Source organism: Streptococcus sp. HMSC073A12, assembly GCF_001812815.1.
GTDB lineage: Bacteria > Bacillota > Bacilli > Lactobacillales > Streptococcaceae > Streptococcus > Streptococcus vaginalis.
Window position 1 is genome coordinate 1 of record NZ_KV810548.1, and the last position, 47,791, is coordinate 47,791.

Below are 47,791 nucleotides of genomic sequence, written 5' to 3' on the forward strand. Positions count from 1 at the left end.
AAAACATTGAATTGCTTGACAAATGGTAGAAAAAAGACCACCTCTTTGGTGATCCTTATAGGGAGATTATTATGAAAAAGTTTTAGGATTTCATCAAATAAAGTTAGGAGGTCTTCATTTGATAATATTATTATAAAACGATTTTCTTAAATGAAGCTTAAGCCGTATTTCAAATTTACAATTTCTGCAAAAGATACTAAAAAAGTTCTAGATTCCCTTTTTCTTCATTGACTAAAAACTCTGGGTGCCATTGAAGCCCAATGATCCGACTATCATCTAGCGACTCAATCGCTTCAATGGTTTCATCCCTAGGATCAAAAGCTGTTGCGCGAAAATTCGGTGCCAAATCTTTAATACTTTGTCGGTGGACAGAGTTAATCTGACTAGCACGACCGAACAATTCTTCAACAATGCTGCCTTTCTCAGTTTGAATAGAATGAGAAGTTCTAAAAGGTAAGCCCTGCCAATGGTTGTCAATATGCTGATTGAGCGTTCCATCAAAAGCAACATTGACCAACTGCAAGCCTCGGCAAATTGCCATAATTGGTTTTTCTTGTCGAATAGTTTCTGCTAACAGAGCCAGCTCAAATTCGTCTCGCACCATATTGTAATCATCACTCTCAATCGTCTGCTTTTCTCCGTAAAAAGTGGGGTGCACATGTTGTCCGCCAGACAAAATCAATTTATCAATACTTTCAATATAATCCCTCACCAAACTTTTGTCACCAACAGGGATAATCATAGGCAATCCACCAGCAATTCTGATACTCTCAGCAAATTTACTAGAAACGGACGAATGGATATTTTTACCTTCCTTATCGACAGGACAAAGATTAGCGGTCACTCCAACAATCGGTCTGCTCATACGATTCCCTCCTCATTGATATACACAATCTTACCACTTCCTCTACCTGCCGTCCAATTGATTTTTTTTAAAGGTCGTGATAAATAGTTTTTATACTAGCCACAACTCCTGCCTCATTACACTCTTTTTATGCACTTTAATCAGCCTTTATTCTTATAAAATAATAACTTATAAAAACAAGCTACTACTAAACAAGAAATTTATCGCTTTCTATGGTAAAATGAAATTAGAAAACTCTATAAGGAGAAGAACATGGAAAAACAAACAGTTGCTGTTTTAGGCCCTGGTTCATGGGGGACTGCCTTGGCACAAGTATTAAATGACAACGGACATGAAGTTCGTATTTGGGGCAATATTGCCGAACAAATTACTGAAATCAACGAGCACCACACTAACAAACGGTATTTTAAAGATATTGTTCTTGATGAAAAGATCACAGCGTATTACGACTTAAAAGAAACCCTTGATGGTGTGGATGCTATCCTTTTCGTCGTTCCAACCAAGGTCACACGTCTTGTAGCCAAACAAGTAGCCGAGGTGCTGAATCATCCAGTTAAAGTGATGCATGCTTCAAAAGGTCTGGAGCCCGACACTCACAAACGACTTTCCATGATTTTAGAGGAAGAATTGCCTGAACAATTCCGTAGCGAAATCGTCGTTGTCTCTGGTCCCAGCCACGCTGAGGAGACTATCGTTCGCGACATTACTCTCATCACAGCAGCTTCAAAAGACTTAGAAACAGCTAAATACGTCCAAAACCTTTTCAGCAATCACTACTTCCGTCTCTACACCAATACAGATGTCATCGGTGTGGAAACAGCGGGTGCACTCAAAAACATCATTGCGGTCGGAGCAGGGGCTCTTCACGGTCTTGGCTATGGTGACAATGCAAAAGCCGCTATTATCACGCGTGGCTTAGCAGAAATCACCCGTCTCGGTGTCAAACTCGGTGCCAGTCCTTTAACATATAGCGGTTTATCCGGAGTGGGAGATTTAATTGTCACAGGAACCTCCGTTCACTCACGCAATTGGCGCGCTGGTGACGCTCTTGGTCGCGGTGAAAAGTTAGAAGATATCGAAGCCAACATGGGCATGGTTATTGAAGGCATTTCCACCACCAAAGCTGCTTACGAACTCGCACAAGAACTGGGTGTCTATATGCCAATTACTCAAGCGATCTATCATGTGATTTATGAAAGCCTTAACATAAAAGACGCCATTTATGATATAATGAATAATGAATTCAAAGCTGAAAACGAATGGTCGTAATTAGCTACTACAAAAAAGGAGGGGCATATGACTCAAGTAAGAAAAGCTGTTATCCCTGCTGCTGGACTCGGAACTCGTTTCTTGCCAGCAACCAAAGCGCTCGCCAAAGAAATGCTGCCTATTGTTGACAAACCAACTATTCAATTTATTGTTGAAGAAGCGTTAAAATCCGGTATCAAAGACATTCTGGTTGTAACAGGTAAATCCAAACGCTCCATTGAAGACCACTTTGATTCAAATTTTGAATTGGAGTACAACCTCAAAGAAAAAGGTAAATCTGATCTTTTAAAACTCGTAGATGAAACGACTGGTATCGGTCTTCATTTCATTCGTCAAAGCCATCCACGTGGGCTTGGAGATGCTGTTTTACAAGCCAAAGCTTTCGTTGGGAATGAATCTTTCGTTGTCATGCTAGGTGATGACCTAATGGACATTACAAATGACAAAGCAGTACCACTTACCAAGCAATTGATGAACGATTACGAAGAAACACACGCTTCAACTATTGCTGTTATGAAAGTGCCACACGACGAAGTTTCTTCTTACGGTGTTATTGATCCACAAGGTGAAGGAGTAAATGGGCTCTACAGCGTTGAAACTTTTGTTGAAAAGCCAAAACCAGAAGACGCACCAAGTGATCTCGCCATTATCGGACGCTACCTACTAACACCTGAAATCTTCTCCATCTTGGAAACACAAAAGCCAGGTGCCGGAAATGAAATCCAGCTGACAGATGCTATTGATACTCTCAACAAAACACAAAGAGTATTCGCTCGTGAGTTCACAGGTGACCGTTATGATGTCGGCGACAAATTTGGCTTTATGAAAACATCTATTGACTATGCCCTCAAACATCCTCAAGTCAAAGACGATATGAAGCAATACATTATTGAGTTAGGCAAGAAATTAGACAAAAAAGAAAACTAACAGACAGCTGTGATGGGTGGCACCTATTCCTAATCAATTGTTCCAAGGAACTCTAATTGATTAAAATCAAAAGTGCTTTTCCAATCACTACCTTTGTTGGGAAAACAATAGCTTGTAAAAGGCAGGGAAAATCTCATCCCTGCCTTACTTTTTGATATCCAAAATTCTTAACGAAGTAGATAATTGCTCAAAGCACTGACTTGAGGTTATAGATAGAGTTTGCGAAGTAAGTCTCAATACTGCTTTTGGCAGACTCGGAAAAAAACCTTTGGAAATGAAAATAGTAACCGCAAATCTACTTTACAACAAACTCTCATTGTACCCAATCTAAATAAAAAACTCATTAAAATTCTGAATGGTCTGTTTTAGGTCTTAAACGGTCATTTTTAACTAAAACTCCGCTTTAGTGATTTCCTAAGACAGAGTTATTTCTATAAAGTTAAAAGATAAATCGCAGAATAGCTACCAATATCACACCAAAAATCACGGTCACTACTAAGTTACGATAGCGAAAAGCAATATAAATTGTTGGAAAGACAGCTATTAAATCTAGCCATTTAAAGGTTGGCAACTGCCCTATCTTCCCATTTGTAAGGCTGGATAAAATCAATGCAAAAATAATAGAGACTGGTAAATACTGTAAAAATCGTTCTACAACTTTAGGTAAGCCACGATATTTTACCAAGATAAAAGGAGTCACCCGCACTAGCCACGTCACCAAGGCTGAGAGAAGAATGGCGACAAATATATAATTATTTATCATCTAGCATTACCCCCGCAGCACAACCTAATAAGGTCGACATAAAAACAGCTAAAGACGAAGAAACAAGCATGCTTAAAACATAGAACGATAAAGCTACCACAGACAAAATCACTACTAGTTTTTGAAATTTTGTTTTATGTAACATCACTAAAAATTGGGAAGAAAAAATCCCAATAAACATGCCTACCAGCGCAAAGTCCAGTCCAAACACTTCTGGATTGGGCAAAAGACTTCCTAATGTCGTTCCGACCACAGAGCCAACAATCCAAGCAAGATAGCTCGTAATATTATTGCCATACATCCACTGAAGCGAAATATCCTTTGTATGGACACGCTCACTTAGTAAAACGCCGTATGTTTCATCTGTCAAGAGTATTCCGATACCGATATTTTGCAATAGACTGGCATGCCAAAAAAAGGTTGATGTATGAAGGCTCAGCAAAAACAACCGCAAATTGATTAAAAAAACTGTCAGAGCAATAGCTGTTACCGGTGCGTAAATCGCAAGAAGTGCTAGCATAGCAAACTGAGCACTTCCTGCATAGACTAAACTGCTCATGAGTGCCATTTCAAGAGGGCTGACATAAGAGGCACCAATAATTCCACAAGCTAGTCCAATACTAATATACCCAAGAGCCGTTGGCATCGCTGCCTTAGCCCCATCCTTAAAACTTTTTCCAATCATATTTATTCTTCCATTGTGTCAAATGCCAGACTTGGCTTAGCATTCAAGCTAAATGTTGCAAGCTTCCCTTTATTCCACTCACTGACGCTCGCATAAGCAATCATTCCTGCATTGTCCCCACAGAGACGCAAAGGCGGTATGATTACCTTGATATCTGTCATTTCAGCTGCTAAACGTTCACGTAAACCTTGATTAGCAGCAACACCGCCCGCAACGACTAAGGTCTTAACAGGATATTTCTCCAAAGCTTTTTTTGTTTTTGCCATGAGAATATCTAAAACAGCAGCTTGAAAACTAGCAGCCAAATTTTCTTTCGACAAACTTTCACCCCTTTGCTCCGCATTGTGACAGAGGTTGATAAAGGCAGACTTCAACCCAGAGAAAGAAAATTCTAAATTATCCTCTTTAATCATCGCTCTCGGAAAATCATAAATATCTTGTCCTTTATGGGCCAATTCATCTATCTCACGCCCAGCTGGATAAGTCAATCCCATCACACGACCAACTTTATCATAAGCTTCTCCAACTGCATCATCGCGTGTTTCTCCGACAATCTGATAATCACCAGCTTCGCTAACATAAACCAATTCCGTATGCCCTCCACTGACTAATAATGCTAAAAGAGGGTATTCTAATTTCTCAACACTCTGAGCCGCCATCAGATGACCTGCCATATGATTGACAGGAATAAGCGGTAAATGATGTGCCCACGCAAAAGACTTGGCAGCTGCCAATCCGACCAAAAGAGCACCAACTAGCCCCGGTCCATAAGTGACTGCTACTGCAGTCACTTCTTTTTCTGTAATACCAGCCTCCGCAAGAGCCTCCTCAATGCAAGCTGTGATAACTTCCACATGATGACGGCTAGCCACTTCCGGTACCACGCCACCAAAACGTTTATGGCTCTCAATCTGGCTGGCAATAACATTGGATAAGAGTTCAGCGTCATTCTTTAAAACCGCTACGCTAGTCTCATCGCAGGAGGTCTCAAAAGCTAAAATATATCTGTCATTCATTGTTTTCCCTTTTCATTACAATCGCATTTTCCACTGGCTCATGATAGTAATTCTTACGCCGAGCGATTTCTATAAATTTCTCTTTTTGGTAAAATAGCAGAGCTGCTTTGTTGGATTCTCTCACTTCGAGAAAAATCTCTTTGTCAATTGGCAGATGTTCAAACAAAGCGGTCGCAATTTTTTGTCCTTGATAGGCTTTCTTAACCGCAATTTGTAAAACTTCCGCTTCAAAATCCGACTCTTGAAAAGCCAGAAAGCCGATTAAATTTTGAGCTTCCAAGGCCAAAACATAAACTGACAAAGGATTTTGTAAATCTTTCTCAATCTGCTCTATATTCCAAGGACTGGCTGCATAAACATCTTTTAATACTTGATAAATCTGCTCCGCCAAATCAGCAACCTGCTTTTTTTCATCTTTTTTAATCTCAATCATAAGCGCTTGATGTAAGAATCGTTCGTTTCTTGATGATTTTTGAGCCAATTCTCTTCTGCTTCCACTCGCTTGAGGTAATTCGGTACGAAATCATGAACAGAACGGGCTGGTAATTGTAGGCCGATTTTAGCAAGGAGCACAGCGCTTGGCAAGGTTGCTTTGATAAGAGCTGATGGCAAAGCGGATTGAATCTGCTCCGCAAAATTTTCCACTTCTCCTACAAAAGTTACCTGAGAAGCAGACTTGGCTTTTTCTAACACTTCTTCAAAAGATAAATGAGCTTCCGGCTGAGTTGCTCTGCCATTTTCATAAAAACCAGCATAGACATTGTTGCGTCTAGCATCCATGAGAGGAATGACCAAGCCGTCAATGTCCTCTGCCACCATAATCCGCAAGCTAGAAACTCCCACCAAATCTATTTTAAGCGTATGTGCTAACGTTTTGGCCGTTGCCACAGCAATTCGCAAACCTGTATAACTACCAGGACCTTCTGCAACTACAATGCGACCTAAGTCACTTGGTTTCAAATCCAAACTTTCCATTAAAAAATCAATAGCCGGCATCAATGTAACGCTATGATTTTTCTTAATATTTATCGTCATCTCAGCAAGCAACTTATCATCTTCTAAAATCGCAATTGCTAGGGCTTTGCTGGATGTGTCAAAAGCTAAAACTTTCATTCTTATCTTTCCTTTGTGATAATCTACTTTCTATTATACTACAAAAAATACGGATTTCCTCAATATGATTTCCAAAAAAACAAGACCTTTTGAAAATCGTTTTCCTAGTTTTTCTCACTTCTTTCTTTTACTAAATAACCTTTTTATGATATAATGATTATAATTGTAACGTATCAAAATCAATTTATTACCCAGAAAATCAAATAGATGGAGACCGCCCTTGAAAATAAGGTGGCTATTTTCTGGTAGATTGATCATGAATGAGAAAGGAATTGAAATGATTTACAAAGTTTTTTATCAAGAAACAAAAGAACGCAATCCACGTCGGGAAAACACGCATTCTCTCTACTTGGATATTGACGCCAAAGACGAACTAGAAGGACGCATCAAAGCCCGGAAACTCGTCGAAGAAAAAACACCTTATAATGTTGAATTAATTACACTTTTGTCTGACAAACATTTAGAATACGAAAAAGAATCAGGCAACTTTACAATTACGGAGCTCTAAACCATGTCATATACTTTAAAACCCGAAGAAGTCGGTGTATTTGCCATTGGTGGTTTAGGAGAAATCGGAAAAAATACCTACGGGATTGAATACCAGGATGAGATTATCATCGTTGATGCAGGGATTAAATTTCCTGAAGACGACCTCTTAGGGATTGATTATGTCATTCCTGATTATTCTTATATCGTAGAAAATATTGACCGTATCAAAGGAGTGTTGATTACTCACGGTCACGAAGACCACATCGGAGGGATTCCCTTCCTTCTCAAGCAAGCAAATGTTCCCATTTATGCTGGACCACTTGCCCTTGCACTGATTCGTGGTAAATTGGAAGAGCACGGACTTTTACGTGACGCTAAACTCTACGAAATCAATCAAAATACCGAACTTCAATTTAAAAATTTAAAAGCAACCTTCTTCCGCACAACTCACTCTATCCCAGAGCCTTTGGGAATTGTCATCCACACACCTCAAGGGAAAATTGTTTGTACGGGTGACTTCAAGTTTGACTTTACCCCCGTTGGCGAGCCAGCAGATTTACATCGAATGGCAGCTCTTGGGGAAGATGGCGTTCTAGCACTTCTTTCTGATTCCACCAATGCAGAAATTCCAACTTTCACAAATTCCGAAAAAGTCGTTGGTCAATCTATCATGAAAATCATTGAAGGCATTCACGGGCGGATTATTTTTGCCTCCTTTGCCTCAAATATCTTCCGTCTTCAACAAGCTGCGGATGCTGCGGTTAAAACTGGCCGAAAAATTGCTGTTTTTGGACGCTCAATGGAAAAAGCCATTGTCAACGGAATTGAACTAGGTTATATCAAAACCCCAAAAGGGACGTTCATTGAACCAAATGAAATTAAAGATTATCCTGCAAATGAAATTCTAATCATGTGTACAGGAAGTCAAGGAGAGCCAATGGCAGCTCTTTCACGCATTGCGAATGGAACACATCGTCAAGTGCAGCTTCAACCAGGTGATACAGTGATTTTCTCTTCTAGTCCTATCCCTGGAAATACCACCAGTGTCAATAAGCTCATCAACACCATTTCAGAAGCTGGCGTTGATGTTATCCATGGAAAAATCAATAATATCCATACCTCTGGGCACGGAGGGCAACAAGAACAAAAACTCATGCTTCGCTTGATAAAACCGAAGTATTTCATGCCAGTCCATGGTGAATACCGCATGCAAAAAGTCCATGCCGGGCTTGCAATGGATACAGGTATCCCTAAAAAGAATATCTTTATCATGAGCAATGGAGACGTCCTTGCTTTAACTGCCAATTCAGCTCGTATTGCAGGAAGTTTCAATGCCCAAGATATTTATGTTGATGGTAATCGTATCGGAGAAATCGGTGCTGCAGTCCTTCGCGACAGACGTGACCTTTCCGAAGATGGCGTTGTCCTTGCAGTAGCTACCGTTGACTTTAAATCAAAAATGATTTTGGCTGGTCCTGATATTCTTAGTCGCGGTTTTATCTATATGCGTGAATCAGGTGAACTGATCCGTCATAGCCAACGTATTCTTTTCAATGCGATTCGTATTGCATTAAAAAATAAAGATGCTAGCATCCAGTCAGTCAATGGTGCTATCGTAAATGCTCTTAGACCATTTTTATATGAAAACACAGAGCGTGAGCCCATTATCATCCCAATGATTTTAACACCAGATGAAGAAATCTAGCAATACAATCCTTACATAGTAAAAAAACAACTTGATTTGGGTAAAGTCAAGTTGTTTTTATTGTAGCTTGGTCATAACGACCAAACGAGTGGAAACTCTGGAGTTTTATCAACATTCTAATTTAATTTTTATACATATTCAGCTCCCAACTTCCACAAGTCTGAACCAAGAGAGAATGGCAACAAAAAAGAGAGGCAAGCCTCCCTTTTCTATACTGATGAATTATTTAGCAATTTTTGCAAAGTATTCAAGAGTACGTACAAGTTGTGCAGTGTATGACATTTCGTTATCGTACCAAGATACAACTTTCACCAATTGTTTTCCGTCAACATCAAGAACTTTAGTTTGAGTTGCATCAAACAATGAACCAAATGACATACCTACGATATCTGAAGATACGATTGGATCTTCTGTGTAACCGTATGATTCGTTAGCTGCTGCTTTCATAGCTGCATTTACTTCATCAACAGTTACATTCTTTTCAAGAACAGCAACCAATTCAGTAACTGATCCAGTTGGAGTTGGAACACGTTGGGCTGAACCATCAAGTTTACCGTTCAATTCTGGGATAACAAGACCGATAGCTTTAGCAGCACCAGTTGAGTTAGGAACGATGTTTGCAGCACCAGCACGAGCACGGCGAAGATCACCTTTACGATGTGGACCGTCAAGAATCATTTGGTCACCAGTGTAAGCGTGGATTGTTGTCATCAAACCTTCAACGATACCGAAGTTGTCTTGAAGTGCTTTAGCCATTGGAGCCAAGCAGTTTGTAGTACATGAAGCACCTGAAATAACTGTTTCAGTACCATCAAGAACATCGTGGTTAGTGTTAAATACGATTGTTTTAACATCGTTTCCGCCAGGAGCAGTGATAACAACTTTCTTAGCTCCACCTTTAAGGTGTTTTTCAGCTGCATCTTTCTTAGCAAAGAAGCCAGTTGCTTCCAAAACGATTTCTACACCGTCAGTAGCCCAGTCGATTTGTTCTGGGTCACGTTCAGCAGAAACTTTAACGAATTTACCGTTAACTTCGAATCCACCTTCTTTAACTTCCACAGTACCGTCGAAACGACCTTGAGTTGTGTCATATTTCAACAAATGTGCAAGCATAACTGGATCTGTAAGATCGTTGATACGAGTAACTTCAACACCTTCTACGTTTTGGATACGACGGAATGCAAGACGACCGATACGACCGAAACCGTTAATACCAACTTTAACTACCATTCGTGATTTCCTCCTTATGAAAATCAAAAAATTTTTATGTGAAAAGAGTAACTTGAGTTGCTACAAATCACCTTTCAACATATCTATTATATACTTTATCCCTTAAAATTGCAACTGATTTCAGCATTATTAACAAGGAATATCATTCCTTTCAAAGATTTTCATTTCTCTTTCATTTTCGGAAGCTAAGTGGGAGATATGCAAAAAGAGAGTGGGACAGAAATCAGTAGTTTCGTAAAAACTTGATTTCATCGTCCCACCTCTGTACGGTTGAGTAGAGCTGTAAAAGTTGATTTATCAACGTATTAGAGTCCACTCAACAGTGATTAATTGGCACTAAAGTGCCTAATTAATTGTGCATGGGAAACTCTACATTGACTAAAGTGAATAGAGCTTCTCCAAACCACTGCATCTTATAATTCTGACTATATAAAAAACGCCCGCAACTGCGGACGCATGGGCTTGACTTGATTAAGCTTCACCTTTGTTTTTCTTAATGATTTCTTCTTGTACTGACTTCGGTACATCTTCGTAGTGGTCAAATACCATCATGAAAGTACCGCGTCCTTGTGATGCTGAACGAAGAACTGTTGCATAACCGAACATTTCAGCAAGTGGAACATAAGCACGAACGATTTGGCTGTTACCATGAGCTTCCATACCATCAACACGTCCACGACGAGCTGTTACGTGTCCCATAACATCACCGAGGTTTTCTTCTGGTACAGTAATTGTAACAAGCATCATTGGTTCAAGAATGGTTGGTTGCGCAGTCTTAGCAGCTTCTTTAAGAGCAAGAGAGGCAGCAACTTTAAAGGCTGTTTCAGATGAGTCGACATCGTGGTATGAACCATCATACAGTTTTGCCTTCACGTCAACGATTGGGTAACCAGCAAGAACACCATTTGCCATTGACTCAATCAAACCTTTTTCTACAGCTGGGATGAATTCACGTGGAACGACACCACCAACGATAGCATTTTCAAACTCGAATCCTTTTCCTTCTTCATTTGGAGTAAATTCAATCCAAACATCACCGAATTGACCTTTACCACCTGATTGGCGTTTGAAGAATCCACGTGCTGATGTTTGTGCACGGAATGTTTCACGGTAAGATACTTGAGGAGCACCTACGTTTGCTTCCACTTTGAACTCACGACGCATACGGTCTACAAGGACATCCAAGTGAAGCTCACCCATACCAGAGATAACTGTTTCACCAGTTTCAACGTTAGTTTCAACGCGGAATGTTGGGTCTTCTTCAGCCAATTTTTGAAGGGCAATACCCATCTTATCTTGGTCAGCTTTTGACTTAGGTTCAACCATCAATTGGATAACTGGTTCTGGAACTTCGATAGATTCAAGGATAATTTTTGCCTTTTCATCTGTCAATGAGTCACCAGTTGTAGTATCTTTCAAACCAACAGCTGCAGCAATGTCACCAGAGTAAACTGTTTCGATTTCATTCCGATGGTTAGCGTGCATTTGCAGGATACGTCCAATACGTTCACGTTTTCCTTTAGAAGTATTCAAAACGTATGAACCTGAGTTCAAGACACCTGAGTACACACGGAAGAAAGTCAAACGACCAACAAATGGGTCTGTCATAATCTTGAAAGCAAGTGCTGCAAATGGTTCGTCATCAGATGCAGGACGAGTTTCTTCTTCTTCAGTATCTGGGTTTACACCCTTGATAGCTGGAATGTCAAGTGGGCTTGGAAGGTAGTCAATAACTGCATCAAGCATCATTTGAACACCTTTGTTCTTGAAGGCAGAACCAGCAAGAACTGGGAAGAATTCAACATTGATAGTTGCTTTACGGATGGCAGCTTTTAGTTCTGCTTCAGTAATTTCTTCACCTTCAAGGTATTTCATCATCAAGTCTTCATCAGTTTCAGCAACTGCTTCTACTAATTTTTCACGCCATTCTTGGGCTTGTTCAAGATAATCCGCTGGAATATCTTCTTCAAGAATATCTGTTCCAAGGTCATTTGTATAGATTTCGGCTTTCATGCGAACCAAGTCAATGATACCACGGAAGTCATCTTCTGCACCAATCGGCAATTGAATTGGGTGAGCATTTGCTTGAAGACGATCGTGAAGAGTGCTTACTGAGTAAAGGAAGTCTGCACCGATTTTATCCATTTTGTTAGCAAATACGATACGCGGAACACCATATTCAGTTGCTTGACGCCAAACTGTTTCTGTTTGAGGTTCAACACCTGATTGTGAGTCAAGGACAGTTACTGCACCGTCCAATACACGAAGGGAACGTTGTACTTCAATTGTGAAGTCCACGTGTCCTGGTGTGTCAATAATGTTGACACGGTAATCTTTCCATTGTGCTGTTGTTGCAGCAGATGTAATAGTAATACCACGTTCTTGTTCTTGTTCCATCCAGTCCATTTGTGAAGCACCTTCGTGTGTTTCACCAATTTTATGGATTTTACCGGTATAGTAAAGAATACGTTCAGTCGTTGTTGTTTTACCAGCATCGACGTGAGCCATGATACCGATGTTACGAGTTTTTTCAAGTGAAAATTCGCGAGCCATTTGGTTGTTTCTCCTATTATTTTATTTACAGTTTATTATAACATATTTTAAGAAAAGCGAGTAGGCAAATCCTACCCGCTTGTTGATTACTCATGCTAATTAGTAAGAGTACTAAGCCTTTGAAAGAGCTTTTGCAATTCTCTAAAAAGAGAAGCAATCTTACCAGCGGAAGTGAGCAAAAGCACGGTTAGCTTCAGCCATACGGTGAGTATCTTCACGTTTTTTAACAGCTGCACCAGTATTGTTAGCTGCATCTATGATTTCTTTTGCAAGGCGATCTTGCATAGTGTGTTCTCCACGTGAACGTGAAATAGTTACCAACCAACGAAGTCCAAGAGTTGTACGACGTTCTGGACGAACTTCAACTGGGACTTGGTAGTTAGAACCACCAACACGGCGAGCACGTACTTCAAGTACAGGCATGATATTTTCCATAGCTGTTTCAAATACTTCAAGTGCATCATTTCCAGTAGCTTCTTTGATTTGTTCAAAAGCACCATATACGATTGAAGCTGCTGTACCACGTTTCCCATCAAGCATAACGCGGTTGATAAGACGTGTCACTAATTTTGAATTGTAGAGCGGATCTGGCAATACTTCGCGCTTAGGCGCACGGTTTTTACGACTCATTGATCTTTATCCCCTTTCCTTATGCTTTTGGTTTTTTCGTACCGTATTTAGAACGGCCTTGTTTACGATCAGTTACACCTGCAGTATCAAGTGCACCACGAACGATATGGTAACGTACCCCTGGAAGGTCTTTTACACGTCCACCACGAAGAAGCACAACACTGTGTTCTTGCAAGTTATGTCCGATACCTGGGATATAAGCAGTCACTTCAATCAAGTTGCTCAAGCGTACACGAGCAAATTTACGAAGAGCTGAGTTAGGTTTTTTAGGTGTCATAGTACCAACACGAGTTGCAACACCACGTTTTTGTGGTGAGTTTTCACGAGTAGGTACACGTTTAAGACTATTATAACCAACGTTTAAAGCTGGTGATTTAGATTTTTCTACTTTTGATTTACGCGGTTTGCGAACCAATTGGTTAATTGTAGGCATCTACATTTCTCCTGTTTTTTTAATTTTGGTGATGATACACTTGGTGACAGCTATCATCTGTGTGTACTTTTGCAACATTTGTCAGCACGTCTCTGTACACTTTTGAGAGACCAAAAGTAAAAAGTACCGTCTATTAGTATAACACGAAGACACTTTCTTTGTCAATATATTTTTATAGTTTTCTTGCTGAGTTCCCATCTATTGTCCCGTAGTATTTGTGGCTGAGACACCTGCTCCGTTAGGCGTTGGAGTTTGAGCTGAATTGGTCTCAGCCTGTCCTGTAGTAGCTGAAGTTGCTGGCGCTTGATAGGTTTGAGGATAAGTTTGCCCTGCATCTGTTTGAGGCGTCACAGCATTTTGACTTTCTGTAGCAGCTGCTTCGCTAGCTGCACGCGCCGCGTCATCTTGCTTTTTAACGAAAAATAATCCCGCAGCAAGAATGAGTGCCAAAACTGTAACAATCGAAACTCTCAGCCCCAAGGAGCTTTGATCCAATTTATCCAATATATTTTTTAAATTTTCACCTCATCTATTTGTCAAAAATATTGCCAACTTCTACGCTGATTTTGTTGGACTTCACATCAATAGCTGTCACTTTCAACAATGATTTGTAATCCAAATGTTCGCGTTCTGTTTGTGCATTTTCCGCAAAGACTGCTACACCAGCCAATTCCGAATCAAATTCTCGTAAAAGGCTAATCATGCCGTTGACTGTCCCGCCGCCTTTTAAGAAATCATCTACGATTAACACACGGCTTCCAGCTTTCAGGCTGCGTTTCGACAAGAACATCTTTTCAATACGGTCACCACTTGAACCTGACACATAATTGACACTAACCGTTGAACCCTCTGTGATTTTCAAGTCGCGGCGCACAATGACAAATGGAACATTTAACACATTTGCCACTGCATTTGCCAACGGCACTCCTTTTGTGGCAACAGTCATTACGGCATCAATTTTTTGATTTCGAAACGTCTTGGCAATAATGCGTCCAATGTTGTTTAAAATAGAAGGCGTACTCAGCAAATCCGATAAGTAAATGTAGCCACCGGGTAAAATTCGATTGCTTTCAGACAATTTCGTGCGGAGGTCTTCCACCATTGCTCTAGCTTCTTTATCCGAGATAGAAGGAGTAAAAATAACGCCTCCTCCTGCTCCTGTAATGGTTTCGATATGCCCGATTTCCATTTCTTCAAAAGCACGTTTGATAATGACAATATCTTCGGAAATGGAAGATTTTGCGGACTCATACTTCTCAGCAAATGTATTGAGACTTGTTAATTCGTACGGATGATTGATTAGGTAGTTAGAAATAACTACCATGCGTTCACTTCTTCTTAATTTCATTTTTTCACCAATTTATTTTATTTTCTTCATTATATCATAATCAGTCCAAAAAACGAACATTATTTTTGCAATAACATTCGTTTTTCGTTTTTTACTTATCAAAATTAGGCTTATAGAAAGAGCGGTTGTCCATAGCAAAGATTCGATTGGTCAGCTCACCCTCGCCAACCAAGGCTAGAGCCGAAGTCATCATCATCATTTCCGCATCTAAATTATCAATCATGTGGATAATTTCAGCTTCCATGATTTTCGGACGCACTGGACTACCGTATTCCAACAAACCGTGATGACTTAGCAAAACATGACGGAGAATAATGACATCTTCTCTAGTGTCGTCAATTTTTAATTCTGCCAACACCTTTGTTATTTCTTCATCAATCAAAGCGATGTGTCCGATGAGATTGCCTCGAACAGTGTATTCTGTTTGCTCTGGGCCTGTCAATTCCAGCACCTTTGCTAAATCATGGAGCATAATTCCTGCATAAAGTAAACTCTTATTTAATTGCGGGTAAATCTCACCAATAGCATTTGCCAGCCGCACCATAGTCGCAGTATGAAAAGCAAGTCCTGCCTCAAAAGCGTGGTGATTGGTTTTCGCTGCTGGATAGGAGTAAAATTCTTTATCGTATTTAGCATACAAAGCCCGTACCACACGCTGCCAAACTGGGTTTTCAATTTTGAAGATCATTTGTGACAGATATTCACGTAGTTCTTGGACATCAACTGGTGGTTTTTCCTTAAAATCAGCTGGATTGTTTGGCTCGCCAACTTTAGGCAATCGCAAGGTAATTTGATTGACTTGAGGGGTGTTGTTATACACTTCTCTGCGCCCTTGCATGTGCACGACTTTTCCAGCAGTAAATTCTTCTACATTGTGAGGTTGAGCATCCCATAATTTTCCTTCAATCGTTCCCGTATCATCTTGAAAGGTAAATGCCAAATAATTTTTTCCAGCCCTTGTCTGACGTAGTTCAGCGGATTTGATGAGATAAAATCCCTCAAACAGCTCGTCTTTTTTCATTTGGTTAATCTTCATATTCTTCCTCTTCATCTTGGAAATCTAGCAGACCATTTAAGTCCGACTTGTCCGAAATTTCAATATGGCGCAAAGTTCGCTCGATAGCATTGGTTCTGCGCGTCAGCAATTCATCAATATTGCCAGAAGCGTGTTGCAAATGTTTTTGCGCCTTGAGCAAAATGCCACCAAATTTATTAAATTCTGATTTGACATTGCCCAAAACCTTGCTGATGTCATCTGCACTTCTTTGAATGTTGAGCGTTTTAAAACCGACCGAAAGCGAATTGAGTAGGGCAGACAACGTAGATGGTCCTGCAACCACAATCTGCTCGTCTCGACGCAAACTATCAAAGAATTCCGGATTGCGAACGACTTCTGAATAAAGCCCTTCCGTTGGTAAAAACATCACGCCAAAGTTTGTTGTTGCAGGAGGCGCTAAGTATTTCTTATTGATGTCCTTGGCAAAACGTTTGACACTCGCTAGCAAAGACTTGCGGTACAAATCAATCTCTTCTTTATTTCCTGATTCGTAAGCATCCTCCAAGTGATAGTAGTCAGCAAGCGGAAACTTGGAATCAATTGGCAAATAAATGTATTCTTTTTCTACTTGCCCCGGTAATTTAATTGCGTACTCTACGCGTTCACTAGAGCCTGCAACTGTCGCAAATTCGCGTTCGTACTGGCTCGGCGTCATAATATCTTCAATAATCTGACCGAGTTGCAATTCACCTAAAATTCCACGCGTTTTGGTATTGGAGAGCACTTTATTTAGAGTGCCCACATCACGCGCTACATTTCGCATTTCACCTAGACCGCGATTGACTGACTCTAACTGTTTAGAAACCGTTTCAAAGGAGGTTTGCAACCGCGTCTGCAGCGTTTTCTCTAATTTTTCTTCCACTGTTTGGCGCATTTGTTCTAAACGACGGTCATTTGACTCTTGAATCTGGCGCATTCGTTCGTCTGTCTTATCACGATTTTTGGTTAGATTATCGCTTATCTCTAACCGCATTTCTGTTAAATTTCGATGTAAATCCGTGCGCACCTCTCCCAAACGATCTCCCAGAGCCAATTCCAGCTGTTGCTGTGCTAGAAGGCGTTGCTGCCGCTCCTGCTCAAAACGGTAATCCAACTGATCAGATAATTGATCGGCTTGATCTTCAAAAATCTTCTTCGCTTGATCTGTCTGTTGCTGATTCTTTTGCCACAAAAGAAAGGTCACAATAAGAATTCCCAGCAATAAGAAGATGATTACAAACTCCATACTAACTCCTGTCTTTGCTATAAATGATAATAACATAACCCGATTGGCACTCTAAAAAAACGGGCTCATCTATAAATTCGTTAGAAGCATACACTTTTTTAAAAAAATAATTGGATTCGTTTAAAGGATATTTGGCGCCTTCAATGCTCAACCGACTATTGTCCGCAGGCATAAAAGCTAAATAGTTCAGACCAGCTACTGGCTTTACCTCGTGCCGCCCTTGAGGACAATAGCAGAGCTGATTTTGTGCATTGCACAGTCGAATTTGCTGCATATAAGGAGTAATTTCTGGATTACTCGGCAAGAAAATATTTGCCAAAGTATGATCCAAGCGCCCGCCAAAAGCACCAAAAATCGTCACTTGCGCCTGTGGAGAACGTGCAAAAACAGCTTTGACAGCCAACTCTAAATCCGTATCATCTTTTTCAGGTTGTGCTTGAAGTACCTCTTTCGATTGAGAACAAATCAAAGCCAACTCTTCCTCCGAAACAGAATCAAAATCACCGACCGCTAAATCTGGGCAAATGCCTTGTTCAATGAGAAACAGGCTTCCTCTGTCCACTCCGATAAAAATGTCAAAATCCACTTGAAAACTATCTATCATCCCGCCAGCAAAAAGAGCAATTTTAGTCATGCAATGCTTCTTTCAATGTTTGAACCTGATGAGCGACATCTCCTTTGAAAACGTAACTGCCCGCTACAAAGACATTAGCACCAGCTTCTTTAGCAATGCCAATGGTTTCATCATCAATACCACCATCTACTTCAATATCAAAGTCTAGTTGGTTCACTTCTCTCAAAACGACTAATTCGCGTACTTTATCCATTGTTTCTGGCAGAAAGGCTTGCCCACCGAAGCCTGGATTAACAGTCATAACCAAGACTTGATCAACCAAATTCAAAACATTTTTCACCGCTTCAACGGGCGTTCCCGGATTGATAACAACACTTGCCTTGACACCAGCTGCCCGAATCTTTTGCAAAGCTCCGTGAATATGCGGCGTTGCTTCAGCATGGATACTGATAATATCTGCACCCGCACGAGCAAAATCTTCAATATGGTGTTCTGGATTGGAGACCATGAGATGACAATCAAACACCAACTTACTATGTGGTCGCATGCTCGCTACCACACCCGCACCGAAGCTGATATTGGGTACAAAATGTCCGTCCATAATATCAATATGAGCGTAATCTGCCCCTGTGGCTTCTAATTTTTTCAATTCTGATTCAAAATTAGCATAGTCTGCACTTAAAATAGACGGTGCAATTTTATAAGGTTTCATTTGACTTCCTCCTCACTTAGGTTGCTTTTTAGCTACTTTTTTATAGGTTTCACGACGGTTTTCAATTTCGCTCAGAAATTGCAAGTAATTCTCGAAACGAAAAGCTGCAATTTGTTCCTTTTCAACGGCAGGTTTTACTGCACAATTCGGTTCATGCGTATGCGTGCAGGTCCGAAATTTGCAGCCATGACTGACTTTTGCAATTTCAGGAAATGCTCGATTTAAATCCTCTGCATTGTCTACTTCATAATCCAGCGAAGAAAATCCCGGTGTGTCTGCAATTTTTCCCCCATTGAGATTGTAAAAACTAACCACTCTAGTTGTGTGGCGACCACGACCCAAACTTTCTGAAATTTTTCCGGTTTCCAACTGTAAATCTGGCACCATTTTATTGAGCAGAGTAGATTTGCCAACCCCAGTTTGTCCCATGAAAACAGTCGTCTTAGCTGTTAAAAACGGCAAAAGTTCTGTTATTGTCTTGGCAGTATCATAGCCGATAGAGCGATAAATATCAAGGAAAACGTCTAACTCCTTGTCGTTCGCCAACAAATCTAATTTACTGATATAGATAATCGAGTGGATAGCTTTCTGCTCCAAGAGAACTAAATAACGGTCCAAAAGATTGGGATTAAAATCTGGCTCTTTGGCACTCATTATCACGACAGCTTGATCGATATTAACGATGGGCGGCCTCACTAGACTGTTTTTTCGCTCTGCTATTTTTAAGATATAACCTTCAGAATCTTTCTCAGCAGAAAATTCGACCTCATCCCCCACATAGGGAGTTTGTCCTTTCTTGCGGAAATTTCCTCTAGCTCTAGTCTGATAAACCTTGCCTTCTGACTCTACATAATAGAAACCTGCTAAGGCTTTCACGATTATTCCTTTCAAATGGACTCCTTTAACGCTTAATAAGTTTATTATAACAAAAAAAGCAGTATTTTGCTTTTTAGTGCAAAAAAATGATGAAAAACGTTTCTAATATGGTATAATAGATACCAAGCGGAAATGGCGGAACGGCAGACGCGCATGCTTCAGGCGCATGTGTCCATTCGGACGTGAGGGTTCAAATCCCTTTTTCCGCATTTTTATTTCGTTTGATAGTTGTCAACTGTATCGCACTTCACTTCACGTTATGTGCGCTTTGCTTTCTCGCCTAAAACGAAATAGCCTATTTTGAATGCTTCTATCGAGCCCATTCAAAAATTGCTTATTCTAAATTTTGGAAAGGTGGCCCAGCTTGGTACGGCACCGGACTCGAAATCCGGCAAATGGATTTTATTCATGCGCGGGTTCAAATCCCGTCCTTTCCTTATAAAGAACCTCACTAAGACGAACTTAGTGAGGCTTTTTGTTTACAATATTATTCAACTCATCTGAATCCCTCGTCATATAAGCTATCTGCTAAACGCGCAAATTCTTGCAAATCAAGCGCTTCTCCTCGTACACTTGGAGATAACTCAGCATTGTCCAAAGCGGACTCTAGCTTTGTTTTGACTTCATTAGACTTCCCAAAATAACTGGTCAGATTATTCCAGAGGGTTTTCCGACGGTGAGTAAAGCTAGCTTTTGAGACTTTGAAGAAGAAAGCCTCATCATTGACCTCAACTGCCGGCTGGTCTCTGCGGACCATCTTGAGGATAGCCGAATCCACATTTGGAGCAGGAACAAAGACTGTTCGTGGTACGATAAAAGCGACCTTGGCAGTCATATAATACTGCACCGCTATTGACAAACTGCCATAAGATTTACTATTGGGCTGCGCCGATATGCGATCAGCCACTTCTCGCTGCATCATCACGACAAATTCACTAAAAGGAATGCCACTCTCAATCAGGTGCATGAGGATAGGAGTGGTAATGTAGTAGGGTAGGTTGGCCACCACTTTGATAGGAAGATTTGGATTAGCAAATTCCTTGATTCGGGCTTGCAAGTCTGACTTAAGAATATCTTCATTGACCACGCGCACATTGTCAAAATCCCGCAGAGTATCTGCCAAAATCGGCACCAAGCGCTCATCAATTTCAAAAGCCATGACTTCGGCTGCATTTTCCGCCAAAAACTCAGTCAGTGCCCCGATGCCTGGTCCGATTTCGATAACATTAACATTCTCATCAATCTCAGCTGTGTCCACAATTTTTTGTAAAATATTGGTATCAGTCAAGAAATTCTGACCGAACGATTTTTTAAAAGTAAAGCCATGACGCTCAAGCACAGCCCGCGTCACACTATAATCCGCAATTCTCATAAATCTCTTTTCTATCTATTAGCTAAATAAAATATATAAAATTCGCATAATTCCCAGCACAAGCAAAATCCAAAATGCTGGATGAATACGGCGTTTAGTTTCTGTTGAAGTAGATTCAGTCACATCAGCCATTTGCTTGTTTTTTTGATTTTTACGTTTCTTCAACTCATCTTGGTAAGCAACCGAATTTAGAATATTGTTTTCTGGTAGCATGTTTGAAGCATAAGCATCTGGGAAGCCCATAGCTCCCCCAAGCAAATCCTCGTCCGCTAAAGAAAAATCTAAATCTTCTGGTCGATTTTGCTGAATAGCACGGACATTTTTTAAAAGTTTGTCAGAAGAAATAGACAACTCATCCATAGAAATAATTTCTAAAACGTCAAATCCTAGCGTATCGCCCCCTTTGATATTTGCAGTAATGTAGCGAACAAAGTCATCGTACAATTGCAAAGTCTGTGGAGCATGTTGCTCTAAAAAAGACCGATTGTGGTGGGCATTTTGCTGGAATTTTTCAATGGAAAGAGTAACTCCCATATTCTGCTCTTGATAAAATTCTTCTGCTTTCTCTTTATCTTCTTTTTCAAGCTCTTCTACTTTTTTCCACAAATCAATAGCTGCTTGCAGCTCTTCTTCACCCCAAAATAGTTGCCAGAAATAAGGAATCGTATAAATTCCCTCCGCTAAAACACGTGTCTCATCTCCGTTTTTTAAATAAATATAGCTTCTATTTGCCATGTCGATTCCTTTCGTACTCTTTCATCACATTTTCAATATCTGTCAATCCAATCCCAAACAATTCTAGTCGTTTAAGCAACTGTTTTCCATTTGAATAGCCAATGCGGAGTTCTTCTCCTAAAAATTCACGACGTTTGCGGCTGTCATTGCCTGCCAGAAATCCTAAGCGAATCAAATCTGAACGTGTGATATCAAAATCAGTCTTTTTTTCAAAATGTTTAGTCACCTGCGAAAGAGCAGCTTTTAAATCTTCATATGAAGCATGCTCAATACCTAATGATTCCCCTTTATTTTTAGACTTAGGAGCAGCCTCATCACGCCTTAAAAAAGCATGCTGAACACTAGGGATCGCTGTCATAATCATCCTACGAATCCGCTCACCATTGACATCTGGGTCTGTAAAAACGATGACTCCATGCAGATTATGAAGGCGTTTGATGCGCTTTATATCTTCTTGGCAAATCGCAGACCCTCTCGTTTCGTAAGTTTCTACGTCAAAATACCGCTTGAGATTGGCTGTATCATCTCGACCTTCTACAACAATGACTTGAGAAATTTTTTCTTTCATCAATCTTCTTTCAAATTAAATATTCGCAGCGCATTTTCATAGGTCGCTTGTGCAACTTCTTCGACAGTCAAACCACGAAGTTCTGCAATCTTGTCTACAACATAGCGAGTATAAGCCGTCCGATTTTCACGACCACGTTTTGGAACAGGAGCTAAGTAAGGTGCGTCCGTTTCAACTAGGATTTTGTCCAAAGGGAGATTTTGCGCAGCTTCCTGCACATCTACAGCCTTCTTAAACGTGACCACACCCGAAAATGAAATCATCATACCAAGTTGGATAAAACGCTCTGCCATTTCCAAAGAACCTGAATAAGAGTGCATAATACCACCACATGGACCTACACCTTCACTTTTAATAATCTCATATGTGTCGTCCAAGGCATCACGAGTGTGCACTACAAAAGGCAAGTCAAGATCTTTTGACAATTGAATCTGCCGTCGAAAAACTCGCTCTTGCGTCTCTTTCGGTGCTGTCATCCAATGATAATCCAATCCAATTTCACCCAAAGCAATGACCTTAGGATCATGCAAATGACTGACAAGCATATCCTCCACTTCCTGCGTGTAAGAACCTGCCTCAGTTGGATGCCAACCAATCGTGCTGTATAGTTCGTCATATTGACGAGACAGCACTAGCGACTTTTCAATGGTTTCTGTATCAAAACCCACAATATTCATCTTGGTAACACCTAGCTCGCGTGCGAAAGCAATTTCTTCAGCTTCTTTTCCTGCGAAATTGTCCACGTTGAGGTGTGTATGTGTGTCAAATATGTTCATCATTCATTCCTCTTTATATCAGTTTCTATTATATCAAAATCTCGTGGTAAATGCAGTTTGTCTCGTTGTTATCCAACAAAAAAACCAGCGGTCTCGAGTTTCCGTTGGTTCTTCATCTTGTATTCGTTTGGATTATGCAGCCAAAACTTTGCGTCCTTTACGACGACGGCTAGCAAGCACACGACGACCGTTTTTAGTTGCCATACGATGACGGAAACCGTGTTTGCGCGCACGACGGATTTTACTTGGTTGATAAGTACGTTTCACTTTGAATACCTCCTCTTAGATTCTTGTATTCGTTTAGCCGGCTATGTGATCAGTTACTAAACATACTTTACTATTCTATATGATTCTACGCCTTTTGTCAATAGCAGTGCGGAATTGTTTTTGGTAAATCTAAAGAAAGGTTGCTTAAACCTCTTACAATTCTCTGGTTGCCTCATAAAAAGGAATGAGTGTTATCATAGCAGCCTGAAGCTCATCCAGAACTTGCCTTATTGATGTGGCTTGGGCTAAATCTACATCGTATTTCACTAATACTTTACGAACTTGCCCTGTTTTTACTTGTTGGCTCAAATACTGTCGATTTTCTTCTATTCCAGCAAATCGTTGACTGACACCATTTATTTGAGCCAAGTAATAAACCGGAGTTGCGATTGGCACCTGCAAAACTCGATTTTGCTTCGTCAGACTGGTTTCATCTTTCTTGCGCTCGATAAAGCTGACTTCTAACGATACTCCAAAATCTCTTGGCTTCCCATATAAACGCAGCGCAAACATTGGTTCTGTGATATCGCCATAACCACACAAATAGTTCCAAAAATGGGGACGCAAAATTTGAACTTGATTCATCCAGTCGCTGGTACGCTCCAGAGTTAATTTTGGATAAAATCTTTGAAATTGCTTAACCAAGTCCGAAAATTCTGCGCGTGCTGCCTGACCTTTCTGTTTGAAATCAAGCATCATTTCTCTCAATTCTCCCGCTTTATCAGGAGAAATATATTTATGTCCTTGTAATGCTAAGTAAGTTTCAATAGCTGGAAAAATAGACATGTAAGCTCCTTTCTTATCAATCTCAAGCACGTCAATTAGTGGACTAAACGGAAAGAAAGACTGAAAAGAAATTCTTCTCAGTCCTTAGTTTATTATTCACTGTCAATATCCACAACAACATAACGGTTTGGTTCGTCACCCTCTGAATAGCTGGTAAGCCCGTCCATTTTAGAAATAATTCGGTGAATAATTTTCCGCTCATTGTTAGACATAGGGTCGGTTTTTTGACTATGTTGGTATTCCAACACACGATCAGCTAGCTTCTGAGCGTAGCTTTGTAGAACTTCTGCTCGATGTTCTACATAATCATTGACATTGATAGAAATGTAAAAACTCTTAGAATAGCGATTATAAAGATAATTCTGTGCCAACAATTGAAGAGCTTTCAGCACTTTTCCGTGATAGCCAATAATGCGACCAGGCTCATTGGTATCAATCTGCATATTGATGGTTCGACGATTATGAGTACTTGCAATGCTAGCTTCAACATCCATTTCGTCCACGATGTTTTGCACATAGCCCGTCACACTCGCAACAACTTCTTCAACATCATAATTTTCTTCCACTTGAATGCCCAAATCTTCAAAATCAGCCGACTCTTCAGCTATCGGTTGGACTTCCGAGCGTTTTTCTACAGCCTGGTCAAAAGAAATAATCTTGTCAGTTGTCTTTTCTTCTTGAGCGACCGATTTTTGAAAATTTACGATGTCACTATCTTTCAATAAGTCAATTGTGCCTGTTTCTTCAAGAATCGTGCTGGCTTCTTTTTCGTGCTTCAAAATTTCAGCTTTGACATCATCTGAGATTTCTTTGCCTTCTCCTTCGATTTTTTTAATGGCTGCAACAACATGTCCTAAATCAACAGTTGCTTCACTCACACTTTTAACGGGCTCATTTTGAGCATTGATTGCTTCCGGAACACCTTTGACAGCTTTTTGGTTAGCTTTTACTACAGTTGTTTCGTTAATAGATTCCACATCAACTTGGGCTAATTTCTTGCCAAATAATCCTAAAAATCCTTTTTTCTCACGAGAAATCACCTTGATATGTGCTTTCATCCGTGGAATATCTAACTCGCGCAAGCCATTTTGAATGGCTTCTTCAACACTCGCTCCTGTAAATAATACCATACAAGTGCCTCCTTACTTTCTCTTTTTTTGTGCTTTACGATAAGCACGTTTTTTCTTTTCTTCACGTTCCCGCTCAGCAGTCGCTTTCGCTTCTCTTTCTGCAATGATTTTATACGGATTGCTTAGTAAAAGCGTTTGGAACACCTGATACGCATACGATGTGCTCCAATATAAAGCAACCCCACTTGCTACACTCATGGCAAAGAAGAAGACAAATAGCGGCATGACAAACATCATTCCTGTCATCAAGCCATTACGCTCTGCCATTCCTTTATTGCTCAACCAAGTACTCAAAAAGGTGAAAACAGCTGCTAAAACTGGCAAAATATAATAGGGATCTGTCGCGCCCAGATTCAGCCATAGAAAGTGCCCTACTTTAAGAAATTCAACACGCGTCAAAGCATGATACAAGGCAATCAACACAGGCATTTGAATGAGCAAGGGCCAAAATGATGCCGATGGCTTTACTCCTAATTCCTTATACAGCTTTTGTGTTTCTTCTGCCAAACGACTGCGACTTTCCATGTCGCGTCCTGGATACTTCGCCTGCAATTCTTTCACTAACGGCTGCGCTTCCTGCATTTTCCGAGAAGCATTGATCTGCAATTGGAAAACAGGCAAAAGAACTGTCCGAATAATCAATGTGAAAAGAATAATCCCAATTCCTGTACTCCCATTGAATGACAGGAAACGAATCGTTACGGCGAAGAAATAGACAAATCTCTCCCATAAATCCGGCGAACTCGCTGTGACCTCACTCGTCCCACACGCCGTTAAGATGAGCGAAGCTAAAACTAAAAGCCCCGCCAGTTTACTTTTCTTTTTCACTACTCAAACCTTCCTGATAAATTTTTGCTATTTTTAGTACATGAAGCAAATTTTGCTCTAATTCTTGATAAGTCAGAATTTCCACACCTTTGCGTGCAATAACGACAAAATCAAGCGCTGCCAACTCTGCTTGATGAGCTATCAAAACGTGTCGAATACGGCGTTTAATCTTATTGCGCATGACCGCATTTCCTAGTTTTTTACTGACAGATATTCCTACTCGAAAGTGTTTTTGTTTCTTTTCTAATTTATAAATGACGAATTTTCTATTGGCAAAACTTTGCCCACTTTTGAAAATCGCATTAAAATCTTTCTCGCTCTTGACGCGATAGCTTTTCTTCAAAACTCAACTCCATCTACCAAAATTATATCTATTATACCATAATTTTCAAAAAAACCAATAAGATCAGGCATATTCACCATTTTACTCTATCCAACTGATACAAAACGCATGTAATTCACTCTTAGTCTGTTAAAGGAATCGTAAAGCCAAAAAAGAGCGACTAAGATTGGCCCCTAATCGCCCTTTTCCATTTGCTACGAAATGATTACATGCATTCATCAATCTGAACAATGCTGGGTTTTTAACTATTTTTTAGATTCTTTTGCAAAAAATTGTGTGGCTGCAACCGCTGCTTTCCAGCCTTTGTACAATTTTTGGCGCTCTAGCCCTGACATAGTTGGCTGGAATGTTTCCCCGACCGCATTTAATGTTTTCAACTCCTCCATGTCTTTCCAATAACCAACCGCAAGACCTGCCAGAAAAGCTGCCCCAAGAGCTGTTGTTTCCAAATTTGCCGCACGCGCTAACTCAATTCCCAGAATATCTGCTTGGAACTGCATGAGGAAATCATTCATGGCAGCACCACCATCTACCTTCAGAACTTGGATAGCTGTACCTGTGTCCATTTGCATGGTGTCAATGATATCACGCACTTGATAAGCAATGGATTGCAGAGTTGCCTTGATGAAGTCTTCTTTACTTGTTCCACGCGTCAAGCCAAAAATGGAACCTCTTGCTTCTGGATCCCAATAAGGCGCTCCAAGCCCTGTAAAAGCTGGAACAAGGTATACTTCATTTTCATTGGTAGATTTTTTTGCATATCTCTCAGACTCAGGTGAGCTAGCAATCATACGAAGACCGTCACGAAGCCACTGAATGGCACTACCCGCAATAAAAATCGAACCTTCCAAAGCATAAGTTACTTTGCCATTTATCCCATAACCAATGGTCGTCAAAAGATTATTTTTGGATAAATTGCACTCCTGACCAGTATTCATAATGATGAAAGAGCCTGTCCCATAAGTATTCTTCACCATTCCCGGCTCAAATGCTAATTGCCCAAAGAGAGCTGCCTGCTGATCGCCCGCCATTCCTGCAATTGGTACCTCTCCACCATAAAAATGATAAGGTGCTGTTTTACCGTAAATTTCTGAATTCGAGCGAACTTCTGGCAACATCGCTTTAGGAATGTTGAGTAAGGACAAAATCTCATCATCCCATTGGAGCTCTTTGATATTGTATAGCATGGTCCGCGCTGCATTTGAATAATCAGTCACATGAGCTGCACCATCCGTTAATTTCCAGACTAACCAGGTATCAATCGTACCAAAGAGCAATTCTCCTCGCTCTGCACGTTCCTGCGCTCCCTCTACCTGATCTAAAATCCAGCGTACCTTGGTCGCAGAGAAATAAGCATCTATGATCAAACCTGTTTTTTGATGAAAGAAATCTACATATCCATCTTGCTTGAGCTTTTCTGCTAAAGGAGCTGTTTGCCGAGACTGCCAGACAATGGCATTGTAAATGGGCAAGCCCGTTTCTTTATCCCACACAACCGTTGTCTCCCGTTGATTGGTAATGCCGATTGCTTCAATCTCTGTGGGCTTGATGCCACTTTCAATAAAAGCATTTGCAATGACCGACTGCACAGAATTCCAAATCTCATTTGCATTGTGCTCAACCCAGCCCGCCTGTGGAAAAATCTGAGTAAACTCTTTTTGACTCGTGGCAACCTTCTCACCCTTTTTATTGAAAATAATCGCCCGTGAGCTGGTTGTCCCTTGGTCAATCGCCATGATATAGGTTTCTTGTGACATAAAACGCCTCCATTGTATGTTCTGCTTTTATTATACACAATAAAGCGCTTTCTTTCTATCTTTTTCTTCTGTTTTTGTGAAAATTTCACTTAAACTTTGTTTCAAGCATATAAAAAACGACTTCCTTTCAGAAGCCGTTTCATTATTTACACATTACAAACGAGCGTTCAATTCTTTGCTCAATTCTTCAAATCCTGGTTTTCCAAGAAGAGCAAACATATTTTTCTTGTAAGCTTCTACACCTGGTTGGTCAAATGGGTTAATAGCATTCAAGTAGCCAGAAATAGCAATAGCCAACTCAAAGAAGTAAATAGTATAGCCAAGAGTAAAGGCATCTTGCTCAGGAAGTGTTACATACATATTTGGCACGTCACCGTCAGTATGAGCCAGAAGTACACCGTCTGTCGCTTTCTTGTTAACAAAGTCAACATCTTTTCCTTGAAGATAGCCAAGTCCGTCTAAGTCTTCTGCCAATTCAGGAATCGTTACGTTTTTGCGTGGTTTGTCCACACGGACAACTGTTTCAAACATAATACGCGCACCTTCTTGGATAAATTGTCCAAGAGAGTGAAGGTCTGTTGAGAAATTAGCAGATGTTGGATAAATACCTTTTTGGTCTTTTCCTTCTGACTCACCAGCTAATTGTTTCCACCATTCTGAGAAGTATTGCAGAGATGGTTCGTAGTTAACCAAAATTTCAGTCGCATAGCCTTTGCGATAAAGGATGTTACGAAGAGCTGCGTACTGATAAGCTTCGTTTTCTGCAATCTTGTCTGAAGTGTAGTCCTTACGAGCAGCATTAGCACCTTCCATAAGGGCTTTGATGTCTGCGCCTGATGCTGCAATTGGTAGAAGTCCTACTGCTGTCAATACAGAGAAACGTCCGCCAATGTCATCTGGCACCACAAATGTTTCCCAACCATTGGCATCTGCTTCCACCTTAACTGCACCTTTTTGGCGGTCAGTTGTCGCATAGATACGTTTGTTAGCTTCAGCTTCACCATATTTTTTAATCAAAAGTTCTTTGAAGACGCGGAAAGCAATAGCAGGTTCTGTCGTTGTCCCTGATTTAGAAATCACATTAACTGAGAAATCTTTATCTGAAACGTATTCTACCAAGTCTGCAAGGTAAGTAGATGAAATAGAATTTCCAGCATAAAGGATTTGTGGAGCTTTGCGTTCTTCTTTGGTTTGCAAGTTTGCAAAATGATTGCTCAAGAAATCAATCGCTGCTTTTGCTCCAAGGTATGACCCACCAATCCCAATCACGACCAAAACATCGCTGTCTGATTTGATTTGTTCTGCCGCTTTCAAAATGCGAGCGAATTCTTCTTTGTCATAGTTTTCTGGAAGGTCAAGCCAGCCACGGAAGTCACTTCCTGCACCAGTTCCTTTGCGCAACAGTTCATCTACCGCAGAAACTTGTGTTTGCATGTAATCTACTTCATGCGGTGCAACAAATTTTCCAAGCACGTTTGAGTAATTAAACTGAATATGTGTCATTATAGTCCTCCAATTTTTCTTCTCTACTATGATACCGCTTTACTACTTTTTTATCAAGCAATTTTCTTGAATAAAACGTTTCCAAATTGTTTTTTTATAATTAACTTTCAAAAATCGCAATCTCATACCAACCTTTAAAGCAATCGTTTGCGTAAATCAAAAAATAATCACCCACAGAATACTTCTAAAATAAAAAATAGAGGAAAATAAATAGTAGCCTAATCTTAGGTTCGAGAGTTTAACTAATGTTTCCTTTTTTGAGTCGATTATTTTGCAGAGACAGCAAAAGTGCCAACAGTGAAAAGACAACAAAAATAAACCAGCACAAGTAGATATTGTAGGCAGAGAGAACTGAAAAGAGGACCGTTCCCAATGGCAGAGAAAAGGTAAATAATAATCCGAGAAAGTTATTGCTTTGAGCCAAGACATCAGACGGTAGATTTGCCATTAACATAGCATCTAGTTTAGGCGTGGATTTCCCCATTATGTAAGCAGAAAAAGCTAAAATAAGAATCCCAATGATGGATGGCAATCCTACTAAGTTGCTAATGCCAACTAATCCAAATGAAGAACTATTCATTATGAGCAGAAATGAGAATGATTTTTTTGAAAAATAATCGTGAGGTGTTAAACTTCCTAAAATGGCGCCAACTAACAAAACAACTTCTACGATCAAAAGAGATTGTGCATAAGTAAGATGAAAAATGGTATGTTTTAGAAAATAAAAATTGTAAATACTGTTAATAGCAATCGTTCATACTTCTTCATATACAAAAAGAGCACACAATCCACACTCGCTTAGGGCTGCTGGACTCCTCCCCTGACCCGCTTTACGCAGAATTGTTGCTCCGATAAGTATTATACCATAAATTTGTTTTTATGCCAATCACGATTTTCTTTTTTCTCAAAAAAGAATAGATATTCAGAGCGAAAAATTGCTAATCTACCAATAATAACATTAACTCTGCTACTATCTGGATAAAACCATAGCCTTCTTAACAAAATGCTTCATTTGTGTCTCCTCTTCCTAAAAAAGTCTTGCATCATCTGAGCACATTCTGCTTTCAAAATCCCACTTTCAAGCTCAACTCGGTGATTGAGCCGTTCATCTGTTAGAATATCGTAGAGGCTACCGGCAGCACCAAACTTTTGATTTTTTGCTCCGTAGATAACCTGCGGAATGCGAGCCAGACCAATGGCACCGCTACACATGACACAAGGCTCAATGGTGACAAAAAGAGTCGTGTCTAACAAGCGCCAGCTTTTTTCATGAGCGTTTGCCTTTTCAATCGCCATCACCTCAGCATGCATGACAGCTCGCTGCAGCTCCTCACGCGCATTATGCCCACGACCGATAATTTCTCCGTCCTTGACAATAACACAACCTATTGGAATTTCATCGTTAGCAAGTGCAATTTTTGCTTCTTTCAAAGCCTCCCGCATAAAAAATTCTTTTTCTTCAACTGTATAGTTCATCTTTTAACCATCTAATCCTCTGTATGATAAAAATCTCCTAATTCATAAGTCGTGACTTCTCTGACATGAAGTTTATATTTGGCAACTAGATCCGCAATATCTTCTTCATTAATTAAAGTAATGACTCTAGTTCCTTGACGAGCTGCTTCAATGGCACTTCTTGAAAAATCAGAAGTTGTAATAAAAATACCATATTCTGCATTGTATTTATCCATTGCACCGCGGAATTTATCAATCTCCGGAGAAGGAACATTGTTTTCCCAACGCTTTGCTTGGATAGCTACGCGATTGGTTCTGAAGTCATCTGTACTAGTAATATAGCCAAAACCATCTAAACCACCATCATTAGTATAACTAACCCCAATTTTTTCATCTAGTTTGACACCCATCTCCTTGACTAGACCACGAGCAAAAGTTTCAAATTTTTGTGGTGACATAGATTTTAAAGTCCTTGTCAACTCAACTCTCCAATTTTCTTTTGAGTCATCTAGTGAATGTTTAAGTTCCTTTTCAAAGGATAACTTGAAGAATTGTTTTGACTTCTTCTCATTTTTCCAAAATTGAATGGCTTTCTGTTGAATATCGCTAGCAAAATGCTCATCCAGTTTCACTTTTCTACCTAATTCTGTCAATTCAAAAGTCGATTGCTTTGGTTTAGAAAGATAGCCCGTGATAAGCAAACTTTTGGCAGAAAAATTAAAAGTGTAATCACTAGGTTTATAAATTTTTCCACTTTTTTGAGACACTTTTTCTTCCTCAAAAAAATTCTCATCTATCGTATTTTCTCCCTTTTTAATAGCATCTAGCAACTCTCGTTTGGTTGCATAGCCACCTAGCTTTTTTAAATTCCTGATAATTTCACTTATCATTATTTTTTCCTGTTCTTTATTAGACAAATCTGTAAAGTTCATCATTTATCTCCTTTGTTCTCCATTTATTATATCATGTTATAAACCCGAAAATATAAAAAAAGCCACTTTACAGTGACTTTCAGGAGATTATTATGAAAAAGTTTAGGATTTCTATCAAATAAAGTTAGGAGGTCTTCATCTGATGATTTTAGTATAACCCAGCTAGCTTAAAATTAACTTAAAAGAGAATCATTCTTTAAACTTTTTTATTGCGTCAATAAAAAGCGAGCCGAAACCCGCTTTGTCTGCTTCTATTACAAACTTGACCAAACACTTTCCAGGATATTCGTCTGTTCACGACCTGGACCAACAGAAAAAGTGGAAATGCGGACACCGACAAGTTCACTCACACGGCGGACGTAGTTGCGGGCATTTTCTGGCAACTCTTCTAAACTGCGAACACCTGTAATGTCTTCTGACCAACCTGGTAATTCTTCATAGATTGGCTTGCACCGTTTGAGCTGCTCCAGACTAGCCGGATAATGATCAATGCGCTCACCATCTAGGTCGTAAGCGACACAGATTTTAACCGTATCAAGTCCCGTCAAAACATCAATCGAATTGAGAGAAAGGTTAGTAATACCAGATACACGTCGGCTGTGGCGCATAACAACCGAATCAAACCAACCAACACGGCGAGGACGTCCTGTTGTCGTTCCATATTCATGGCCAACTTCACGAATGTGGTTGCCTACTTCATCAAATAGTTCTGTCGGGAATGGTCCGTCACCAACACGACTGGTGTAGGCTTTACAAACTCCGACAACCTTGTCAATCTTGCTTGGACCCACACCTGAACCAATCGTTACGCCACCTGCGACAGGATTGGAAGAGGTAACAAATGGATAGGTGCCTTGGTCAATATCTAGCATAACTCCCTGTGCCCCTTCAAAAAGGACACGTTTACCTTGATCAAGAGCGTCGTTCAAGATAACCGACGTATCTGTCACGTATTGTTTAATCTGCTGACCATAAGCGTAGTATTCTTCAAAAATATCATCAAATTGGATAGCTGTGCTGTCGTAGAGTTTTTCAAAGAGACGATTTTTTTCAGCTAAGTTGCGCTCCAAACGTTCTCTGAAAATATCTTTATCCAACAAATCCGCAATGCGGATTCCCACACGAGCTGCTTTGTCCATATAAGCTGGACCAATCCCCTTAATAGTCGTTCCGATTTTGTGATCGCCTTTGGCTTCTTCCTGTAAGCGATCCAACTCGATATGATAAGGTAGGATAACATGAGCACGATCTGAAATCCGAAGATTATCCGTCGTAACCCCTTCTTCGTGCAAATAAGCCAATTCATGTACCAAAGATTTTGGATTGACCACCATTCCATTTCCAATCACAGAGATTTTTTCTGGGAAGAAAATCCCTGATGGAATCAGGTGCAGCTTGTACTTCTTACCGCCAATTACAATAGTATGACCCGCATTATCTCCGCCTTGATAACGGGCAATGACTTCGGCATTGGCTGAAAGGAAATCTGTAATCTTTCCTTTTCCTTCATCTCCCCACTGGGTCCCTACAACAACAACTGATGTCATAATCTTGTCTGAGCTAAGTGCTCGTCCTTTCTTGTCTACATGGCAGGAGTCTCACCTGCAATTATATCTTATACTTTATTATAAGAAAAATTTCTTCTTTTTTCAAGATAAAACCGCCATTGTTATTTGTAAATGACGAAGTTTGAATATCCCGCCTTTGTGAAACCTGTGTCTTATCTAAAAATATGATCATTTTCTTTTAAAAAAGGTTCGGAAAACGTAGTAGAAATTTGTCTTCTAAGCATTTTTATACTAGACTAAAAGTATTAGAAAACAAACAGGGATTTACCATGAACATCAATCATTTGTTAGAAAAAATAGCAGCAGATGCACCTATTTTACAAGCTACTTTCGGGTTGGAAAGGGAGGGCTTGCGCGTCAATCAAGACGGAAAATTAGCGCAAACTCCTCATCCTCAAGCATTTGGAAGCCGTAATTTTCACCCGATGATTCAGACCGATTTTAGTGAGCAGCAATTAGAACTCATCACCCCGATTGCAACTTCTACAAAAGAAGCAAGGCGTTTTCTCGCTGCCATTACTGATGTAGCTGGACGCACCATCCAAAAAAATGAAGCAATCTGGTCACTCTCTATGCCCCCAAAATTGTCACCAGCAGAAATTCAAATCGCTCATTTAGAAAACGATTTTGAGCGTCATTATCGAGAAAGTTTAGCAGAAAAATATGGAAAAACGCTACAAACCATCTCAGGCATTCACTACAATGTGGAATTAGGAACAGACTTGATTCAAGCTCTTTTCAAGGTCAGTGATTACCAAAATATTCGGCTTTTTAAAAATGACCTCTATCTTAAATTGGCTCGAAACTTTTTACGGTTCCGCTGGTTTCTGACCTATTTATACGGGGCAGCACCAATTGCTGAAGAAGGGTTTTTGACGAGAAAGATTTCTCAGCCTGTACGCTCTATCCGCAACAGTGATTTGGGATATGTAAACGATAAAAAGATTCACATTTCCTATGCTTCACTAGAGTCTTATGTAAGCGATATAGAGAAATACGTGGCACAAGGCGATTTAATTGCCGAGAAAGAATGCTACATGCCTGTTCGTTTCCGTGGGCAAAAAGAAAATCGGCGTTACTTGGAAAAAGGAATTACCTATTTGGAATTCCGTTGTTTTGACCTCAATCCTTTTGAGGTGCTAGGAATCAGTCAGGAGACCATGGACACGGTTCATCTCTTTTTGCTTGCCTTGCTCTGGCTAGATGATGTAGCAGACCCTGATGAAATCCTAGAGCAAGCTCATGCTCTAAATGAAAAAATAGCTCTTAGCCACCCTCTGACTCTTCTGCCCGTTGAAGCTGATAGCGATCTGCTCCTTAGAGCTATGCAAGCTGTCATCCACCAGTTCGGATTAAGCTCCTATTATCAAGACCTGCTTCATCATGTGAAAAATGCAGTTGCTAATCCCAGCCTAACCCTTTCCGCCCAACTATTGCCTTATATTCACAATCATTCCTTAGAAGCCTTTGGTTTGGAGAAAGCCAAAGCATATCACAACTACGCCTGGACTGCTCCATACGCTCTGAAAGGCTACGAGAACATGGAACTCTCCACTCAAATGCTCCTCTTTGACGCTATTCAAAAAGGAGTGCAAGTAGAAATCTTAGACGAAAGTGACCAGTTTTTAAAGCTTCAACATAAAGATCATATCGAGTATGTCAAAAATGGCAATATGACCTCAAAGGACAACTATATCGTGCCTCTTGCGATGGCAAATAAAACAGTGACTAAGAAAATGTTATCTGCTGCTGGTTTTCCCGTTCCTGCTGGAGCTGAATTTTCCACTCTGGAAGAAGGAATAGCTTACTATCCCTTTATCAAAGATAAGCCGATTGTTATCAAACCCAAATCCACCAACTTCGGGTTAGGAATTTCTATTTTTCAAGCACCTACCAATCGAGACAGTTACCAAAAAGCATTGGAGATTGCCTTTTCAGAGGACAGCTCTGTCCTTGTTGAGGAATTTATCGCAGGAACCGAATACCGTTTCTTTGTCCTAGGCGGAAAATGTGAGGCGGTGCTTCTGCGCTTAGCAGCCAATGTTGTAGGAGACGGTCGGCACACCATTCGAGAACTGGTAGCTTTTAAAAATACCAATCCCCTACGAGGGCGCGACCATCGCTCTCCACTGGAAATGATTGAGCTTGGTGAGATTGAGCTGCTCATGCTAGCCCAGCAAGGTTATAAAGCAGATGATGTCCTACCGCAAGGAATTCAAGTTTTTCTTCGCCGTAATTCTAATATTTCTACTGGTGGAGACTCAGTAGATGTGACTGAAACCATGCACACCTCCTATAAGGAACTAGCAGCAGAAATGGCAGCTGCTATGGGAGCTTGGGTCTGTGGCGTGGATTTAATTATCCCGAATAGCACACTTCCAGCCAGCAAAAACAATCCTAACTGTACCTGCATTGAGCTCAATTTCAATCCTTCTATGTATATGCACACTTATTGTGCAGAAGGTCCCGGTCAAAGCATTACACCTAAAATATTGGCTAAACTCTTCCCAGAAATCCATTAAACTTCATTACATAAAAAAACGAGCAAAATAAACAGCTCGTTTTTTTATGTATAACTTTCAATGAAAAATAGAAATATCTGCTAGAATTTCTCAGCTACTCCCAGTCTCTTCCATGACCATGCTTGATTTCAAATTCAAAATAACCGTCTTCTTGGATTTTTTTGAAAATATCACGGTAGGCTTCTTCATCAAAAAACGGTCCTTTATAAAGAATTTCAAAGCTTAAACCGTCGTATTCTAAGTAGGCATGCGAAGAGCGAAAGCCGTTTCGCTGGTAGAAATCCATACGAGCTTTTCGCTGTTCCAGATTATCACAAGGCTCGTCAAGGCGTTCTACCTCTAAAACCATGGTTCTTTGATAAAAATCCACCAACTTATCAATAATTTTGCCACCATAACCGTGGCTGCGTAAATGAGGCATGATCGCAAAAAAGCTAACATAAAAGGCTTTGTCATTGTAGACTGAAAAGGCAAAACCGACAAATTCATTCTCATCATAAAAGGCAAAGAAATGAGAAAATTCTCCATCTCCATAGCGTAGCAGCTCTGATAGCGGTGCACGCTCCTCCTCAGGAAAGGCTTCTATATTCAATTGCTCTACTTTTTCTAAATCTGGAAATTCAGCTGTAATAATCTGACTGGTTAAAGACATGACTTTCTCCCTTTTTAACTGCTTTTCTTTTATTTTATCAAAAATGAAGGTATTTGAGAACTATTGGACTAACATTCACAATCATAAAAGAGGCCGGATTCTACCAACCTCTTTCGGAACTCTTAATTCATCACAATCATCGCTTTAATCGTTTTTCTATCAGCCATGTTAGGCTTGGTCAATGTCTTCCAATTTGTAAGATTGAGTGAAAACTTTACCAGGATTGATTTGACCGTCTAGAACTGCTTTTAGCAAGATTTCTTTGTCATAAGTTGTACAAGAAGCCGGTCCGCTAGCCATTGCCAAATTGACCATCCAGTAGTCACCGATATTGATGTCCCCTGTATGAGGTACACCGACTCGTCCGACAACAGCACCTGGACGAGCAACTTCCTATACTTCCATTCTCCCCAGCTTCACAAAAACTGCTGCTTTCATCTTATTGTTCCTTTCTCTATTAAAAAGATGATGCTCCACATTCATCAAAAAGATAAAACATTTACACTTTTATTATATACCTTGGAGTGCACTCTAAGTCAAGAAATTTTTGAAAAATCTTATCAGTCCATGATTATTTTCAGCCAAACTTTTTATTAAAAATATCGTTCAGTTCCGTCTTTGATACTTTTTTATGCTAAAATAGACTTAGAAATTTCAGAAGAAACGGGATTAGATAATTTATGTCCAGAAGAGATTATAGAAATGTACGTTCTAGAAGATGGATTGGTATACTGCTTATTTTTATCGCAGTTGGTATTATTATGCAGTACCTCATCCCGATCCTCTTTGCTGTCGGGATAGGCTACGGAATTTACTACTATGCAACCCATCAGCCGAAAAAAATCACAAGACCTAACGCCAGTCAGCAAATTGAAGATTTGAAAGAGGAAATCGGTACCGCAGATAGTCGAATCAAACAATTAGATGCTTATCTGGAAGAAAGGGCTTATGAAAAATACCAACAGTTGGCTGAACAGCTCTTGCCTCAATTAAGCTATATCCAAGGTCGGACTGATACCTTGAGAAAACATATCTCACCTGAGATTTACCAGCGGATTCAACGGAAAGTGCAAGACGTAACAGCAGACATTCATGCTCAACTTTACAACCTCCGCACGCAAGATGCTGAGAGTACAAAGTCAAGCCTTGAAGAATTAGCACCAGAATTGCTCGAAACCATTCACAATATCCAAACCGACCATGAAGCTATTCTCAAGAAAATTTCTCAGTCAGAAAGCAACAACAAGGAAGAATTAACTGCGATCCATCAGTCTCAAATGGAGCATTATGAGGATATTTTGGAGGGCTACCTAAAAATCAAGACTTCCCCGAAAGATTTTTACAATGCCAAGGAACGGCTCTCCAGTGCCAAAGTGGCTATTGAGCAGTTTGATTTAGACTTGGATGAAACACTCCGTCAGCTCAACGAAGCTGACCTACGAGACTTTGATATCAGCTTGCGGATTTTAACTAAAAAAGAGACGAACACAGAACTATAACATCAAAAGGAGACCTTATGAGCCAAGAATTTAACTTCGACATTGACAAAATCGCTAACAATGCCATTACGAAAACGGATAAAACCACCGAGATTATTGAATCAACCAAAACCCAAGCAAATGGGCAGTTAACTTTTTTGGAAAAATTAACTCCTGAACAACAAAATGCTATCATAGCAAAAGCCCCTCAGTTGGTAGATAACTTTATTTCCGACCAAAATGCTCTTTTAGATTTTGGACAAGCCGCGGTCGAAGATGTTAATAACACTGTCAACCGTATTTTAGCCGAGCAAAAGAAACTTCAAATCCCACAAGTCGATGAATTGCTAAAAAACACTAATAAAGAGTTAAATGGTTTTGTTGCTAAGTACAAGGATGCTCAAATTGCAGAACTAGATAAAAAGCCAAATTTCTTAGAAAAACTCTTTAAACAAAGTAAGAATACCTTGCAAGAGTTCTATTTTGATTCACAAAATATCGAGCAAAAAATGGACGGAATGGCTGCTACTGTCGTCAAGCAAGAAGATGTACTCGCACGCAATATCGTTTCTGCTGAGATGTTGATCGAAGACAATACCAAATCCATTGAAAATCTAGTCGGTGTCATATCCTTTATTGAAGCCAGTCAAAGAGAAGCTAGTGCGCGTGCCTTGACTCTTCAAAATAAAGTGGCACAATTAGATACCGCCACTCTAGATTACCAAACCAAATCACAAGAATTGGCCCGCTTGACTGAAGTTGTCAATACATTGGAACAGCAACACACTGAATACATCAGCCGTCTGTATGTTGCTTGGGCCACTACCCCGCAAATGCGTAATCTCGTGAAGGTGTCTTCTGATATGCGCCAAAAGCTCGGAATGCTCCGTCGCAATACCATTCCGACCATGAAGCTCTCTATTGCTCAACTAGGCATTTTGCAACAATCAATGAAATCTGGTCAGGTAGCGGACGCCATTTCTAATGCCAACAATGCAGCGCTTCAAATGCTGGCTGAAACCAGCAAAGAAGTCATTCCACAAATGGAGAGAATCTCGCAAAATCCAACAATTGCAGTCGAATCTGTCACTAAGTTGGCTGAAAGCTTAGTCGCTCAAAACCAAGGTATTATCGAAGCCATTGACAAAGGACGGGAAAAACGCGCTCTCCTTGAAGCGACCGTTATCCAATCCGCTGAAACCATTAACGACTCTGTTAAACTACGCGACCAAAAGATTATCCAAGCTTTGCTAGATCAGGGAAAAGAAACTCAAAAAGAAGTGGATGAACGGACTACAAACGAAAACTAATGGACTGGAACAAGAGTTTAGGACAAAAGTTTCCTAAATTCTTATAATATACTATTTTTTCACCGAAACGAAATAGATGCTTGGTTGTTGTCATTCCTTGCTATGCAAAGAATGACAACAACCTCGTCAACTATGCGGGGTGGGACAACAAAATCAATTTCTTACGAAATACCGATTTTTGTCCCGCTCCCTTTTCTTTTTTTATGTTACAATAAAAGGTATGGACAAGATTATTAAAACTATTTCAGAAAACGGAGCTTTCCGAGCTTATGTACTGGACAGTACTGAAACCGTTCGGACAGCTCAAGAAAAACATCACACTCAGGCCAGCTCAACTGTAGCACTAGGTCGCACGCTCATTGCCAGTCAAATCCTTGCCGCAAACGAAAAAGGAGATACAAAAATCACCGTCAAAGTGCTAGGGACAAGCTCTCTCGGTGCTATTATCACCGTTGCAGATACAAAAGGTACTGTCAAAGGTTATGTGCAAAATCCCGGCGTAGACATTAAAAAAACCGCGACTGGCGAAGTGCTGGTCGGACCATTCGTTGGAAATGGCGAATTCCTCGTCATTACAGACTATGGAACTGGAAATCCTTATCATTCTATGACTCCGCTTGTGTCCGGTGAAATTGGCGAAGATTTGGCATTCTATCTAACAGAAAGCCAGCAAACTCCGTCAGCTGTCGGGTTGAATGTTCTACTAGATGCCAATGACAAGGTCAAGGTTGCTGGTGGCTTCCTCTTGCAAGTCCTTCCAGGTGCCAAAGAAGAAGAAATCACCCGCTTTGAAAAACGAATCCAAGAAATGCCTGCTATTTCAACACTTTTGGAATCTGAAAACCATATTGAAGCCTTGCTTTCAGCTATCTATGGCAACGATCCCTACAAACGCTTGTCAGAAGAAAAGCTCCGCTTCCAATGTGATTGCAGCAAAGAGCGGTTTTTAAATGCCCTCTCAAGCCTACCTAAGTCAGATCTTGAAGAAATGCGAGATGAAGACCACGGTGCTGAAATCACTTGCCAATTCTGCCAAAGCACGTATCATTTTGACGAGAAAGACTTGGAGGAACTCATTCGTGACAAATCTTAATACCGCTTTTTTGATTGGTGATGTAAAAATTCCCAACCGGACTGTTCTCGCTCCTATGGCAGGAGTGACCAATTCGGCTTTTCGGACAATTGCAAAAGAGCTGGGTGCAGGTCTTGTCGTCATGGAAATGGTTTCAGACAAGGGCATTCAATACAACAACGAAAAAACACTCCACATGCTGCATATTGACGAAGAAGAACATCCCGTTTCCATTCAGTTGTTTGGCAGTGACGAAGATAGTTTGGCGCGCGCAGCCGAATTTATCCAAGAAAATACCCAAACAGATATTGTGGACATCAATATGGGCTGTCCCGTCAATAAAATTGTTAAAAACGAAGCTGGGGCAAAATGGCTCAAAGATCCAGAAAAAATCTATTCTATTATCAATAAAGTTCGTTCTGTTCTAGATATTCCGTTGACTGTAAAAATGCGCACTGGTTGGTCGGACGCCTCACTAGCTGTGGAAAATGCACTGGCAGCTGAAGCTGCTGGTGTGTCAGCTCTTGCTATGCACGGACGCACACGCGAACAAATGTATACCGGTCACGCTGATCTTGAAACCCTCCACAATGTTGCGCAAGCCTTAACCAAGATTCCTTTTATTGCCAATGGCGATATTCGTACTGTCCAAGATGCTCAACAGCGTATAGAAGAAGTGGGGGCAGATGCTGTCATGATTGGGCGCGCTGCTATGGGCAATCCGTATCTTTTTCATCAGATTAACCACTATTTTGAAACAGGAGAAATCCTGCCTGATCTCAGCTTTGAGGATAAAATGCAAGTCGCTTACGATCATTTGAAACGTCTAATTGACCTCAAGGGCGAACATATCGCCATTAGAGAATTTCGTGGCTTAGCACCTCATTACCTCCGCGGAACGGCTGGCGCGGCCAAACTCCGCGGTGCCATTTCCCAAGCCAACAGCCTTGCGGAAATTGAAGAATTGCTACAAGTCTAAACATTAAAAGACACCAATCATCTGGAAAATTATTCCCAAATGGTTGGTGCTTTTTATTTAAAGAGTAATTTCTACCAGGTATCTATCCGAGTCATTTCAGTCCTCGCTTGATTGCGGTAAATAAGATCTTCTCGAACAGAGAAACCTAATTTCTCCCAAAACTGATTCCCCTCTTTATTTCTTTTAAAGACAACCAAGGCGACCTTATGAATTTTCAAATCATCTAAGACAGTTAAAACTGTCTCAACCAACTGCCGAGCAATCCCTCTCCTGCGATAGTTCGGATGAACAGCTGTATGATAGATTATAGGCTCTTCGTCCGTCCGAACCAACTAAAATCGCTCCGATAATCGTTTGATTTTCTACTGCCACCAGACAAGTTTGAGGATTTCTCTGCAAAAAACGAGCAATTCCCTCTTTTGAATCATCTAAATCATTCAATCCCATGCCTGCACATGATAACCACAATTGATAAACCTGATCATAATCCGTTTCTGTCATTTCACGAATGTTCATCTTTTAAGTCCTTATCTATCCCTAAATGTTTCAAGGAAAAACTCAGAGCACTTCAAACTTCAGCTGTCCAGTTTTGACACCGACTTTCAAACTTTGTCCCATCTGTAACTCACCAGCTAAAAGTAATTCGGATAAATGATCTTCTACCTGAGTTTGTAGAGTTCTGCGCAGTGGACGAGCTCCCATTTCAGGGTCATAACCCTCTTGAGCCAGAAGTTTCAAAGCACTAGGTTGGAATTTCAGTTCAATTCCTTTTTCAGCGAGACTGACAATGAGTGGCTTCACCATAATTTTTACCACTTCTTGCATGTCTTCGCTAGTCAGGCTATGGAAAACAACCTTTTCATCAATCCGATTGATAAATTCCGGACGATAACTTTTCTTGAGTTCTTCCATCATCCGTTTTTCCATGCTTTCATGATCAAAGCGGGCATCACGCGCTCCAAAACCGACCGTCTTATCATCCCGCAAACTTGTCGCACCAAGATTGCTAGTCATAATGATAATGGTATTGGAAAAATCCACCTTGCGTCCCTTACTGTCGGTCAGCACCCCGTCATCTAAGACTTGTAGAAGCACATTGAAAATATCAGGATGTGCTTTTTCTACCTCATCAAAGAGGAGTACAGAGTACGGACGATTGCGAACTTTTTCAGTTAATTCGCCCCCTTCTTCATAACCGACATAACCTGGAGGCGCTCCATTAAGTCGACTGGCAGCAAATTTCTCCATATATTCACTCATATCAAAACGAATCAATGCTGTTTCGTCATCAAAAAGAACTTCCGCTAAAGCCTTAGCCAGCTCAGTTTTTCCAACCCCAGTTGGACCCAAGAACATAAAGGAGCCAATTGGACGTTTGCTGGTGCGAATGCCGGATTGATTGCGCCGAATCGCTCGACTGATAGCAGAAATTGCTTCATTTTGCCCAATGACCCGTTTGTGCAGTTCCTTTTCTAAATGGAGGTATTTCTTCGCATCTGTTTGCGTCAACTTTTGCACAGGAATTCCCGATAAACCGCTGAGTGTTACCAAAATATCCTCGTCTTTAACCTTTAGTTTGTAGACAATTGGCTGACTTTCTTTTTCCAACAAAGTGCCAACCTTTTTCCAATCGCCTGCCATTAAAGCCTCGTCTGCTGCACTCAATTCTGTTTTTACATGATTTTGCGGACCTTTATTTTGTACCGTTGCGGCAGCTTCATCTAGCAAATCGATCGCCGAGTCAGGTAGATGTTTACTTGTTAGATAACGATGAGCATACTTAACAGCTGTCCCAATCGCTGAATCTGTAATCACCACTTTGTGGTGTTCTTCATAGCTTTTCTTGAGCCCCTGTAAAATCGCAATACTATCAGCTACCGTAGGCTCTTCAATAGTAACCTTGGCAAATCGCCGTGAAAGAGCCGCATCTTTTTCAATATATTTCTGGTACTCTTCTTGTGTCGTTGCGCCGACCGTTCTAAGTGTTCCTCTAGCCAAAGCTGGCTTGAGAATGTTCGCTGCATCTAATGTCGAATCAATCCCACTGCCAGAACCCATAATAGTATGAAGCTCATCAATAAAGAGAATCACATGCCCGTCTGCTTCAATATCATTGATAATATTGTTCATCCGCTCTTCAAAATCACCGCGAAAACGAGTCCCAGCTACCACATTCATCAAATCCAGCTCCAGAACTCTCATCTTTGCAAGCTCATTTGGAACTTGACCAGCTGCCACACGTTGCGCCAAACCAAGGGCTAATGCTGTCTTCCCAACTCCTGCATCTCCTACCAACACTGGATTATTTTTCGTCTTGCGACTTAAAATCTGAAGCATGCGAGAAATCTCTTTATCCCGCCCAATGACCGGTTCTAAAAGACCAGCACGAGCCATTTCGGTTAAATCACGGGTATAATCTTCTAGTCCACCACTGGTAGAAGGAGGCATCCCCATCATATTGACCATCGTTTGTTTCGCTGCAGCAGTATTTTTATTTAAGTGGCGAATAGCCTTTATATCTTCTTTACCCCAGCTAGCCTTATGCTCTAAGTTTTTCCGAAGATCGGTCATACGCAAAACGCCTTCTTTATCCTCATAGCTAAAGCCTGTAAATTCAAGGAGACGTGCCGCCAAACTTCCTCGGTCAAACAGCATAGCTAACAACACATGCTCTGTCCCAAGATTCTTAGCATGCACAACCTCTGCAATTCGCTCAGCTGTCAAAAACAACACTTTCATACGATGAGAAAACGGCCAAATGGTAAAGCTTCCCTCTTGTTGATAAATCTTTCCTGTGATATGAAAGGCTGCTTTCTCAAAATCATCAATTTCAAGCGGATAATCATTTAAAACTGAACCCGCAACACTATAAGGATTATTCGCCATGGCAATCAACAAATGCCAAGACTCCAAATAATCCGTTTCAAAATGACTCGCTAACAGTTGTGCCGACTCAATACTTTCTGTCAAAGCTTTTGAATATTTCATATATTAGTTTTTCCCTTTTCTATCAACTTGTTGTAAAATTTTCTTTAACATCTGCGCACGAATCTGTGCAGCATTTACTCCCAATACCCTGTCTGTTGTCGTCGCTAAAAGAAGATTCCCTTCTCGTTCTGTCATGATTTTTTCATCAAACAATAACTGAATGATATCTGTAAAGACCTGTTGACTGATTTGCTCGCCAACGCTATGCAGTAAATCACAAAGCAGCTCATGATGATTAGAGAATTCAATCCGACCAATCCGAATGTAGCCGCCTCCACCACGCTTGCTTTCAACAACATAGCCACGACTTTCCGTAAAACGTGTCTTGATGACATAATTTATCTGACTTGGAACAACCTGAAAAACATCCGCAATTTCACTGCGCTTCAACTCTGCAATCCCAGCTTGAGCTAAAATTGCTTTGATGTATTCCTCAATACTGTCTGACGTATTCTTATGGCTCATGACAACCCTTTCTTCCAGTTCTTTCTTTTGCTCCATAAATGAGCAACTGACATTGACTATCTTTGACTAATATTATACCGAAAATCTCTTATTTTTGAAAGAAAAAGACCTAAATGAAAAACTGAAAAGTCTGATTATTCAAGCAAGTGAAAAAGCTTATAGAATAGGAATAATTAGAGTGTAAGCGCTTGCCTTTTAATTTTAAAGCGTTATAATATAGATGAAAATTTGACGATAATAATAAAAGGAGGCCAAATGAATGAAAATGGATTGGTTCAAATATACACGTCATGTACTGGTTTGGTTGGTTTCAACTTTATTCTTTTTTACAGTTATTTCTGCTGATTATGTGGATGTCCAAGTCGTCCCGTTAGTCATCTGCTTATTTGCTCCATTTTTATTTGAACCGTCTTCAATAAAACCTAAAACAAAATGGACAATTGATTTAGCCATCATTGCTGTAAGTGTCTGTGCTATTCTCTTTACACAAACATATCGAATCGCTTTTACCTACTCCGAAATTACCTATCTACTAATTTCTTTAATCGTTTTAATATTTGTAGACTCTGTGATTTCTCACAAGGGATTCACGAAAAAAATTGTAAAATAATCGCAGACACTATTAGAAAAGGCTAGAGAGTTATATCAGCTCTCTAACCTTTTTATTTATGATTTAAACACTAACTATTGATTGCCTTAGTTTTGACCAAGTGCAGCAGCCATAGTTGCAGCTACTTCTGATTCAAAATCATTGGCAGCTTTTTCAATGCCGTCACCTACTTCAAAACGAGTGAAGCTTGCAATTGTCACACCTTGGCTTTCAAGAAATGCTTCAACAGTCTTGCTGTCGTCCATGATATAGACTTGCGCAAGTAATGTGTAAGCTTGGTCAACTTTTGTATTGTCCAGCATGAAGCGATCCATTTTACCAGGAATAATTTTGTCCCAGATTTTTTCTGGTTTACCTTCAGCTGCAAGACCAGCTTTGATGTCTTCTTCAGCTTGTGCAATCACTTCATCCGTCAATTGAAGTTTAGAACCAAATTTGTAGTGTGGAAGCGCTGGTTTACCAACCATTGCACGACTTTCGTTGTCTTGATCAATTTTGTGGTTCATTTGAGCCAATTCATCATGGATAAATTCTTCACTCAATTCTTTGTATGAAAGAACAGAAGGTTTCATAGCGGCAACGTGCATTGCCACGTGTTTTGCAAGATCTTCGTCACTGCCTGAAAGAACTGTGATAACACCGATACGTCCACCATTGTGTTGGTAAGCTCCAAATACTTGATCATCTGCTTTTTCAACAACTGCAAAACGACGGAATGAGATTTTTTCTCCGATTGTAGCAGTTGCACTAACATAAGCAGCTTCAAGTGTTTCACCTGAAGGCATTGTCAAAGCAAGAGCTTCTTCGTTGTTAGCTGGTTTGCCTTCTGCGATTACTTTAGCTGTTTCGTTTACCAATTCAACGAATTGAGCATTTTTTGCTACAAAGTCTGTTTCTGAGTTCACTTCAACGATAGCGGCAACATTGCCGTTTACATAGACACCAGTCAATCCTTCAGCAGCAACACGGTCTGCTTTTTTAGCAGCTTTTGCCATACCTTTTTCACGAAGCAATTCAATTGCTTTTTCGATATCGCCATCTACTTCTACAAGTGCTTTTTTAGCGTCCATGACACCAGCACCAGATTTTTCACGCAATTCTTTTACAAGCTTAGCTGTAATTTCTGCCATTTTGATCCTCCAATTAAGATATTACGGTTTTATTTAATAAAAAGGGGAGGGCTAGGCCCCGCCCCATAAGTTCGTTACTTGATTATTCGTTTGAGCCTTCGACAACTTCAACGATTTCTTCGATAGAATCTGCTTGTGAATCAGTTGCAGCTAATTCTGCTTCTACTGATTCAACGTTATCTTCACCTTGACGGCCTTCGATAATTGCATCAGCCATTTTCGCAGTGATTAACTTAACAGCACGAATAGCATCGTCGTTAGCTGGAATGATGACATCAATGTCATCTGGATCTGTATTTGTATCCACCATCGCTACAACTGGAATACCTAATTTCTTAGCTTCTTTAACAGCGATTTGTTCTTTATGTGGATCCACAACATACATCACATCTGGAATACGTGGCATTTCTTCGATACCACCCAAGAATTTTTCAAGACGAGCGCGTTGTTTGTTAAGAAGAGCGACTTCTTTTTTAGGAAGAACATCAAAAATTCCGTCTTCTTCCATACGTTTGATTTCTTTCAAACGAGCAACACGTTTTTGAATCGTTTCCCAGTTTGTAAGTGTTCCACCCAACCAACGGTGGTTGATATAGTATTGACCAGCACGTTCTGCTTCTTCTTTTACAGCATCAGCAGCTTGTTTTTTCGTACCAACAAACAAGATAACTGCATCGTTAGCAGCTGCGTCACGCATAAAGTCGTATGCTTGATCTGCAAATTTTACAGTTTGTTGCAAGTCGATAACGTGGATACCGTTACGTTCTGTGAAGATATACTTCGCCATCTTAGGGTTCCAGCGACGAGTTTGGTGACCAAAGTGTACACCAGCCTCAAGAAGTTGTTTCATTGAAATTACTGCCATGAGTAATGTCTCCTTTATTGTTTTTTCCTCTCCCAGATTTCAACTCGCAAAACCACCCGTAGGCAACGGCTTCACAATTCATCTGAAATGAGTATTTGCCGATTACACGACATTTATTATCATATCAAAATTTCTTCCATTTTACAAGAGGGTTTCTGCTTTTTCATGCCAAATGCACGAAGAAAATCATTCGAAATTTATAACTTTTAAAAAAGGAAAGTCCTGACTTG

46 protein-coding genes, 2 tRNA genes, 1 other RNA gene and 3 pseudogenes are annotated in these 47,791 nt (G+C 40.3%); 12 read left to right on the forward strand and 40 right to left on the reverse strand.

Going from position 1 to position 47,791, the window contains the following annotated elements; all coding sequences use genetic code 11:
* Nucleotides 1–196: 196 nt before the first annotated feature.
* On the reverse strand, nucleotides 197–865 hold the full coding sequence (locus tag HMPREF2876_RS07175) for a gamma-glutamyl-gamma-aminobutyrate hydrolase family protein (protein WP_024052306.1): 669 nt from the start codon (nucleotides 863–865) through the stop codon (nucleotides 197–199).
* 252 nt (nucleotides 866–1,117) lie between these two features.
* On the opposite strand from HMPREF2876_RS07175, the gene HMPREF2876_RS07180 reads away from it, so the two are divergent.
* The gene (locus tag HMPREF2876_RS07180; RefSeq protein WP_024052307.1) at nucleotides 1,118–2,134 is read left to right on the forward strand and encodes an NAD(P)H-dependent glycerol-3-phosphate dehydrogenase; all 1,017 of its coding nucleotides are present in this window, start codon (nucleotides 1,118–1,120) and stop codon (nucleotides 2,132–2,134) included.
* A 27-nt stretch (nucleotides 2,135–2,161) separates the two neighbouring features.
* Nucleotides 2,162–3,061 (forward strand): UTP--glucose-1-phosphate uridylyltransferase GalU, encoded by a 900-nt coding sequence (gene galU / locus HMPREF2876_RS07185; protein WP_024052308.1) that lies wholly within the window; start codon nucleotides 2,162–2,164, stop codon nucleotides 3,059–3,061.
* A gap of 439 nt (nucleotides 3,062–3,500) precedes the next feature.
* On the opposite strand, the gene HMPREF2876_RS07190 is transcribed toward galU, so the two are convergent.
* The 5 genes from HMPREF2876_RS07190 to tsaB are packed head-to-tail and all read right to left on the reverse strand — an operon-like array spanning nucleotide 3,501 to nucleotide 6,638.
* Nucleotides 3,501–3,824, reverse strand: a complete 324-nt coding sequence (locus HMPREF2876_RS07190) for an AzlD domain-containing protein (RefSeq protein WP_024052309.1) — start codon at nucleotides 3,822–3,824, stop codon at nucleotides 3,501–3,503.
* A complete protein-coding gene (locus HMPREF2876_RS07195) occupies nucleotides 3,814–4,509 on the reverse strand; it encodes an AzlC family ABC transporter permease (protein WP_070242085.1) in 696 nt (231 codons plus the stop codon). Before HMPREF2876_RS07195 ends, HMPREF2876_RS07190 begins: the two co-directional genes overlap by 11 nt.
* A 2-nt stretch (nucleotides 4,510–4,511) precedes the next feature.
* Complete coding sequence (gene tsaD / locus HMPREF2876_RS07200; RefSeq protein ID WP_024052311.1) at nucleotides 4,512–5,525, reverse strand: tRNA (adenosine(37)-N6)-threonylcarbamoyltransferase complex transferase subunit TsaD; 1,014 nt, start codon at nucleotides 5,523–5,525, stop codon at nucleotides 4,512–4,514.
* Nucleotides 5,518–5,958, reverse strand: a complete 441-nt coding sequence (rimI, locus tag HMPREF2876_RS07205) for a ribosomal protein S18-alanine N-acetyltransferase (RefSeq protein ID WP_024052312.1) — start codon at nucleotides 5,956–5,958, stop codon at nucleotides 5,518–5,520. Before rimI ends, tsaD begins: the two co-directional genes overlap by 8 nt.
* Entirely contained in the window at nucleotides 5,955–6,638 is a 684-nt protein-coding gene (gene tsaB, locus HMPREF2876_RS07210) for a tRNA (adenosine(37)-N6)-threonylcarbamoyltransferase complex dimerization subunit type 1 TsaB (RefSeq protein WP_070242087.1), read from the reverse strand. The genes rimI and tsaB overlap by 4 nt, the downstream gene beginning before the upstream one ends.
* 277 nt (nucleotides 6,639–6,915) lie before the next feature.
* Here tsaB and HMPREF2876_RS07215 point away from each other — a divergent pair, with 277 nt between their 5' ends.
* Together HMPREF2876_RS07215 and rnjA are read left to right on the forward strand one after the other, a co-directional pair.
* On the forward strand, nucleotides 6,916–7,146 hold the full coding sequence (locus HMPREF2876_RS07215; RefSeq protein WP_020999859.1) for a DNA-directed RNA polymerase subunit epsilon: 231 nt from the start codon (nucleotides 6,916–6,918) through the stop codon (nucleotides 7,144–7,146).
* 3 nt (nucleotides 7,147–7,149) lie between these two features.
* Nucleotides 7,150–8,832 carry a ribonuclease J1 gene (rnjA, locus tag HMPREF2876_RS07220; RefSeq protein WP_003026442.1) on the forward strand — a complete coding sequence of 561 codons (1,683 nt, stop codon included), beginning with the start codon at nucleotides 7,150–7,152 and terminating at the stop codon, nucleotides 8,830–8,832.
* A gap of 222 nt (nucleotides 8,833–9,054) precedes the next feature.
* Here rnjA and gap read toward each other — a convergent pair whose 3' ends face one another.
* The 11 genes from gap to rsgA all read right to left on the reverse strand — a co-directional run bounded on the left by gap (nucleotide 9,055) and on the right by rsgA (nucleotide 19,485).
* On the reverse strand, nucleotides 9,055–10,062 hold the full coding sequence (gene gap, locus HMPREF2876_RS07225) for a type I glyceraldehyde-3-phosphate dehydrogenase (protein ID WP_003026445.1): 1,008 nt from the start codon (nucleotides 10,060–10,062) through the stop codon (nucleotides 9,055–9,057).
* A 471-nt stretch (nucleotides 10,063–10,533) separates the two neighbouring features.
* Nucleotides 10,534–12,615, reverse strand: coding sequence for an elongation factor G (gene fusA / locus HMPREF2876_RS07230; protein ID WP_003026447.1), 2,082 nt, complete (start codon nucleotides 12,613–12,615; stop codon nucleotides 10,534–10,536).
* Nucleotides 12,616–12,774: 159 nt separating this feature from the next.
* A complete protein-coding gene (rpsG, locus tag HMPREF2876_RS07235) occupies nucleotides 12,775–13,245 on the reverse strand; it encodes a 30S ribosomal protein S7 (protein ID WP_024052315.1) in 471 nt (156 codons plus the stop codon).
* Nucleotides 13,246–13,264: 19 nt separating this feature from the next.
* Nucleotides 13,265–13,678, reverse strand: a complete 414-nt coding sequence (rpsL, locus tag HMPREF2876_RS07240; protein WP_003026451.1) for a 30S ribosomal protein S12 — start codon at nucleotides 13,676–13,678, stop codon at nucleotides 13,265–13,267.
* A gap of 198 nt (nucleotides 13,679–13,876) precedes the next feature.
* Nucleotides 13,877–14,182 (reverse strand): hypothetical protein, encoded by a 306-nt coding sequence (locus HMPREF2876_RS07245; RefSeq protein ID WP_206151519.1) that lies wholly within the window; start codon nucleotides 14,180–14,182, stop codon nucleotides 13,877–13,879.
* 25 nt (nucleotides 14,183–14,207) lie between these two features.
* On the reverse strand, nucleotides 14,208–15,026 hold the full coding sequence (gene purR, locus HMPREF2876_RS07250; protein WP_003026455.1) for a pur operon repressor: 819 nt from the start codon (nucleotides 15,024–15,026) through the stop codon (nucleotides 14,208–14,210).
* Nucleotides 15,027–15,117: 91 nt separating this feature from the next.
* Nucleotides 15,118–16,062 (reverse strand): 3'-5' exoribonuclease YhaM family protein, encoded by a 945-nt coding sequence (locus HMPREF2876_RS07255; protein WP_070584572.1) that lies wholly within the window; start codon nucleotides 16,060–16,062, stop codon nucleotides 15,118–15,120.
* Nucleotides 16,052–17,308 carry a DNA recombination protein RmuC gene (locus tag HMPREF2876_RS07260; RefSeq protein WP_070584574.1) on the reverse strand — a complete coding sequence of 419 codons (1,257 nt, stop codon included), beginning with the start codon at nucleotides 17,306–17,308 and terminating at the stop codon, nucleotides 16,052–16,054. Before HMPREF2876_RS07260 ends, HMPREF2876_RS07255 begins: the two co-directional genes overlap by 11 nt.
* Before the next feature lies 1 nt (nucleotide 17,309).
* A complete protein-coding gene (locus HMPREF2876_RS07265) occupies nucleotides 17,310–17,942 on the reverse strand; it encodes a thiamine diphosphokinase (RefSeq protein ID WP_070584576.1) in 633 nt (210 codons plus the stop codon).
* Complete coding sequence (gene rpe / locus HMPREF2876_RS07270; RefSeq protein WP_024052319.1) at nucleotides 17,935–18,594, reverse strand: ribulose-phosphate 3-epimerase; 660 nt, start codon at nucleotides 18,592–18,594, stop codon at nucleotides 17,935–17,937. The genes HMPREF2876_RS07265 and rpe overlap by 8 nt, the downstream gene beginning before the upstream one ends.
* Nucleotides 18,595–18,606: 12 nt before the next feature.
* Nucleotides 18,607–19,485, reverse strand: a complete 879-nt coding sequence (rsgA, locus tag HMPREF2876_RS07275) for a ribosome small subunit-dependent GTPase A (RefSeq protein WP_042754055.1) — start codon at nucleotides 19,483–19,485, stop codon at nucleotides 18,607–18,609.
* Between the two features lie 111 nt (nucleotides 19,486–19,596).
* Here rsgA and HMPREF2876_RS07280 point away from each other — a divergent pair.
* Nucleotides 19,597–19,679 (forward strand) — tRNA-Leu (locus HMPREF2876_RS07280).
* A 139-nt stretch (nucleotides 19,680–19,818) separates the two neighbouring features.
* Nucleotides 19,819–19,907, forward strand: a tRNA-Ser gene (locus HMPREF2876_RS07285).
* A gap of 59 nt (nucleotides 19,908–19,966) precedes the next feature.
* On the opposite strand, the gene rsmA is transcribed toward HMPREF2876_RS07285, so the two are convergent.
* The 16 genes and pseudogenes from rsmA to HMPREF2876_RS07365 all read right to left on the reverse strand — a co-directional run bounded on the left by rsmA (nucleotide 19,967) and on the right by HMPREF2876_RS07365 (nucleotide 33,469).
* Nucleotides 19,967–20,842 (reverse strand): 16S rRNA (adenine(1518)-N(6)/adenine(1519)-N(6))-dimethyltransferase RsmA, encoded by an 876-nt coding sequence (gene rsmA / locus HMPREF2876_RS07290; RefSeq protein WP_024052321.1) that lies wholly within the window; start codon nucleotides 20,840–20,842, stop codon nucleotides 19,967–19,969.
* 18 nt (nucleotides 20,843–20,860) lie between these two features.
* A complete protein-coding gene (locus HMPREF2876_RS07295; RefSeq protein ID WP_070584579.1) occupies nucleotides 20,861–21,577 on the reverse strand; it encodes a dimethyladenosine transferase in 717 nt (238 codons plus the stop codon).
* Nucleotides 21,567–22,145, reverse strand: a complete 579-nt coding sequence (rnmV, locus tag HMPREF2876_RS07300; RefSeq protein ID WP_024052323.1) for a ribonuclease M5 — start codon at nucleotides 22,143–22,145, stop codon at nucleotides 21,567–21,569. The genes HMPREF2876_RS07295 and rnmV overlap by 11 nt, the downstream gene beginning before the upstream one ends.
* A complete protein-coding gene (locus HMPREF2876_RS07305; RefSeq protein ID WP_024052324.1) occupies nucleotides 22,145–22,924 on the reverse strand; it encodes a TatD family hydrolase in 780 nt (259 codons plus the stop codon). The genes rnmV and HMPREF2876_RS07305 overlap by 1 nt, the downstream gene beginning before the upstream one ends.
* 129 nt (nucleotides 22,925–23,053) lie before the next feature.
* Nucleotides 23,054–23,188 carry a 50S ribosomal protein L34 gene (gene rpmH, locus HMPREF2876_RS07310; RefSeq protein WP_003026476.1) on the reverse strand — a complete coding sequence of 45 codons (135 nt, stop codon included), beginning with the start codon at nucleotides 23,186–23,188 and terminating at the stop codon, nucleotides 23,054–23,056.
* 153 nt (nucleotides 23,189–23,341) lie between these two features.
* The gene (locus tag HMPREF2876_RS07315) at nucleotides 23,342–23,974 is read right to left on the reverse strand and encodes a hypothetical protein (protein ID WP_024052325.1); all 633 of its coding nucleotides are present in this window, start codon (nucleotides 23,972–23,974) and stop codon (nucleotides 23,342–23,344) included.
* Between the two features lie 92 nt (nucleotides 23,975–24,066).
* Nucleotides 24,067–25,104, reverse strand: a complete 1,038-nt coding sequence (jag, locus tag HMPREF2876_RS07320) for an RNA-binding cell elongation regulator Jag/EloR (RefSeq protein ID WP_070584583.1) — start codon at nucleotides 25,102–25,104, stop codon at nucleotides 24,067–24,069.
* Between the two features lie 12 nt (nucleotides 25,105–25,116).
* Nucleotides 25,117–25,932, reverse strand: coding sequence for a YidC/Oxa1 family membrane protein insertase (locus HMPREF2876_RS07325; RefSeq protein ID WP_024052327.1), 816 nt, complete (start codon nucleotides 25,930–25,932; stop codon nucleotides 25,117–25,119).
* The gene (rnpA, locus tag HMPREF2876_RS07330) at nucleotides 25,916–26,275 is read right to left on the reverse strand and encodes a ribonuclease P protein component (protein WP_003030605.1); all 360 of its coding nucleotides are present in this window, start codon (nucleotides 26,273–26,275) and stop codon (nucleotides 25,916–25,918) included. The genes HMPREF2876_RS07325 and rnpA overlap by 17 nt, the downstream gene beginning before the upstream one ends.
* A 245-nt stretch (nucleotides 26,276–26,520) precedes the next feature.
* Nucleotides 26,521–28,032 carry a glycerol kinase GlpK gene (glpK, locus tag HMPREF2876_RS07335; RefSeq protein WP_070242092.1) on the reverse strand — a complete coding sequence of 504 codons (1,512 nt, stop codon included), beginning with the start codon at nucleotides 28,030–28,032 and terminating at the stop codon, nucleotides 26,521–26,523.
* Nucleotides 28,033–28,185: 153 nt separating this feature from the next.
* Nucleotides 28,186–29,535: a glucose-6-phosphate isomerase gene (locus HMPREF2876_RS07340; protein ID WP_070584585.1), complete on the reverse strand. Its 1,350-nt coding sequence runs from the start codon at nucleotides 29,533–29,535 to the stop codon at nucleotides 28,186–28,188.
* 238 nt (nucleotides 29,536–29,773) lie between these two features.
* Nucleotides 29,774–30,283, reverse strand: a pseudogene (locus HMPREF2876_RS07345) (transporter); the annotation flags it as partial.
* Nucleotides 30,284–30,299: 16 nt separating this feature from the next.
* An RNA gene (ffs, locus tag HMPREF2876_RS07350) (signal recognition particle sRNA small type) lies at nucleotides 30,300–30,395 on the reverse strand.
* 148 nt (nucleotides 30,396–30,543) lie between these two features.
* Entirely contained in the window at nucleotides 30,544–31,011 is a 468-nt protein-coding gene (gene tadA / locus HMPREF2876_RS07355; protein ID WP_070584587.1) for a tRNA adenosine(34) deaminase TadA, read from the reverse strand.
* Between the two features lie 11 nt (nucleotides 31,012–31,022).
* A complete protein-coding gene (locus HMPREF2876_RS07360) occupies nucleotides 31,023–31,922 on the reverse strand; it encodes a restriction endonuclease (protein WP_083307001.1) in 900 nt (299 codons plus the stop codon).
* A 254-nt stretch (nucleotides 31,923–32,176) separates the two neighbouring features.
* Nucleotides 32,177–33,469 carry an adenylosuccinate synthase gene (locus HMPREF2876_RS07365; RefSeq protein WP_024052332.1) on the reverse strand — a complete coding sequence of 431 codons (1,293 nt, stop codon included), beginning with the start codon at nucleotides 33,467–33,469 and terminating at the stop codon, nucleotides 32,177–32,179.
* 290 nt (nucleotides 33,470–33,759) lie between these two features.
* Here HMPREF2876_RS07365 and gshAB point away from each other — a divergent pair, with 290 nt between their 5' ends.
* Nucleotides 33,760–36,012 carry a bifunctional glutamate--cysteine ligase GshA/glutathione synthetase GshB gene (gene gshAB, locus HMPREF2876_RS07370; RefSeq protein ID WP_070584591.1) on the forward strand — a complete coding sequence of 751 codons (2,253 nt, stop codon included), beginning with the start codon at nucleotides 33,760–33,762 and terminating at the stop codon, nucleotides 36,010–36,012.
* A gap of 94 nt (nucleotides 36,013–36,106) precedes the next feature.
* On the opposite strand, the gene HMPREF2876_RS07375 is transcribed toward gshAB, so the two are convergent.
* Together HMPREF2876_RS07375 and HMPREF2876_RS11070 are read right to left on the reverse strand one after the other, a co-directional pair.
* Nucleotides 36,107–36,664 (reverse strand): GNAT family N-acetyltransferase, encoded by a 558-nt coding sequence (locus tag HMPREF2876_RS07375; RefSeq protein WP_024052334.1) that lies wholly within the window; start codon nucleotides 36,662–36,664, stop codon nucleotides 36,107–36,109.
* Between the two features lie 122 nt (nucleotides 36,665–36,786).
* Nucleotides 36,787–37,057 (reverse strand): annotated as a pseudogene (locus tag HMPREF2876_RS11070) (alcohol dehydrogenase); the annotation flags it as partial.
* 287 nt (nucleotides 37,058–37,344) lie between these two features.
* On the opposite strand from HMPREF2876_RS11070, the gene HMPREF2876_RS07385 reads away from it, so the two are divergent.
* The 4 genes from HMPREF2876_RS07385 (at nucleotide 37,345) to dusB (ending at nucleotide 41,503) form a co-directional block, all read left to right on the forward strand.
* Nucleotides 37,345–38,163, forward strand: coding sequence for a coiled-coil domain-containing protein (locus HMPREF2876_RS07385; protein ID WP_024052336.1), 819 nt, complete (start codon nucleotides 37,345–37,347; stop codon nucleotides 38,161–38,163).
* 17 nt (nucleotides 38,164–38,180) lie between these two features.
* Nucleotides 38,181–39,452, forward strand: coding sequence for a toxic anion resistance protein (locus HMPREF2876_RS07390; RefSeq protein ID WP_024052337.1), 1,272 nt, complete (start codon nucleotides 38,181–38,183; stop codon nucleotides 39,450–39,452).
* Between the two features lie 220 nt (nucleotides 39,453–39,672).
* Nucleotides 39,673–40,545, forward strand: a complete 873-nt coding sequence (gene hslO / locus HMPREF2876_RS07395) for an Hsp33 family molecular chaperone HslO (protein WP_024052338.1) — start codon at nucleotides 39,673–39,675, stop codon at nucleotides 40,543–40,545.
* Nucleotides 40,532–41,503, forward strand: coding sequence for a tRNA dihydrouridine synthase DusB (gene dusB, locus HMPREF2876_RS07400; RefSeq protein ID WP_024052339.1), 972 nt, complete (start codon nucleotides 40,532–40,534; stop codon nucleotides 41,501–41,503). The genes hslO and dusB overlap by 14 nt, the downstream gene beginning before the upstream one ends.
* 71 nt (nucleotides 41,504–41,574) lie before the next feature.
* Here dusB and HMPREF2876_RS07405 read toward each other — a convergent pair.
* From HMPREF2876_RS07405 to HMPREF2876_RS07415, 3 genes and pseudogenes are all read right to left on the reverse strand, one after another.
* Nucleotides 41,575–42,019, reverse strand: a pseudogene (locus HMPREF2876_RS07405) (GNAT family N-acetyltransferase).
* Between the two features lie 42 nt (nucleotides 42,020–42,061).
* Nucleotides 42,062–44,491: an ATP-dependent Clp protease ATP-binding subunit gene (locus HMPREF2876_RS07410; RefSeq protein WP_070242100.1), complete on the reverse strand. Its 2,430-nt coding sequence runs from the start codon at nucleotides 44,489–44,491 to the stop codon at nucleotides 42,062–42,064.
* Between the two features lie 3 nt (nucleotides 44,492–44,494).
* Nucleotides 44,495–44,956 (reverse strand): CtsR family transcriptional regulator, encoded by a 462-nt coding sequence (locus tag HMPREF2876_RS07415; protein ID WP_042754057.1) that lies wholly within the window; start codon nucleotides 44,954–44,956, stop codon nucleotides 44,495–44,497.
* A 259-nt stretch (nucleotides 44,957–45,215) separates the two neighbouring features.
* Here HMPREF2876_RS07415 and HMPREF2876_RS07420 point away from each other — a divergent pair, with 259 nt between their 5' ends.
* Nucleotides 45,216–45,566, forward strand: a complete 351-nt coding sequence (locus tag HMPREF2876_RS07420) for a hypothetical protein (RefSeq protein ID WP_070242103.1) — start codon at nucleotides 45,216–45,218, stop codon at nucleotides 45,564–45,566.
* Between the two features lie 86 nt (nucleotides 45,567–45,652).
* Here the strand turns inward: HMPREF2876_RS07420 and tsf are convergent, their stop codons facing one another.
* Complete coding sequence (gene tsf, locus HMPREF2876_RS07425) at nucleotides 45,653–46,696, reverse strand: translation elongation factor Ts (protein ID WP_003026508.1); 1,044 nt, start codon at nucleotides 46,694–46,696, stop codon at nucleotides 45,653–45,655.
* Nucleotides 46,697–46,778: 82 nt separating this feature from the next.
* Nucleotides 46,779–47,561: a 30S ribosomal protein S2 gene (rpsB, locus tag HMPREF2876_RS07430; RefSeq protein WP_003026510.1), complete on the reverse strand. Its 783-nt coding sequence runs from the start codon at nucleotides 47,559–47,561 to the stop codon at nucleotides 46,779–46,781.
* Nucleotides 47,562–47,791: the final 230 nt, after the last annotated feature.

What these genes read in the sequence shown, in the direction of transcription:
- galU (WP_024052308.1), top strand. Translation starts at nt 2,162, where the DNA reads ATGACTCAAGTAAGAAAAGCTGTTATCCCTGCTGCTGGACTCGGAACT.
- fusA (WP_003026447.1), bottom strand. Translation starts at nt 12,615, where the DNA reads ATGGCTCGCGAATTTTCACTTGAAAAAACTCGTAACATCGGTATCATG.
- HMPREF2876_RS07315 (WP_024052325.1), bottom strand. Translation starts at nt 23,974, where the DNA reads ATGTCTATTTTTCCAGCTATTGAAACTTACTTAGCATTACAAGGACAT.
- HMPREF2876_RS07360 (WP_083307001.1), bottom strand. Translation starts at nt 31,922, where the DNA reads ATGAACTTTACAGATTTGTCTAATAAAGAACAGGAAAAAATAATGATA.
- rpe (WP_024052319.1), bottom strand. Translation starts at nt 18,594, where the DNA reads ATGAAACCTTATAAAATTGCACCGTCTATTTTAAGTGCAGACTATGCT.
- HMPREF2876_RS07410 (WP_070242100.1), bottom strand. Translation starts at nt 44,491, where the DNA reads ATGAAATATTCAAAAGCTTTGACAGAAAGTATTGAGTCGGCACAACTG.
- HMPREF2876_RS07180 (WP_024052307.1), top strand. Translation starts at nt 1,118, where the DNA reads ATGGAAAAACAAACAGTTGCTGTTTTAGGCCCTGGTTCATGGGGGACT.
- HMPREF2876_RS07265 (WP_070584576.1), bottom strand. Translation starts at nt 17,942, where the DNA reads ATGACTAAAATTGCTCTTTTTGCTGGCGGGATGATAGATAGTTTTCAA.
- glpK (WP_070242092.1), bottom strand. Translation starts at nt 28,032, where the DNA reads ATGTCACAAGAAACCTATATCATGGCGATTGACCAAGGGACAACCAGC.
- rnmV (WP_024052323.1), bottom strand. Translation starts at nt 22,145, where the DNA reads ATGAAAGAAAAAATTTCTCAAGTCATTGTTGTAGAAGGTCGAGATGAT.
- HMPREF2876_RS07255 (WP_070584572.1), bottom strand. Translation starts at nt 16,062, where the DNA reads ATGAAGATTAACCAAATGAAAAAAGACGAGCTGTTTGAGGGATTTTAT.
- HMPREF2876_RS07190 (WP_024052309.1), bottom strand. Translation starts at nt 3,824, where the DNA reads ATGATAAATAATTATATATTTGTCGCCATTCTTCTCTCAGCCTTGGTG.
- HMPREF2876_RS07340 (WP_070584585.1), bottom strand. Translation starts at nt 29,535, where the DNA reads ATGACACATATTCAGTTTAATTACTCAAACGTGCTTGGAAAATTTGTT.
- HMPREF2876_RS07390 (WP_024052337.1), top strand. Translation starts at nt 38,181, where the DNA reads ATGAGCCAAGAATTTAACTTCGACATTGACAAAATCGCTAACAATGCC.
- hslO (WP_024052338.1), top strand. Translation starts at nt 39,673, where the DNA reads ATGGACAAGATTATTAAAACTATTTCAGAAAACGGAGCTTTCCGAGCT.
- rnjA (WP_003026442.1), top strand. Translation starts at nt 7,150, where the DNA reads ATGTCATATACTTTAAAACCCGAAGAAGTCGGTGTATTTGCCATTGGT.
- tsaD (WP_024052311.1), bottom strand. Translation starts at nt 5,525, where the DNA reads ATGAATGACAGATATATTTTAGCTTTTGAGACCTCCTGCGATGAGACT.
- HMPREF2876_RS07415 (WP_042754057.1), bottom strand. Translation starts at nt 44,956, where the DNA reads ATGAGCCATAAGAATACGTCAGACAGTATTGAGGAATACATCAAAGCA.
- tsf (WP_003026508.1), bottom strand. Translation starts at nt 46,696, where the DNA reads ATGGCAGAAATTACAGCTAAGCTTGTAAAAGAATTGCGTGAAAAATCT.
- jag (WP_070584583.1), bottom strand. Translation starts at nt 25,104, where the DNA reads ATGGTATTATTTACAGGAGCGAGTGTTGAAGAAGCCATTCAAAATGGC.
- rimI (WP_024052312.1), bottom strand. Translation starts at nt 5,958, where the DNA reads ATGATTGAGATTAAAAAAGATGAAAAAAAGCAGGTTGCTGATTTGGCG.
- rsmA (WP_024052321.1), bottom strand. Translation starts at nt 20,842, where the DNA reads ATGAGAATTGCGGATTATAGTGTGACGCGGGCTGTGCTTGAGCGTCAT.
- tadA (WP_070584587.1), bottom strand. Translation starts at nt 31,011, where the DNA reads ATGAACTATACAGTTGAAGAAAAAGAATTTTTTATGCGGGAGGCTTTG.
- HMPREF2876_RS07385 (WP_024052336.1), top strand. Translation starts at nt 37,345, where the DNA reads ATGTCCAGAAGAGATTATAGAAATGTACGTTCTAGAAGATGGATTGGT.
- HMPREF2876_RS07260 (WP_070584574.1), bottom strand. Translation starts at nt 17,308, where the DNA reads ATGGAGTTTGTAATCATCTTCTTATTGCTGGGAATTCTTATTGTGACC.
- HMPREF2876_RS07215 (WP_020999859.1), top strand. Translation starts at nt 6,916, where the DNA reads ATGATTTACAAAGTTTTTTATCAAGAAACAAAAGAACGCAATCCACGT.
- tsaB (WP_070242087.1), bottom strand. Translation starts at nt 6,638, where the DNA reads ATGAAAGTTTTAGCTTTTGACACATCCAGCAAAGCCCTAGCAATTGCG.
- HMPREF2876_RS07195 (WP_070242085.1), bottom strand. Translation starts at nt 4,509, where the DNA reads ATGATTGGAAAAAGTTTTAAGGATGGGGCTAAGGCAGCGATGCCAACG.
- purR (WP_003026455.1), bottom strand. Translation starts at nt 15,026, where the DNA reads ATGAAATTAAGAAGAAGTGAACGCATGGTAGTTATTTCTAACTACCTA.
- gshAB (WP_070584591.1), top strand. Translation starts at nt 33,760, where the DNA reads ATGAACATCAATCATTTGTTAGAAAAAATAGCAGCAGATGCACCTATT.
- HMPREF2876_RS07365 (WP_024052332.1), bottom strand. Translation starts at nt 33,469, where the DNA reads ATGACATCAGTTGTTGTTGTAGGGACCCAGTGGGGAGATGAAGGAAAA.
- rpsL (WP_003026451.1), bottom strand. Translation starts at nt 13,678, where the DNA reads ATGCCTACAATTAACCAATTGGTTCGCAAACCGCGTAAATCAAAAGTA.
- rpsG (WP_024052315.1), bottom strand. Translation starts at nt 13,245, where the DNA reads ATGAGTCGTAAAAACCGTGCGCCTAAGCGCGAAGTATTGCCAGATCCG.
- rpsB (WP_003026510.1), bottom strand. Translation starts at nt 47,561, where the DNA reads ATGGCAGTAATTTCAATGAAACAACTTCTTGAGGCTGGTGTACACTTT.
- gap (WP_003026445.1), bottom strand. Translation starts at nt 10,062, where the DNA reads ATGGTAGTTAAAGTTGGTATTAACGGTTTCGGTCGTATCGGTCGTCTT.
- HMPREF2876_RS07375 (WP_024052334.1), bottom strand. Translation starts at nt 36,664, where the DNA reads ATGTCTTTAACCAGTCAGATTATTACAGCTGAATTTCCAGATTTAGAA.
- HMPREF2876_RS07420 (WP_070242103.1), top strand. Translation starts at nt 45,216, where the DNA reads ATGAAAATGGATTGGTTCAAATATACACGTCATGTACTGGTTTGGTTG.
- HMPREF2876_RS07175 (WP_024052306.1), bottom strand. Translation starts at nt 865, where the DNA reads ATGAGCAGACCGATTGTTGGAGTGACCGCTAATCTTTGTCCTGTCGAT.
- HMPREF2876_RS07305 (WP_024052324.1), bottom strand. Translation starts at nt 22,924, where the DNA reads ATGATGAACATATTTGACACACATACACACCTCAACGTGGACAATTTC.
- HMPREF2876_RS07295 (WP_070584579.1), bottom strand. Translation starts at nt 21,577, where the DNA reads ATGGCAAATAGAAGCTATATTTATTTAAAAAACGGAGATGAGACACGT.